Annotated in this window: 54 protein-coding genes, 2 tRNA genes and 1 riboswitch (1 of these 57 running past the window's edge); of the genes, 23 read left to right on the plus strand and 33 right to left on the minus strand. The window is 63.8% G+C overall.

The genetic code is table 11. The features are described 5' to 3' along the window. The coding region (locus NKI59_RS14700; RefSeq protein ID WP_352705008.1) for an S-adenosylmethionine:tRNA ribosyltransferase-isomerase at positions 1-955 on the minus strand (955 nt) is incomplete at its 3' end. Further along, positions 952-1,674 (minus strand): SDR family NAD(P)-dependent oxidoreductase, encoded by a 723-nt coding sequence (locus NKI59_RS14705; protein ID WP_352705010.1) that lies wholly within the window; start codon positions 1,672-1,674, stop codon positions 952-954. The genes NKI59_RS14700 and NKI59_RS14705, both read right to left, overlap by 4 nt. Before the next feature lie 85 nt (positions 1,675-1,759). On the opposite strand from NKI59_RS14705, the gene soxR reads away from it, so the two are divergent. Continuing rightward, positions 1,760-2,194 (plus strand): redox-sensitive transcriptional activator SoxR, encoded by a 435-nt coding sequence (soxR, locus tag NKI59_RS14710; protein ID WP_352617470.1) that lies wholly within the window; start codon positions 1,760-1,762, stop codon positions 2,192-2,194. A gap of 1,200 nt (positions 2,195-3,394) precedes the next feature. Here the strand turns inward: soxR and NKI59_RS14715 are convergent. Further along, the gene (locus NKI59_RS14715) at positions 3,395-4,777 is read right to left on the minus strand and encodes a DUF6538 domain-containing protein (protein WP_352705012.1); all 1,383 of its coding nucleotides are present in this window, start codon (positions 4,775-4,777) and stop codon (positions 3,395-3,397) included. A 137-nt stretch (positions 4,778-4,914) separates the two neighbouring features. Continuing rightward, positions 4,915-4,999, minus strand: a tRNA-Leu gene (locus NKI59_RS14720). 175 nt (positions 5,000-5,174) lie between these two features. Here NKI59_RS14720 and lipB point away from each other — a divergent pair. Continuing rightward, positions 5,175-5,918 (plus strand): lipoyl(octanoyl) transferase LipB, encoded by a 744-nt coding sequence (lipB, locus tag NKI59_RS14725; protein WP_352705014.1) that lies wholly within the window; start codon positions 5,175-5,177, stop codon positions 5,916-5,918. Positions 5,919-6,305: 387 nt separating this feature from the next. Here the strand turns inward: lipB and NKI59_RS14730 are convergent, their stop codons facing one another. From NKI59_RS14730 to NKI59_RS14845, 24 genes are all read right to left on the minus strand, one after another. Continuing rightward, complete coding sequence (locus NKI59_RS14730; RefSeq protein WP_352705016.1) at positions 6,306-6,989, minus strand: ABC transporter ATP-binding protein; 684 nt, start codon at positions 6,987-6,989, stop codon at positions 6,306-6,308. Then, a complete protein-coding gene (locus NKI59_RS14735) occupies positions 6,986-8,272 on the minus strand; it encodes a lipoprotein-releasing ABC transporter permease subunit (RefSeq protein ID WP_352705018.1) in 1,287 nt (428 codons plus the stop codon). The genes NKI59_RS14730 and NKI59_RS14735 overlap by 4 nt, the downstream gene beginning before the upstream one ends. Beyond that, positions 8,269-9,597, minus strand: a complete 1,329-nt coding sequence (proS, locus tag NKI59_RS14740) for a proline--tRNA ligase (RefSeq protein WP_352705020.1) — start codon at positions 9,595-9,597, stop codon at positions 8,269-8,271. Before proS ends, NKI59_RS14735 begins: the two co-directional genes overlap by 4 nt. 560 nt (positions 9,598-10,157) lie before the next feature. Beyond that, on the minus strand, positions 10,158-10,442 hold the full coding sequence (locus NKI59_RS14745) for a DUF1467 family protein (RefSeq protein ID WP_023676613.1): 285 nt from the start codon (positions 10,440-10,442) through the stop codon (positions 10,158-10,160). After that, the gene (gene mce / locus NKI59_RS14750) at positions 10,439-10,843 is read right to left on the minus strand and encodes a methylmalonyl-CoA epimerase (RefSeq protein ID WP_352705022.1); all 405 of its coding nucleotides are present in this window, start codon (positions 10,841-10,843) and stop codon (positions 10,439-10,441) included. Before mce ends, NKI59_RS14745 begins: the two co-directional genes overlap by 4 nt. A gap of 140 nt (positions 10,844-10,983) precedes the next feature. After that, the gene (locus tag NKI59_RS14755; RefSeq protein WP_352705024.1) at positions 10,984-12,654 is read right to left on the minus strand and encodes a ribonuclease J; all 1,671 of its coding nucleotides are present in this window, start codon (positions 12,652-12,654) and stop codon (positions 10,984-10,986) included. A gap of 102 nt (positions 12,655-12,756) precedes the next feature. After that, on the minus strand, positions 12,757-13,578 hold the full coding sequence (locus NKI59_RS14760) for a biotin--[acetyl-CoA-carboxylase] ligase (protein ID WP_352705026.1): 822 nt from the start codon (positions 13,576-13,578) through the stop codon (positions 12,757-12,759). Positions 13,579-13,582: 4 nt separating this feature from the next. Continuing rightward, positions 13,583-15,019: an NADH-quinone oxidoreductase subunit NuoN gene (nuoN, locus tag NKI59_RS14765; protein ID WP_352705028.1), complete on the minus strand. Its 1,437-nt coding sequence runs from the start codon at positions 15,017-15,019 to the stop codon at positions 13,583-13,585. Positions 15,020-15,037: 18 nt separating this feature from the next. Then, complete coding sequence (locus NKI59_RS14770) at positions 15,038-16,543, minus strand: NADH-quinone oxidoreductase subunit M (RefSeq protein ID WP_352705030.1); 1,506 nt, start codon at positions 16,541-16,543, stop codon at positions 15,038-15,040. Then, the gene (gene nuoL, locus NKI59_RS14775) at positions 16,543-18,516 is read right to left on the minus strand and encodes an NADH-quinone oxidoreductase subunit L (protein WP_352705032.1); all 1,974 of its coding nucleotides are present in this window, start codon (positions 18,514-18,516) and stop codon (positions 16,543-16,545) included. The genes NKI59_RS14770 and nuoL overlap by 1 nt, the downstream gene beginning before the upstream one ends. A gap of 10 nt (positions 18,517-18,526) precedes the next feature. Beyond that, complete coding sequence (gene nuoK, locus NKI59_RS14780; protein WP_023676620.1) at positions 18,527-18,835, minus strand: NADH-quinone oxidoreductase subunit NuoK; 309 nt, start codon at positions 18,833-18,835, stop codon at positions 18,527-18,529. A gap of 1 nt (position 18,836) precedes the next feature. After that, a complete protein-coding gene (locus NKI59_RS14785) occupies positions 18,837-19,457 on the minus strand; it encodes an NADH-quinone oxidoreductase subunit J (protein WP_023676621.1) in 621 nt (206 codons plus the stop codon). 118 nt (positions 19,458-19,575) lie between these two features. Next, complete coding sequence (gene nuoI / locus NKI59_RS14790) at positions 19,576-20,067, minus strand: NADH-quinone oxidoreductase subunit NuoI (protein WP_023676622.1); 492 nt, start codon at positions 20,065-20,067, stop codon at positions 19,576-19,578. Beyond that, a complete protein-coding gene (gene nuoH, locus NKI59_RS14795) occupies positions 20,067-21,110 on the minus strand; it encodes an NADH-quinone oxidoreductase subunit NuoH (protein WP_023676623.1) in 1,044 nt (347 codons plus the stop codon). Before nuoH ends, nuoI begins: the two co-directional genes overlap by 1 nt. Positions 21,111-21,112: 2 nt before the next feature. Then, positions 21,113-23,194, minus strand: a complete 2,082-nt coding sequence (gene nuoG, locus NKI59_RS14800; protein ID WP_352570380.1) for an NADH-quinone oxidoreductase subunit NuoG — start codon at positions 23,192-23,194, stop codon at positions 21,113-21,115. Between the two features lie 74 nt (positions 23,195-23,268). Beyond that, on the minus strand, positions 23,269-23,964 hold the full coding sequence (locus NKI59_RS14805; RefSeq protein ID WP_352705034.1) for a helix-hairpin-helix domain-containing protein: 696 nt from the start codon (positions 23,962-23,964) through the stop codon (positions 23,269-23,271). A 77-nt stretch (positions 23,965-24,041) separates the two neighbouring features. Beyond that, positions 24,042-25,346 (minus strand): NADH-quinone oxidoreductase subunit NuoF, encoded by a 1,305-nt coding sequence (gene nuoF, locus NKI59_RS14810; RefSeq protein ID WP_023676626.1) that lies wholly within the window; start codon positions 25,344-25,346, stop codon positions 24,042-24,044. A 10-nt stretch (positions 25,347-25,356) separates the two neighbouring features. Next, positions 25,357-26,418, minus strand: a complete 1,062-nt coding sequence (gene nuoE, locus NKI59_RS14815) for an NADH-quinone oxidoreductase subunit NuoE (RefSeq protein WP_352589702.1) — start codon at positions 26,416-26,418, stop codon at positions 25,357-25,359. Positions 26,419-26,439: 21 nt separating this feature from the next. After that, positions 26,440-26,808: a hypothetical protein gene (locus tag NKI59_RS14820; protein WP_352589699.1), complete on the minus strand. Its 369-nt coding sequence runs from the start codon at positions 26,806-26,808 to the stop codon at positions 26,440-26,442. Positions 26,809-26,810: 2 nt separating this feature from the next. Beyond that, the gene (locus NKI59_RS14825; protein ID WP_352705036.1) at positions 26,811-28,001 is read right to left on the minus strand and encodes an NADH-quinone oxidoreductase subunit D; all 1,191 of its coding nucleotides are present in this window, start codon (positions 27,999-28,001) and stop codon (positions 26,811-26,813) included. Positions 28,002-28,052: 51 nt separating this feature from the next. Beyond that, the gene (locus NKI59_RS14830) at positions 28,053-28,448 is read right to left on the minus strand and encodes a four helix bundle protein (RefSeq protein ID WP_352705038.1); all 396 of its coding nucleotides are present in this window, start codon (positions 28,446-28,448) and stop codon (positions 28,053-28,055) included. 21 nt (positions 28,449-28,469) lie between these two features. Beyond that, the gene (locus NKI59_RS14835) at positions 28,470-29,072 is read right to left on the minus strand and encodes an NADH-quinone oxidoreductase subunit C (protein ID WP_352705040.1); all 603 of its coding nucleotides are present in this window, start codon (positions 29,070-29,072) and stop codon (positions 28,470-28,472) included. A 5-nt stretch (positions 29,073-29,077) separates the two neighbouring features. Further along, the gene (locus tag NKI59_RS14840; protein WP_023670824.1) at positions 29,078-29,659 is read right to left on the minus strand and encodes a NuoB/complex I 20 kDa subunit family protein; all 582 of its coding nucleotides are present in this window, start codon (positions 29,657-29,659) and stop codon (positions 29,078-29,080) included. Further along, positions 29,650-30,015, minus strand: coding sequence for an NADH-quinone oxidoreductase subunit A (locus NKI59_RS14845; protein ID WP_023676631.1), 366 nt, complete (start codon positions 30,013-30,015; stop codon positions 29,650-29,652). Before NKI59_RS14845 ends, NKI59_RS14840 begins: the two co-directional genes overlap by 10 nt. A 335-nt stretch (positions 30,016-30,350) precedes the next feature. Here NKI59_RS14845 and NKI59_RS14850 point away from each other — a divergent pair, with 335 nt between their 5' ends. The 8 genes from NKI59_RS14850 (at position 30,351) to NKI59_RS14885 (ending at position 40,588) form a co-directional block, all read left to right on the plus strand. Beyond that, the gene (locus NKI59_RS14850) at positions 30,351-31,550 is read left to right on the plus strand and encodes a winged helix-turn-helix domain-containing protein (protein ID WP_352705042.1); all 1,200 of its coding nucleotides are present in this window, start codon (positions 30,351-30,353) and stop codon (positions 31,548-31,550) included. Between the two features lie 29 nt (positions 31,551-31,579). After that, positions 31,580-31,783, plus strand: a riboswitch (cobalamin riboswitch). A gap of 38 nt (positions 31,784-31,821) precedes the next feature. Further along, a complete protein-coding gene (locus NKI59_RS14855; protein ID WP_352705044.1) occupies positions 31,822-32,256 on the plus strand; it encodes a DUF1636 family protein in 435 nt (144 codons plus the stop codon). Then, positions 32,253-33,293, plus strand: coding sequence for a cobalamin biosynthesis protein CobW (gene cobW / locus NKI59_RS14860; protein ID WP_352705046.1), 1,041 nt, complete (start codon positions 32,253-32,255; stop codon positions 33,291-33,293). The genes NKI59_RS14855 and cobW overlap by 4 nt, the downstream gene beginning before the upstream one ends. An 18-nt stretch (positions 33,294-33,311) precedes the next feature. After that, on the plus strand, positions 33,312-36,968 hold the full coding sequence (gene cobN, locus NKI59_RS14865; RefSeq protein ID WP_352705048.1) for a cobaltochelatase subunit CobN: 3,657 nt from the start codon (positions 33,312-33,314) through the stop codon (positions 36,966-36,968). Beyond that, complete coding sequence (gene cobG, locus NKI59_RS14870; RefSeq protein ID WP_352705050.1) at positions 36,965-38,428, plus strand: precorrin-3B synthase; 1,464 nt, start codon at positions 36,965-36,967, stop codon at positions 38,426-38,428. Before cobN ends, cobG begins: the two co-directional genes overlap by 4 nt. Continuing rightward, positions 38,425-39,072: a precorrin-8X methylmutase gene (locus NKI59_RS14875; RefSeq protein WP_502901064.1), complete on the plus strand. Its 648-nt coding sequence runs from the start codon at positions 38,425-38,427 to the stop codon at positions 39,070-39,072. The genes cobG and NKI59_RS14875 overlap by 4 nt, the downstream gene beginning before the upstream one ends. Continuing rightward, on the plus strand, positions 39,069-39,827 hold the full coding sequence (locus NKI59_RS14880) for a precorrin-2 C(20)-methyltransferase (RefSeq protein WP_352705054.1): 759 nt from the start codon (positions 39,069-39,071) through the stop codon (positions 39,825-39,827). The genes NKI59_RS14875 and NKI59_RS14880 overlap by 4 nt, the downstream gene beginning before the upstream one ends. Next, complete coding sequence (locus tag NKI59_RS14885) at positions 39,824-40,588, plus strand: precorrin-3B C(17)-methyltransferase (protein ID WP_352705056.1); 765 nt, start codon at positions 39,824-39,826, stop codon at positions 40,586-40,588. Before NKI59_RS14880 ends, NKI59_RS14885 begins: the two co-directional genes overlap by 4 nt. Here the strand turns inward: NKI59_RS14885 and NKI59_RS14890 are convergent. Beyond that, on the minus strand, positions 40,552-41,334 hold the full coding sequence (locus NKI59_RS14890) for a cobalt-precorrin-6A reductase (RefSeq protein WP_352705057.1): 783 nt from the start codon (positions 41,332-41,334) through the stop codon (positions 40,552-40,554). The two genes, NKI59_RS14885 and NKI59_RS14890, sit on opposite strands and share 37 nt — an antisense overlap. A 1-nt stretch (position 41,335) precedes the next feature. Here NKI59_RS14890 and cbiE point away from each other — a divergent pair, with 1 nt between their 5' ends. The 8 genes from cbiE to NKI59_RS14930 are packed head-to-tail and all read left to right on the plus strand — an operon-like array spanning position 41,336 to position 48,388. Then, complete coding sequence (gene cbiE, locus NKI59_RS14895) at positions 41,336-42,577, plus strand: precorrin-6y C5,15-methyltransferase (decarboxylating) subunit CbiE (RefSeq protein WP_352705059.1); 1,242 nt, start codon at positions 41,336-41,338, stop codon at positions 42,575-42,577. Beyond that, the gene (locus NKI59_RS14900) at positions 42,574-42,954 is read left to right on the plus strand and encodes a cobalamin biosynthesis protein (RefSeq protein WP_023676642.1); all 381 of its coding nucleotides are present in this window, start codon (positions 42,574-42,576) and stop codon (positions 42,952-42,954) included. The genes cbiE and NKI59_RS14900 overlap by 4 nt, the downstream gene beginning before the upstream one ends. Then, complete coding sequence (gene cobM / locus NKI59_RS14905) at positions 42,951-43,715, plus strand: precorrin-4 C(11)-methyltransferase (RefSeq protein ID WP_352705061.1); 765 nt, start codon at positions 42,951-42,953, stop codon at positions 43,713-43,715. Before NKI59_RS14900 ends, cobM begins: the two co-directional genes overlap by 4 nt. Beyond that, positions 43,712-44,518, plus strand: a complete 807-nt coding sequence (gene cobA, locus NKI59_RS14910; RefSeq protein ID WP_352705063.1) for a uroporphyrinogen-III C-methyltransferase — start codon at positions 43,712-43,714, stop codon at positions 44,516-44,518. Before cobM ends, cobA begins: the two co-directional genes overlap by 4 nt. After that, on the plus strand, positions 44,515-45,828 hold the full coding sequence (locus NKI59_RS14915) for a cobyrinic acid a,c-diamide synthase CobB (RefSeq protein WP_352705065.1): 1,314 nt from the start codon (positions 44,515-44,517) through the stop codon (positions 45,826-45,828). The genes cobA and NKI59_RS14915 overlap by 4 nt, the downstream gene beginning before the upstream one ends. Continuing rightward, entirely contained in the window at positions 45,825-46,586 is a 762-nt protein-coding gene (cobS, locus tag NKI59_RS14920) for an adenosylcobinamide-GDP ribazoletransferase (protein WP_352705067.1), read from the plus strand. The genes NKI59_RS14915 and cobS overlap by 4 nt, the downstream gene beginning before the upstream one ends. A 24-nt stretch (positions 46,587-46,610) precedes the next feature. Continuing rightward, on the plus strand, positions 46,611-47,621 hold the full coding sequence (cobT, locus tag NKI59_RS14925; RefSeq protein ID WP_352705069.1) for a nicotinate-nucleotide--dimethylbenzimidazole phosphoribosyltransferase: 1,011 nt from the start codon (positions 46,611-46,613) through the stop codon (positions 47,619-47,621). A gap of 26 nt (positions 47,622-47,647) precedes the next feature. Then, entirely contained in the window at positions 47,648-48,388 is a 741-nt protein-coding gene (locus tag NKI59_RS14930) for a hypothetical protein (protein ID WP_352705071.1), read from the plus strand. 77 nt (positions 48,389-48,465) lie between these two features. Here the strand turns inward: NKI59_RS14930 and NKI59_RS14935 are convergent. Continuing rightward, positions 48,466-48,541: transfer RNA gene (locus NKI59_RS14935), tRNA-Lys, on the minus strand. 343 nt (positions 48,542-48,884) lie between these two features. Continuing rightward, entirely contained in the window at positions 48,885-49,790 is a 906-nt protein-coding gene (locus tag NKI59_RS14940; protein WP_352705073.1) for a PhzF family phenazine biosynthesis protein, read from the minus strand. A gap of 111 nt (positions 49,791-49,901) precedes the next feature. Here NKI59_RS14940 and NKI59_RS14945 point away from each other — a divergent pair, with 111 nt between their 5' ends. From NKI59_RS14945 to NKI59_RS14960, 4 genes are all read left to right on the plus strand, one after another. Continuing rightward, positions 49,902-51,194, plus strand: coding sequence for an efflux RND transporter periplasmic adaptor subunit (locus NKI59_RS14945; RefSeq protein WP_352636672.1), 1,293 nt, complete (start codon positions 49,902-49,904; stop codon positions 51,192-51,194). 2 nt (positions 51,195-51,196) lie between these two features. Further along, entirely contained in the window at positions 51,197-51,910 is a 714-nt protein-coding gene (locus NKI59_RS14950) for an ABC transporter ATP-binding protein (RefSeq protein ID WP_352705075.1), read from the plus strand. Further along, complete coding sequence (locus NKI59_RS14955; protein WP_352705077.1) at positions 51,907-53,124, plus strand: ABC transporter permease; 1,218 nt, start codon at positions 51,907-51,909, stop codon at positions 53,122-53,124. Before NKI59_RS14950 ends, NKI59_RS14955 begins: the two co-directional genes overlap by 4 nt. A gap of 114 nt (positions 53,125-53,238) precedes the next feature. Further along, positions 53,239-53,481, plus strand: a complete 243-nt coding sequence (locus tag NKI59_RS14960; RefSeq protein ID WP_023720771.1) for a hypothetical protein — start codon at positions 53,239-53,241, stop codon at positions 53,479-53,481. Here the strand turns inward: NKI59_RS14960 and NKI59_RS14965 are convergent. Then, entirely contained in the window at positions 53,478-54,206 is a 729-nt protein-coding gene (locus NKI59_RS14965; RefSeq protein WP_352705079.1) for a hypothetical protein, read from the minus strand. The genes NKI59_RS14960 and NKI59_RS14965 overlap by 4 nt on opposite strands. 7 nt (positions 54,207-54,213) lie before the next feature. After that, complete coding sequence (locus NKI59_RS14970; RefSeq protein WP_352589632.1) at positions 54,214-55,326, minus strand: endonuclease/exonuclease/phosphatase family protein; 1,113 nt, start codon at positions 55,324-55,326, stop codon at positions 54,214-54,216. A 187-nt stretch (positions 55,327-55,513) separates the two neighbouring features. Between NKI59_RS14970 and NKI59_RS14975 the strand changes: the two genes are divergently transcribed. Continuing rightward, a protein-coding gene (locus NKI59_RS14975) for a BA14K family protein (RefSeq protein ID WP_352705081.1) crosses the window boundary here: on the plus strand, positions 55,514-55,892 show its 5' portion. It continues 206 nt past the right edge of the window; the window shows 379 of its 585 coding nt (coding positions 1-379); the start codon lies at positions 55,514-55,516; its stop codon lies beyond the right edge, outside the window.

Below are 55,892 nucleotides of genomic sequence, written 5' to 3' on the forward strand. Positions count from 1 at the left end.
CGGAGGCCTTGGCGAGCAGAGCATCGTCGGCAAAGGCGCGCAGGAGCTCGAAATGGCTTTCGCCGGGCTGGTGGACGCCTGTGAGAATCGCATCGACCACGCGAAGCCGCGTGCCCCGCGCGATGCGCCCTGTCGCAATGCCATTTCCGGCACGCACATTGCCGCCGGGATTGGCGGCTGCCTCAAGTGCGCGCACTACGCTCGTGCCGATCGCAATGATGCGGCTGCCGCGGAGCTTCGCCCGCGCGACCTGCGCCGCGGTGCGCCCAGGGATGCGGTAGGGCTCGTCGAAGGGAAGACGCGAATCGAGTGCGGGATCGCCGGTGGAAGAAACGCCGGCGGCATGCGTGAGCGTTGCGAAGCCAACGTCGCGCCGACGCCAGACCTGGAGCGTACGCCAGTCGAGCGCGAAGCCTGCCGATGGCGCCTCGAACGCGGCCGGCTCGGCGGCAATATTCGTCCAGACATCCCACAGTGCCAACGGCTCACGAACATGCGCGTATTGGATCGGTCGGCCGTGCTGCGCCAGTGCTGCAAGCACCGCTGCGCGGTTGCCTGGCAAACGCAGCTCAAGAAGGCGAGGATGGTCGAGAAGGCGCTCTACGACGGCGTTAAGCGGGCCGAGCCGGAGTCGATCGCCTGGTGACAGCGGAGGCGGAGGCGGCCGGTCTTCAGTGCGCGTGCCGTGATCGCCTGCACCGAAGGCAATCGCCAAGAAACGGGTTGGATCGGGAAACGACTGCCAGCCTGCCAGGCGGATCTCGATCGCCTCGTCGCTCGGGACATGCGTGCCGTGCAAGCTGGCAGGCAAGGTCGCGGCGTCATTGGCGACGACCAGATCGCCGGGACCGAATAGCGTCTTGATTCCAGCGCGCGGCAGGTCGCGCGTCGTGCCGTCCGCCTCGAGGACCAACAGCCTGGCAGCGCGCCGGTCGGGACGGTCGGCGGCAATCATGTATTTACCCCGGCGTGAAGCGTAGCACGGACCTGCAACGCGTCGAGCATCTTTTCGATGATCTCGGCAGCGGACAGCTCGGGGCGTTTCAATGTAGACGGATCGGCGTCAGGAAGCGCCAGCGCGTGCAATGGGGTGTCCATATCACCGGGGTCTAGCGCGAAGAGCCGTATGCCGTCAGCCTTCGCCTCCTCGTCCCAAATCGCCGTCAGATGAGCAAGAGCAGCCTTGCTCGTGCCGTAGGCGCCCCAGCCGGGATAGGCGTTCACCGCCGCATCGCTGGAGATGTTGATCACCAGCGCGCCACGGCCCCCGCGTGCGGACGCGGCAAGTGCACCGAACAGGGCCTTCGTCAGCCGGAACGCGCCGACCAGGTTGACCGCGAGCGCCACTTCCAGTTCCTCGCACTCAGTATCGGCGAGGAGCGCCAGAGGGACAGGGCCGAGGCTCGAGGCATTGTTGATCAGGACGTCGAGCCCGCCGAGGCTCGCAGTTACCTGTAGCGCGATCGAGTAGGTGTCCTCCTTCTTGCCGACGTCGCCGACAATGCCGTGCGCGCCCGTCGCGTCAGCGATGCGTTCGACATTCGCGGCGGTGCGAGCGACGAAGGCCACGCACGCACCCTGCGCGGTCAGCTGCCGCACAAGCGCCATTCCGAGCCCGGAGGTGCCGCCCGTAACCGCCACGCGAAGTCCCTGAAGATCAATATTCGACTGCATTGCCGGTGCTCCTTCAAGCTTTATGGCGCCTTCTACAAGTTCAAGTTAACTTGAAGTCAAGCGGGAATCGTGCTTTCGTTCATGCATGGATTCCATGCTGACCATCGCCGACGTGTCGCGGCGTAGCGGCGTCGCCTCATCGGCCCTGCGCTTCTACGAGGAGCGCGGGCTGATCGCGTCCGAGCGGGCCGGCTCGGGACACAGACGCTATCCGCGATCCGTGCTGCGCCGGATCGCCTTCATCGTCTTCGCGCAGCGAATTGGGCTGACGCTCGAGGAGATCGGCGCCGAGCTCGCCAAGTTGCCAGCCGATCGCGTGCCGTCGCGTCGGGATTGGTCGCGGTTGTCGGGCCAGTGGACCAAGCGCATCGACCAGCGCATCGCCGAGTTGCAGCGCCTGAGGTCGGGGCTTACCGAGTGCATCGGTTGCGGCTGCCTGTCGATCGACCGGTGTAGCCTTGCAAACCCTACCGATATGGCAGGACGCAAGGGGCCGGGGCCGAGGTATTGGCTGGGGTGAGTTGGCAGCCAATTGCGAGACGCTGCGGACCGGTAACGTTCAGCGGCGGTATCGTTTGTCGCTGACTTTCTCCATCCACTCGACGGCGTTGCCTTCAATTGCTTGCGCCGTCCTGCCAGACGGTTCGTTCCTTCTAAAGATGCGGCTGCATTTCAGCGGGCCAAGCGAAATAAGGAAATACGTCGAACTGCTCCGGGTGCGGCAGTCATCAACCTCTTCAGCCCCCCGAAACGCTGAGCATTGGAGCCGTTGCGCGTTGCCACAGGCTGATCGGATTGATCCGGCGGTTGGCGATACCTTTCTTGCGGCAACGAAGGACGAAAACGGTGTCTAGGCCATCGGTAATGGTAGCCTGTTCAAAATTTCGCCAATCGTTGGCTGATCGCCCGCACGGTACTGCATTCGGACAGCATGACCCAAGACTTTACATTAAGTATTCGAATTTGTTCGCTTTCGGCGCAGTTGGTCCCGCCCATCATTGAACCGACACGAATCTCATAACCGATTTCCTGCCAAGCGATCGCCCGTGTGAAGCTTGTCAAACTCACCCCAAAGGTGCCGCAATATCGAGGAATGCTAATGATAAGGTAATCATAAGCGACCTCCCGAGATACTCGCGCTCCCACGCACTGATCCGGATCAGCTGATTGCCTCTCCTCAGGTAATTATAGCCCACCAAATCCGGCATTGCCTGCGTCCTCCGATCGGTTTGGTCGGATCGGATGAGGCATTCCGGCCCGCCGACAGCCTGCGGATCGATTCGGTCTCGTGTCCGGTTCAAGGGCATCGACCCGTCTGAGTCCGCTCAGCAATTCATGTGGCCGGATGTGGCTAGCTGCATCTGACAGTGCAGAGTTGCCGCAAGCGTGTTTTCCGATTTCTACGTCGAAGTATCGCCGCTGCACGATGCGGGAGGCAAACCGCTTTTCTCACCTGCGCCTGCTGCCATTATCTCGTCTGTGTCATCGCCGAACAGGAAACAGACGGGACAGACAATGACCTGTGTTCTGCCACAGGTAAGCACTGTTCCTGAGCCCGTGACCTTAGACAGAATTGACCGCGCTCTGGATACGCTCGCCCTAGCTATCCACAAGGCTGGCAACAAAGGACGAGCGTATCTCCCGATTTACGAGCGTCTTGAACGGGAGAAGAAGAAATTGATTGCAGAGACGGGCGCAATGCTGCGCGTCCAGGAACGGCTCAAACGATCTCGGGATCGAAAGGCAAAGCAATTTTTTTGAGTTCGTCTCGTCGCCATTGCAACGATCCGCCCGTACCATACTCTACACGCTCTATCGTATGGCCCATCAAGATTTTGCGAAGCTCGCTGTCGATACCTGCCTCCTTCATACGATCCTCGAAACTGTGCCGGAGGGAATAAATCTTGTGCTTCGGTGTCGGGAAAAGTTTGTGTGTTTTAAAGAATTTATTGAGGTTTGCAGAAAGCGCCTCTTCACGATTGCGGTAGCGCGGAAAGCCCTGCGGATTTTTCTTAAAAACTTCCAGCGCGACGCCTACCAGCGGTACATCTCGCACTGACCATTCGGTCTTGATCTCGCGCGGATCATCGGCGTCCTCTCGTAGGGTAATGCGAATATACGGAACCGGCGTGTCAAGGAAGATCACGGTCTCATCAAGATTGCATATCTCGCTTGGGCGTGTGCCTGTCTCGATCAGCGCCAGAACGCAGCGACGCGCTTGAGCATCCAGGGATGCTAAAGCGCCCGGCCTCATGATCTGATCGGTTATCCATTTGGGTTCGAATGACGGCCGTTTACGACGGCGCTTGCCACGCTCCGAAAAGCGGAGGTCATCGAATGGGGTGCCTTTTTGTTCCTCGCCCAAATGAGCGAAATAACGCCTGTAGAGATCCCGCATGTTGCCGAGGTCTCGATTGCCGGCAGACGCCGAATGTGTCGCGGCTCCGATGTCTGGCGGCGGCGCGATGCGCTTGAGCCAGAACCGGTAGAAGGTCAGTCCGTCTTCACGCGTGACGTCGCCGATCGGCTTGTCACCAATCAGGGCAACGAAATTGTTTACGGCTCTCTGCTTTACCTTCTTCCACATTCGGCGCTGCGACTGGCTCTTACCCGCGACTTCATGGGCCATGATCTCATCGGCGTAGAGATCAAAAGCTTTGGAGACTTTGACCGGCGGCACCTGCACCCCGCCGAGGAGAGCGTCGGCGACCGCGGGGGCCGCTTGAACGCGCTCCAGCGCCTCGACACGCTTTAAAATTGAATCGACATTCTGAAAGCCTGCCACCTGTCCATTTGAAAGGTAGGAAACGCCCATGGCTTCAGCCCGGCGAACGGCGTCGCGATACTGATCGAGTGCTGACCTTGTCTCGCCGCCGCAAAGAAGCACCGCCCACAGGGTCTTGTCCGCGTCTTCGAGCTTGTCGCGCATGGCACGTGCGAGGCGGCGTTCGTCCGTTCCCAGGGACTTGCGAATGAACCTGCCGCGATCGTCGATGCCGACCATCTTGGCGGGCATTCGCCGATGATAATAGAAAATTCCGTCGCGCTGGACGAGGTAGCGATCCGGGTCTCTGGCGGGCTCTGCGACGGCCTCTTTTCGCATGGGCCAAACTCGCAATGTATCTCAGTTTGTATCCCAGATTGTATCGCATTTCGGCAAGAACGCCAAGCGCCCTCATCAACGGGTGCTCTGCCGGACTGGAGTTTCAATGGCTTAGAGGGCCAAGTTCACGAATTTGATGGTGCGGTCGAGAAGACTCGAACTTCCACGGGTTGCCCCACAGCGACCTCAACGCTGCGCGTCTACCAATTCCGCCACGACCGCACGTGGTAGGAGCCGGAACCAACCGGCCCGCGGCGTGTAGCAAATCGTTTCCGGTGAAACAAGTGCGCGGCCAGCAATAATCGGCCGGACATCGGCATAACTGTTCAAGGGCCGAACGTGCCGGAACTGGACGTTTGTACCGATTGCCGCCATATGAGTGGCGAGACGAGATATCATGACAGAACGCAGCCAGATCGCCACGTCGTTCCTGCCCTTGCCCGGCTCGGCGCCGGTCGAATGGCGCATCGAGCCCGGGCTCACCGCCTATCCCGATGCGCTCGCCGTGATGGAGGCGCGCGCCGAGGCAATCCGCAGCGGCGCCGCCGGCGAGATGGTCTGGCTGGTCGAGCACCCGCCGCTCTACACCGCCGGCACCAGCGCCCGCATCGAGGACCTGATCGAGCCGGACCGTTTCCCGGTCTTTGCCGCCGGGCGTGGCGGCGAATACACCTATCATGGGCCGGGCCAGCGCGTCGCCTACGTCATGCTCGACCTGAAGCGGCGGCGCGAGGATGTCCGCGCCTTCGTCGCCGCACTCGAACAATGGATCATCGGCTCGTTGGCCGCCTTCAACGTACGCGGCGAACGCCGCGAGGACCGCGTCGGCGTCTGGGTGGTTCGGCCGGACCGCCCCGCTTTGCCCGACGGCTCGGCGGCCGAGGACAAGATCGCCGCCATCGGCATCAGGCTCAGGCGCTGGGTGAGCTTTCACGGCATCGCCATCAATGTCGAGCCGGACCTTGGCCATTTCAGCGGCATCGTGCCGTGCGGCGTCCAGGACCACGGCGTCACCAGCCTTGTCGACCTCGGCCTTCCCGTGACCATGGCCGACCTCGACCTGGCGCTGAAATCCGCTTTCGAAGACGTGTTCGGGCCCGCCGCGGTGTCGCCTGTCGAAGTGTCCCGCAAGGCCGGCTGAAACACTCGCCCAATGCCTGCGCCAATATGCGAAGGCGGCCCTCGCTCATCAGCATCGAGCCCGCCCTTGAGCTCAATCCTCACATCGCGCCGATCCAGATTGCCATGGAAATGAGGAACGTGCTCATGCACACCAGCGAGACGACATCCTGAACAAGATCGGTCATAACTCTCTCCTGTTGTTAGTATGTTCGTATTTTGTTCTAATTTTGTTCGAATGTCAACGATCGCAGTCCGGGCGTCACCGGAATTGCGCTCGGTCATTTCGACAGGGTTAAGAAAGGGTTGAGAGGGAGATGCCGAGCGTTTCGGGGCCGACAGGCGCACGAAAGCGGCGGGACGGCGCACGGCAGCTCGCAGGCCGTCATCGCCCCAATTGCAGCGCACCCTAAAGCGGCACAACCTTGCCGTCGGCCAGCGTCACGCGGCGGTCCATGCGCGAGGCGAGCTCGTGATTGTGGGTGGCGATGAGCGCCGCCAGGCCCGATTGCCGGACCAGTGCTGCCAGCGCCTCGAACACATAGGAAGCGGTCACCGGGTCGAGATTGCCGGTCGGCTCGTCGGCCAAGAGCACCAGCGGCGTATTGGCGACGGCACGCGCAATGGCCACCCGCTGCTGCTCGCCGCCGGAGAGCTCGGAGGGGCGATGCTGTGCCCGCTTGCCGATCTGCATATAGTCGAGCAATTGCGCCGCCCGCTCGGCCGCCTCCTTGCGCGGCAGCCCTTTTATCAGCTGCGGCATCATGATGTTTTCCAGCGCAGAAAACTCAGGCAACAAATGATGGAACTGGTAGACGAAGCCGACGTCGTTGCGGCGGATCGCCGTGCGTTCGTCGTCGGAAAGCCGGCCGCAGGCGCGCCCCGCCAGGATCACGTCGCCGGCGTCCGGTCGCTCCAGCAGCCCGGCGGTGTGGAGCAGCGTCGACTTGCCGGTGCCCGACGGCGCCACAAGCGCCACCATCTCGCCACGCTTCAGCGAAAAATCGGCGCCGTTCAGGATGGTCAGCTTGCGCGGCCCCTGCACATAGTGCCGCTCGACGCTCTTCAGCTCGATAATGGCCTCGGCCATCATTCGTACCTCAGCGCTTCGACCGGATCGAGCCTGGCCGCGCGCCATGCCGGAAACAGTGTCGCCAGGAACGACAGCGCCAAAGCCATGAGAACGACCGAGATCGTCTCGCTGGCATCCATGCGGGCCGGCAGCTGGCTTAGGAAATAAAGCTCGGGATTGAACAGCCGCTCGTTGGCCAGCCAGGAGAAGAACTGGCGGATGCGCTCGACGTTGAGGCAGATCACGATGCCGAGCAGCACGCCGGCGATGGTGCCGACAACGCCGATCGCAGCCCCGGTCATCAGGAAGATACGCAGGATGGCGCCACGCGTGGCGCCCATGGTGCGCAGGATGGCGATGTCGTGGCCCTTGTCCTTCACCAGCATGATCAGGCCGGAAATGATGTTGAGCGCCGCCACCAGCACGATCAGCGTCAGGATCATGAACATGACGTTGCGCTCGACCTGCAGCGCGTCGAAGAACGTCTTGTTACGCTCCCGCCAATCGACGAGGGTGATCGGCCGTTGCGCCGCCTCTTCGACCTTCGGCTTCAGCGCGTCGATATTGTCGGGATTGTCGGCGTAGATCTCGATCGTCTGCGCCCTGCCGTCCATGTTGAAATAAAGCTGCGCTTCCGAAAACGGCATGTAGACGATGGAGCTGTCATATTCCGACATGCCGACCTCGAAGATCGCGGTTATCGGATAGCCTTTCATGCGCGGCGTCGTGCCGAGCGGCGTGACGTCGCCCTCGGGCGAGATCAGCGTGATCGTATCGCCGAGCACAAGGCCGAGATTCTCGGCCATGCGGCTGCCGATGGCGACGCCCTCGCCGGTGTCGAAGCCGACGATCGAGCCCGCCTTGATGTTGTTGGCGACGATCGTGATCTTGCCGAGATCCTCGCCGCGTATACCGCGCACCAGCGCGCCGGTGCCGCCGCCGACATTGCCTTGCGCCAGTACCTGCCCGTCGATCAGCGGAATGGCGTATTTAACGCCGGGCACGCCGTTGATGCGGCCGGCGACCTGGTCATAGTCCTCCAGCGGCATGTCGAGCGGCTGCACGATCAGGTGCCCGTTGACGCCAAGGATGCGCGTCAGCAGTTCGGCGCGAAAGCCGTTCATGACCGCCATGACGACGATCAGCGTGGCAACGCCCAGCATGATGCCGAGGAAAGAGATCGAGGCGATCACCGAAATCACCGTCTCCTTGCGGCGCGAGCGCAGGTAGCGCCACGCCACCAAGCGCTCGAAGCCGGAAAAAGGCCCGGCGCCCGATGGTCTTGCTGCCGCCGCTTCGTTCATGCCGCGGCACCGAAGCGCTGCTTCACGTCCGCGATCGGCAGCGTCTCGCGTTCGCCGGTCCTGCGGTTCTTGATTTCGACCTCGCCGGCGGCGACACCACGCGGCCCGACGATCACCTGCCACGGCAGCCCGATCAGGTCGGCGGTGGCGAACTTGCCGCCCGGCCGCTGGTCGGTGTCGTCGTAGAGCACCTCCTTGCCGGCGGCGGCAAAGGCGGCATTCAGCTCGCCGCAGACGCGGTCGCATTCGGCATCGCCAGCCTTCATGTTGATCAAGCCGACATCGAACGGTGCCACCGCCTCCGGCCAGATGATGCCGTTATCGTCATGGCTGGCCTCGATGATCGCCGCGACCAGCCTGGACGGGCCGATGCCGTAGGAACCGCCAGAAACGAAATGATCCTTGCCGTCCGGCCCGGTCACCTTGGCGCCCATCGGCTTGGAATATTTGTCGCCGAAATGGAAGATATGCCCAACCTCGATGCCGCGCGCCGAGACCCGGTCGCCGGTCGGCACCTTCTCCCATGCCGCCTCGTCATGCATCTCGTCGGTGGCGGCATAGGGCGTCGTCCACGTCTTGACGATCTCGGCGATCTCGGCGTCGTTCGAAAAGTCGGTATCCGCCCCCGGCACCTCAAGCGAGAGATAGTCGCGATGGCAAAACACCTGGCTCTCGCCGGTGTCGGCCAGGATGATGAACTCATGGCTGAGGTCGCCGCCGATCGGCCCAGTGTCGGCGCGCATCGGAATGGCCTGCAGCCCCATGCGCGTAAACGTCCTGAGATAGGACACGAACATGCGGTTATAGGCGGCCTTGGCGCCTTCATAATCGAGGTCGAAGGAATAGGCGTCCTTCATCAGGAACTCGCGCGAACGCATGACGCCGAAGCGCGGGCGCACCTCGTCGCGAAACTTCCACTGGATGTGATAGAGGTTGAGCGGCAGGTCCTTGTAGGACTTGACATAGGAGCGGAAGATCTCGGTGACCATCTCCTCGTTGGTCGGCCCGTAGAGCATATCGCGGTCTTGCCGGTCCTTGATGCGCAGCATCTCCTTGCCGTAGTCTTCATAGCGGCCGCTTTCGCGCCACAGCTCGGCCGATTGGATGGTCGGCATCAGGATTTCGAGTGCGCCGGCGCGATTCTGCTCCTCGCGAATGATCCGGCAGACCTTGTCCAGCACCCGCTTGCCGAGCGGCAGCCAGGAAAAGCTGCCCTGCCCCTGCTGGCGGATCATGCCGGCGCGCAGCATCAGCCGATGCGAGACGATCTCGGCCTCGCGCGGATTTTCTTTGAGAATGGGCAGGAAATAGCGCGACAAACGCATGGACTGGTCCGTGAGAGAGGATGGCGGCGCCGGAATCGGCGCAGCGCTGGCTTGCTTGCCCCGGCTTCATAGCCATTTCATGGCGGAATGGAAACCCGGCCCAGGCGCTGCATAGACGCCGCAATTGCCGCACACGGCTTGCTGGGCGTTTCGCAAGCAACGCCTGCCGTACTATTGTGCACTGCAGCACGAGATTGCCTGTTTCCGGGCAAAATTCTTCGTGACATATTCACCCGCCTTAGGCTAGTGTGCCCCCATAACCGAGAGGGCGGAGAAAAATCTGCCCTCCTACGCGGTCAAAGTCTTGGGAGGATGCGATCTAGGCGCGGTAACTCGCTGCCGCCGGACACCGGAAACAGATCGGACGCGTTTAAATTGCAAGGCCTCGCGCCTTGCATTTTTTTTGTGCAATCATTTGGTTAGCACGACAGATTACCAAACTACATGACGTTGCGTCAGCCCAAACCCGCCCCGGCCTTTACTTTGGGCTGACCTTGCTGGCTCGGCTTGATTTCAGAGCCTCGGCTAGGCTGGGATAGTCGGACACGGTAGGTAGCCGGCTAATGCGCTGGGCTCTGGTTGAAATCCGGCACGATGTGCGGGATGTCGTCGATACCGAGGCCAAGCCCTCTCGTGATGCCGTAGAAGATACCCATGAGGACCAGCGTGACGATCGTCGTGCGCAGCGCCGCGCGCAGCATGTGCGGTCCGCGCGGTGCGCTCGGAACCGTGCCAAGCGTCACGTCCCGATCCTCGTCCTGCGTCCGCATGCTGAACGGCAGGACGGCGAACAACACCACCCACCATGTGGCGAAGAACAGGGCGACAAACGAAACCCAACTCATGCTTGCTCCAGTTCGACCAGTGTGCCGAAGAAATCCTTGGGGTGCAGAAACAATACCGGCTTGCCATGTGCGCCGATCTTCGCATTGCCGTCGCCCAGCACGCGCGCGCCGCTGGCCTTGAGACGGTCGCGCGCCGCAACAATGTCGTCCACCTCATAGCAGACATGGTGCATGCCGCCGGACGGATTCTTCGCGAGGAATGCGGCGATCGGCGAGACTTCGCCGAGCGGCTCGAGCAACTCGATCCTGGTGTTGCCGACGTCGACGAACACCACCGTAACGCCATGCTCCGGCAGCGCCTGCGGCGCGGTCACGCGCGCGCCAAGCGTATCGCGATAGACCGCCGCAGCCGCGGCCAGATCCGGCACCGCAAGCGCGACATGGTTGAGGCGTCCGAGCATAGCGTACTCCCGGGTTAGGGGAGTAGGGGAGTAAGGCAGTAGGGGAGTAGGGAAAAAAGGATCTAGAAGTGCATCTGTTTGCGCTCCTACCTCCTACTTCCCTACTCCCTTACTGCCCTGCTCCCCTACTCCCTTGTTCGTCACCTCGTGACGAACACCGTCACCAGCGGCTTCTTGCCCCAGGCTTCGTTGGCCGCGCCGCGCACCGCGCGCCGCACCGCCTCCTGGACCAGGTCGAGGTCTTTTCGGCGCTGGCGGGGGATGGAGTCCACGGCGCCGATTGCCGCATCGATCATCAGGTCTTCCAGGCTCTCGCCGCTGCCGTCGGCCTCGGCGACGCCGATGGCGACGAGATCGGGATCGCCGGCAAGCTCGTATTTGTCGTCGAGCACGACATTGACGGCGACATGGCCGGCAAAGGACAGCTTGCGGCGGTCGCGAATGCCCATCGCCTGGTCGGTGCCGATCAGCCTTCCATCCTTGTAGATGCGGCCGAACGGCACCTGGTCGATGATCGCGGCGGCACCCGGATACAGCCTGAGCATGTCGCCGTCGCGCACCTGCGCGACCTGGCCGACGCCGGCCGTCGACATCAGCGAGCCCTGCGCCACCAGATGCGCCGCTTCGCCATGCACGGGAACGCCGATCTGCGGCCGCACCCATTCATACATCTTGCGCAATTCGCTGCGGCGTGGATGGCCGGAGACATGCACCAGCGCATCGCCGTCCTCGATGATCTTGATGCCGAGATCGATCAGGCGGTTCTTGATTTCGAGGATCGCCTTCTCGTTGCCGGGAATGGTGCGCGAGGAAAACACCACCGTGTCGCCGGCCGTCAGCGCCACCGACTTCATCTCGTCGCGCGACAGCTTGGCAAGTGCGGCAAGCGGCTCGCCCTGGCTGCCGGTGCAGATGATGACGAGGTTTTCGCGCGGGATGAAGCCGTAATCCTCCTCGGCGATGAATTCCGGCAACCCGTCCATATAGCCGAGTTCATCAGCCACATCGATGACGCGCTTCATCGAGCGGCCAATCACCAGGCACTGGCGGCCGGCATCCCGCGCCGCCTTGGCGATGGAGACGATACGCCCGACATTGGAGGAGAAGCTGGTGACGGCGACCCGGCCCTTGGCGTTCTGGATGACGCTCTTGAGGCCCTCGCCCACCGCCACTTCGGACGGCGATTCCCCTTCCCGCATCGCATTGGTGGAATCGCAGACCAGCGCCAGCACGCCCTTGTCGCCATAGGCTCGGAAGCGCGCCTCGTCGGTCATCGGCCCGACCGTCGGCGCCGGATCGATCTTCCAGTCGCCGGTATGGATGACGACGCCGGCCGGCGTCGTGATCGCCAGCGACATCGGTTCGGGAATGGAGTGCGCAACAGGGATGGCCTCGATCTCGAACGGGCCGACGGTGAATTTCTCGCCGGCCCGGTAGATCGTCACCGGGATCTTCGGCGCCCCTTGCTCGCCCTGCCGCTTGGCTTCCAGCAGGCCGGCGCTGAACGGCGTCATCCACACCGGCGCCTTGAGCTTCGGCCAGATGTCGTGGAGCGCGCCGTAATGGTCCTCATGCGCATGGGTGATGACGATGCCGCGCAGATTGGCGACATTCTCCTCGATGAAACGCGTGTCGGGCAGAACCAGGTCGACGCCGGGCAGGGTTGCATCGGGAAAAGTGACGCCGACGTCGACCACGATCCATTCGCGCGCATTGGCCGGCCCATAGCCGTAGAGGGCGAAGTTCATACCGATCTCGCCGACACCGCCGAGCGGCACGAAGACAAGTTCGGCGTTTTCCGCTGTCGCCATGGTCTTTCCTTCCTTGCCGGTCAAAATTGTGGGCCGGTCAAAATTGTCGGCCGGTCAAATTCAAGCTGGTCAAATACCTGGCCAGTCAAACGTATTGGCCGGTCAAACGCCGGCCGAGGCAACCGCGCCGAAATGCACGTCGCCGGCAGCGATCGTCAGAACCGAACCTTGATCGTCGCGGATCACGAAACGGCAGTCCTCGTCAATGGTCTCGAAGGTGCCGCGCACCACATTACCGTCAATTCTGACAGCAACCTGCCCGCCAAGCCCCGCCGCACGCGCCAGCCACCGCCGCCTGACGGCCGCAAGCCCACGCCCTTCGTTCCACAGCCGCGCATTCTCGCTCCAGGCATCCGACAGCGCCAGAAACAGCGTCTCGGCATCGCAAGCAGACCCCAGCGCGCTGAGCGACGTCGCTGGATAAGGCAAATCCTCAGGGTATGCCACCACGTTGACGCCGATACCGACAGCCACCGCCGAACGGCCACCATCCAGCATCGCCGATTCCAGCAGGATGCCGGCGAGCTTGGCGCCCGAGGCAAGCACATCGTTCGGCCATTTCAGTTCGAAACGGTTCTTGCCTTGGCTGGCCCCATCGAGGCCGATCGCGATCCTGCCCTTCGGCACGACGGCGTCGAGCGCGTCGGCCAGCGCCAGTCCGGCAACGAAGCCGAGCGTCGCGGCAAGCCGAAGCTCGGTGTTGGTGATCACCAGCAGCGTCGCTGCCAGATTACCCTCGGGCGTCGCCCAGGCGCGGCCACGGCGGCCACGCCCGGCTTCCTGCTTTTTGGAGACGACCCAGAGTTTGCCCGGATCGCCGGCCCGTGCGTGCTCCAGCGCCAGCGCGTTGGTGGAGCCGACCGTGTCGTGCGCCTCGAGCCGGAACCCGTCCGAAGCCGCGGTTGGGGCCAGCCTGAACGTCATTCCGTCAGAAGAAGGTCTTGGCCGCGGCAGCGGCGTAGGTTCCGATCGGGCCGCCGATCAGCACGTAGAACAGCACGAAGGCGCCACAGACACCGAGCACGACGCGCAGTTCGGACGCCATCGGCACGAAGCCGCCGACCGGTTCGTCGAACCACATGATCTTGATGATACGCAGATAATAGTAGGCGCCCACCACAGAGGCGAGCACGCCGATGATCGCCAGCGCGTAGAGGTTGGCATTGATGGCGGCGAGGAACACGTACCATTTCCCCCAGAAGCCGGCGAGCGGCGGGATGCCGGCCAGCGAGAACATCAGGATGGTGAGGATCGTCGCCATGATCGGATTGGTCGCCGACAGGCCGGCGAGATCGCTGATCTGCTCGACATTGCCCTCCTTGCGCCGCATGGCGAGGATGAAGGCGAAGGTGCCGAGCGTCATCACCAGATAGATCAGCATGTAGATGGCGACGCCGCGCACGCCGTCCTGGCTGTTGGCGGCAAGGCCGACCAGCGCATAACCCATATGACCGATGGAGGAATAGGCCATCAGCCGTTTGATGTTGGTCTGGCCGATGGCCGCGAAGGCACCAAGCGCCATCGAGGCGATCGAGATGAAGACGATGATCTGTTGCCAGTCGGCGGCGATCGGCTTGAAGGCGCCCATGGTGACGCGCACCATCAGCGCCATCGCCGCCATCTTCGGTGCCGCCGCCAGAAAAGCCGTCACCGGCGTCGGCGCGCCTTCATAGACGTCGGGCGTCCACATATGGAACGGCACCGCCGAGATCTTGAAGGCAAGGCCGGCCAGCACGAAAACCAGGCCGAAGACGAGCCCAAGCTGGCGCTCACCGCCGCTCAGCGCCGCGGCGATCTCCTGGAAGCCGGTGTTGCCGGTGTAGCCGTAGACCAGCGAGATACCGTAAAGCAGCATGCCCGACGACAGCGCGCCAAGGACGAAATACTTCAGCCCGGCCTCGGTCGAGCGCAGATTGTCCCGGTTGATCGCCGCCAGCACGTAGATCGCCAGCGATTGCAGCTCGAGGCCGAGATAGAGCCCGATCATGCCGTTGGCCGAGATCATCAGCATCATGCCGAGCGTGCAGAGCAGGATCAGCACCGGATATTCGAACTTGTCGAAACGCTCCGCCTGGGCAAAGCGGACCGACATGACCAGCGTCACCGCCGAGCCGACCAGCGCCAGCACCTTCATGAAGCGGGCGAACGGATCCTCGATGAAGGCTTCGCCATAGGCGTTGCCCTGTCCCGGCGAAAAGACCAGCCAGGCGCCGGCGATCACCAGCACGGCGACGGCAAGCCCGCTCACCGTGACGGTGGTGTTGGCGCGCGAATAGGCGCCGAGCATCAACAGCGCCAAGGCGCCGATGGCGAGGATCAGCTCTGGCGTCGAGAGCGAAAGGCTTGAGAGAAGGTCCGGCGTCATGGTTCGCAAAACCCCCAGTCAGTTCGCCGCCGCGGTCTGCGCGGCGCCGATGGATGCGGTGACATTGGTAACGAGCGCCTTGACCGATTCGGCGGTCGCGTCGAAGATCGGCGCCGGATAGACGCCGAAGAAGATGACCAGCGCGACCAGCGGATAGATGATCACCTTCTCGCGCGTCGACAGGTCGAGCAGGCCTTTCAGGCTTTCCTTGGTCAGCGCGCCGAAGATCACCTTGCGGTAGAGCCAGAGCGCATAGGCCGCCGAAAGGATGACGCCGGTGGCGGCGAAGAGCGCTACCCAGGTGTTGACCCGGAACACGCCGAGCATGGTCAGGAACTCGCCGACGAAGCCGCTGGTGCCGGGCAGGCCGACATTGGCCATGGTGAAGATCATGAACACGGTTGCATATTTCGGCATGTTGTTGACCAACCCGCCATAGGCGTCGATGTCACGCGTATGCATCCGGTCGTAGATAACGCCGACGCAGAGGAACAGCGCGCCGGAGACCAGGCCGTGCGACAGCATCTGGAAGATCGAGCCCTGGACGCCTTCCTGGTTCATCGCGAAGATGCCCATGGTAACGAAGCCCATGTGAGCGACCGACGAATAGGCGATCAGCTTCTTCATGTCCTCCTGCATCAGCGCCACCAGCGAGGTGTAGATGATGGCGACGACGGATAGCGTGAAGATCAGCGGCGCGAACATTTCGGATGCGATCGGAAACATCGGCAGCGAAAAACGCAGGAAGCCGTACCCGCCCATCTTGAGCAGGATGGCGGCCAGGATCACCGAGCCGGCCGTCGGCGCCTCGACATGCGCGTCCGGCAGCCAGGTGTGCACCGGCCACATCGGCATCTTCACCGCGAAGGACGCGAAGAAGGCAAGCCATAGCCAAGTCTGCATATTGGCCGGGAAGTTGTGGGTCAGAAGCGTCGGGATGTCGGTGGTGCCGGACTGGAAGAACATCGCCATGATGGCGAGCAGCATCAGCACCGAGCCGGCCAGCGTATAGAGGAAGAACTTGAACGAGGCATAGACGCGCCGCTTGCCGCCCCACACGCCGATGATGATGAACATCGGGATCAGGCCGGCTTCGAAGAAGACATAGAACAAGACGATGTCGAGCGCGCAGAACACGCCGATCATCAGCGTCTCGAGCAGCAGGAAGGCAATCATATAGGCCTTGACGCGCTTCTCGATCGATTCCCACGAGGCGAGGATGCAGAGCGGCATCAGGAAGGTGGTCAGGATGACGAACAGCATGGAGATGCCGTCTACGCCCATATGATAGGAGATGCCGGAATCCAGCCAGGCAAACTTCTCGACGAACTGGAAGCCGGGCTGCGAATTGTCGAAGCCGGTCCAGATGAACAGCGAAATCACAAACGTGAACGCGGTCGTGAACAGTGCTATGGCGCGGATGTTGCGGCGCGCGTTCTCGCTGTCGTCACGCACGAAAAGGATGAGCAGCACACCAACCAGCGGCAGGAAGGTGACCAGCGATAGGATCGGCCAGGCGGTCATCAGAGCATCATCCAGGTGACGAGTGCGGCAACGCCGATCAGCATGGCGAAGGCATAGTGGTAAAGATAGCCGGTCTGCAGCTTGACGACCCGGTTGGTGACGTCGACGACGCGCGCCGAAATGCCGTCCGGCCCGAGCCCGTCGATGACGGTGCCGTCGCCGGTCTTCCACAGGAAGCTGCCGAGGCGCTTTGCCGGCCGCACGAACAGGAAGTCGTAGAGCTCGTCGAAATACCATTTGTTGAGCAGGAAGGCGTAGAGCAGGCGATGGTTGGCGGCGACGCTCCGAGGCATTTCCGGCGCGCGAATATAGAACTGCCAGGCAATCGCAAAGCCGATCAGCATGGTGATGAACGGTGACAGCTCGACCCACAACGGCACTTCGTGGATTTCGTGCAGGATGTGGTTGTCCGGCAGCGTGAACAGCGACGCCTTCCAGAATTCGGCATAGCCCTCGCCGAAGAAGGCGCCGTGGAAGATCACGCCGGCAAACAGCGCGCCCGCCGCCAGGATGAACAGCGGCACCAGCATGACCGGCGGCGATTCATGGACATGGTGCATGACCTCGTGGCTGGCCCGCGGCTCGCCGTGGAAGGTCATGAAGATCAGCCGCCAGGAGTAGAAGGAGGTGAAGCAGGCAGCAATGACCAGCAATATGAAGGCAAACGCGGCGACCGCATTGTGGCCGGCGAAGGCCGCTTCGATGATGGCGTCCTTGGAAAAGAAGCCGGCCGTGCCGATGATCGTTACCGGGATGCCGACACCGGTCAGCGCCAGCGTGCCGATCACCATCATCCAGTACGTTTTCGGAATGAGCGTCCTCAGGCCGCCCATCTTGCGCATGTCCTGCTCGTCGGAGACGGCGTGGATGACCGAGCCCGAGCCGAGGAACAGCAGCGCCTTGAAGAAGGCGTGCGTGAACAGATGGAAGATCGCCGCGCCATAGGCGCCGACGCCGAGCGCCACGAACATGTAGCCGAGCTGCGAACAGGTCGAATAGGCGATGACGCGCTTGATGTCGTTCTGGACGAGACCGACTGTCGCCGCGAAGAAGGCGGTGAAGGCGCCGATGAAAGTGACCACGGTCAATGCCGAATGCGACAGCTCGAACAGCGGCGACAACCGCGCCAGCATGAACACGCCTGCCGTCACCATGGTCGCGGCATGGATCAGTGCCGAGACCGGCGTCGGGCCTTCCATGGCATCCGGCAGCCAGGTGTGAAGCGGCACCTGCGCCGACTTGCCCATGGCGCCCATGAACAGGAGCAGGCAGACAACCGTCATCGCAGCCTGCTTGTCGAGCGCATAGCCGAGGAAGGTCAGCACGGCCGGGCCTTGCGGCGCGCCTTCCGCCGGAATGAACGTCGCCGCATTGGCGAAGATGGTGCCGAGATTGACCGAGCCGAACAGCACGAACACGCCGAATATGCCGAGCGCAAAGCCGAAATCGCCGACGCGGTTGACGACGAAGGCCTTGATCGCAGCCGCATTGGCCGACGGCTTCTTGTACCAGAAGCCGATCAGCAGATAGGAGGCAAGGCCGACGCCTTCCCAGCCGAAGAACATCTGCACGAGGTTGTCGGCCGTCACCAGCATCAGCATGGCGAAGGTAAACAGCGACAGATAGGCGAAGAAGCGCGGCCGGTCCGGATCGTGATGCATGTAGCCGATCGAGTAGATATGGACCAGCGACGACACCGTGTTGACAACTACCAGCATCACCACCGTCAGCGTGTCGATCCTGAGCGCCCAGGACGCCTCCAGCCCGCCCGACTGGATCCAGCGCATCACCGGCACGGTGAACACCTCTCCGCCGCCGAAGCCAACCGAGAAGAAGGCGACCCACGACAGCACGGCCGCGATCACCAGGAAGCCCGAGGTGATGTATTCGGAAGCCTTGGCCCCGAGCGAGGTGCCGAACAGGCCGACGATCAGAAAGCCGAGCAGCGGAAGGAAGACGATGGCCTGATACATGGTGGTTCCGTCAACCCTTCATCATGTTCACGTCTTCGACCGCGATCGAGCCGCGGTTGCGGAAGAAGACGACGAGAATGGCAAGGCCGATCGCCGCTTCGGCCGCCGCGACCGTCAGCACGAACAGTGCGAACACCTGGCCGACCAAATCGCCGAGCGCCGCCGAAAAGGCGACGAAATTGATGTTGACCGCAAGCAGGATCAGCTCGATCGACATCAGGATGACGATGACGTTCCTGCGGTTCAGGAAGATGCCGAACACGCCGAGCGTGAACAGGATCGCCGATACGGTCAGGTAGTGCGCGATGCCGACGACCATCTCAGACTCCTTCGCCCGTCTTGACCTTGCGGATTTCCACTCCGGTTGCCGCCGTGCGGCCGACCTGGGCGGCGATCGACTGCCGCTTGACGCCCGGCTTGTGGCGCAGCGTCAGCACGATGGCGCCGATCATGGCGACCAGCAGCACCAGCCCCGCTACCTGGAAGTAATAGAGGTAATCCGTATAGAGGATGTCGCCGAGCGCTGCCGTGTTCGACCGCGCGGCCAGGTCCGGAATGGGTTTCGCGACCGTCGCCGCCAGTTTCGGCGCGAATGTATAGCCGCCGAGCACCACGATCAGCTCCGCCGCCAGGATCAGCCCGACCAGCGCGCCGATCGGTGCATATTGCAGGGCGCCTTCCTTCATTTCGGCGAAGTCGACGTCGAGCATCATGACGACGAACAGGAACAGCACCAGCACCGCGCCGACATAGACGACGAGCAGGATCATCGCCAGGAACTCGGCGCCGGTCAGCATGAACAGGCCGGCGGCGTTGAAGAAGGTCAGGATCAGGAACAGCACCGAATGCACGGGATTGCGCGCCGAAATGACCATGAACGCCGATGCCACCGCGACAAAGGCGAAGAGGTAGAAAAAGGCCGCCTCTAGTCCACTCAGCATGGGTTCCCCCGGGTTTCCTGTCAGAACAGGACGTTCGTCCTGTTTTTTGCCACCGCCTCCGGTCGGCAAGTTGCGTGTTCCTTAAACCAGGCCCCTCGCCCCGTCCATGCGTCAAATATCAGCGGTAAGGCGCATCCAGCGAGATGTTGCGCGCCAGCTCACGCTCCCAGCGGTCGCCATTGGCCAGGAGCCTGTCCTTGTCGTAATAAAGCTCCTCGCGCGTTTCCGTCGCGAATTCGAAATTCGGCCCCTCGACAATGGCGTCGACCGGGCAGGCTTCCTGGCAGAAGCCGCAATAAATGCATTTCACCATATCGATGTCGTAGCGCACGGTGCGCCGTGTGCCGTCGTTGCGGCGTGGGCCGGCTTCGATGGTGATGGCCTGTGCCGGGCAGATCGCCTCGCACAGTTTGCAGGCGATGCAGCGTTCCTCGCCGTTCGGATAGCGGCGCAGCGCATGTTCGCCGCGGAAGCGCGGGCTGACCGGCCCCTTTTCATGCGGATAGTTGATCGTCTCCTTCGGCGCGAAGAACTGGCGCATCGACAGGAAGAAAGCGCTGACGAAATCCTGCAAAAGCAGTGACTTGGCGGCCTGGGATAATGCTGACATCAGGCAAACCCGGTGAGTTTGAGAAAGGCGGCGGTGGCGACCACCATGAACAGCGAGATCGGCAGGAAGACCTTCCAGCCGAGCCGCATCAGCTGGTCGTAGCGATAGCGCGGCACGAACGCCTTCACCATGGAGAACATGAAGAACACCAGGCAGACCTTGAGCACGAACCAGATGAGCCCCGGCACCCAGGTGAAGGGTGCGAAGTCGAAGGGCGGCAGCCATCCGCCGAGGAACAATATGGTGGCCAGTGCGCACATCAGGACGACGGCGACATATTCGCCGAGGAAGAACAACAGGAACGGCGTCGAGGAATATTCGACCATATGGCCGGCGACGAGTTCCGATTCGGCTTCCACAAGGTCGAAGGGCGGCCGGTTGGTCTCGGCCAACGCCGAGATGAAGAAGACGATGAACATCGGGAACAGCGACAGCCAATGCCAGTCGAGGAAGGTGTTGGGCAGGCCGAGCCGCGTGCCCAGCCCGTCCTGTTGCGACAAGACGATGTCGGACAGGTTGAGCGAGCCGACGCAAAGCAGCACGGTGACGATGACGAAGCCGATCGAGACCTCGTAGGACACCATCTGCGCCGCCGAGCGCAGTGCGCCGAGGAACGGGTATTTCGAATTGGAGGCCCAGCCGCCCATGATGACGCCATAGACCTCGAGCGAGGAGATGGCGAAGACATAGAGGATGCCGACATTGACGTTGGCGATCGCCCAGCCTTCATTGACCGGTATGACCGCCCAGGCGGAGATCGCCAGCACCGCCGACACCAAAGGCGCCAGCAGGAAAACGCCCTTGTTGGCGCCGGACGGGATGACCGGCTCCTTGAAGACGAATTTCAGCAGATCGGCGAAGGCCTGCAGTGTGCCCCATGGGCCAACGACATTCGGGCCTCGGCGCAATTGCACCGCCGCCCAGATCTTGCGGTCGGCGTAAAGCACATAGGCGACGAAGATCAACAGAACGACGATCAGCACGACCGACTTCAAAAGGATCAGCAGCGCCGGCAGCACGTAGAAGGAGAAGAAGGTGTCCATGTCTACTCCGCCGCCTGCCTGAAGCCGTTCTTCGCCAAAGCCGAGCATTCGGCCATCACCGCGGAAGCCCGCGCGATCGGGTTGGTCAGGTAGAAATCCTTGACCGGCGAGGTGAAGGTGCCCTTGTTCAACCGCCCGCCGAGCTTGGCAACCCTGGCGATGTCGGCCGGGTCGCCGGCCGCGACATGATCGATGCGGGCAAGATGCGGGTATTCCGCATAGAGCTTTGCGCGTAGCTGCGGCAGCGAATCGAAAGGTAGCTTCTTGCCCAGCACATCCGACAGTGCCCGAAGGATCGCCCAGTCCTCGCGCGCTTCGCCGGGCGCAAAGCCGGCCCGGTTGGTCTGCTGCACGCGGCCCTCGGTGTTGACGAAGGTGCCCGACTTCTCGGTATAGGCGGCACCCGGCAGGATGACGTTGGCGCGATGCGCGCCCTTGTCGCCATGCGTGCCGATATAGACGACGAAAGCGCCGCCGGTCTTGGCCATGTCGATTTCGTCGGCACCGAGCAGGAACAGCACATCGGTCTCGCCGAGCATGCCGGCGACATTCCTGCCGCCCTCGCCCGGCACAAAGCCGACATCGAGGCCGCCGACCCGCGCCGCCGCGGTGTGCAGTACGGCAAAACCGTTCCAGTCGGCCCTTGCGGCATTGACGGCGACGGCGAGCTTCGCCGCCTGGCCAAGCACGGCCGCGCCGTCCGGACGCGCCAGCGCACCCTGGCCGACGATGATCAGCGGATGCGTCGCCTTCTTCAGTAGCTGGAAGAACTTGCCGTTGCCGTCGGCCAGATCCTTCAGCGATTCCGGCCCGGCGCCGAGCTGCTCATAATCATAGCGCGTATCGCCGACGTCGCCGATGACGCCGACCGGCAGATTGCCGGCCCGCCAGCGCTTGCGGATGCGGGCGTTGAGCAAGGATGCCTCGAAGCGCGGATTGGCGCCGATGATCAGCACCGCATCGGCCTGTTCGATGCCTTCGATGGTCGGGTTGAACACATAGCTCGCCCGGCCGAGCGACGGATCGAGTGCGGCGCCGTCCTGGCGGCAGTCGGTGTTCTTCGAGCCGAGCGAAGCCATCAGAAGCTTCAGCGCGTAGATCTCCTCGACGGCGGCAAGATCGCCGGCAATGGCACCGATCTTTTCGGGTGCCGCATTCGACACCGCTTCCTTGATCGCGGCAAAAGCCTCGGCCCAGCTTGCCGGGGCCAGTCTGCCATCCTTGCGCACATAGGGGCGGTCGAGGCGCTGCGTGCGCAAGCCGTCCCAGACGAAGCGGGTCTTGTCGGAAATCCATTCCTCGTTCACCGCCTCGTTGGTACGCGGCAGGATGCGCATCACTTCGCGGCCCCGGCTATCGACACGGATCGCGGAGCCGACGGCGTCCATCACGTCGATGGATTCGGTCTTGGTCAGTTCCCACGGCCGTGCCTGGAAGGCGTAGGGTTTGGAGGTCAGCGCACCGACCGGGCAAAGGTCGATGACATTGCCCTGCAGTTCCGAAGTCATTGCGCTTTCGAGATAGGTGGTGATCTCGGCATCCTCGCCGCGGCCGATCAGGCCGAGCTCGGATATGCCCGCAATCTCGGTGGTGAAGCGGACGCAGCGCGTGCAATGGATGCAGCGGTTCATGATCGTCTTGACCAGCGGCCCGATATACTTGTCTTCGACCGCCCGCTTGTTCTCATGGTAGCGCGAGGAATCGACTCCGAACGCCATCGCCTGGTCCTGCAGGTCGCACTCGCCGCCCTGGTCGCAGATCGGGCAGTCCAGCGGATGGTTGATCAGCAGGAATTCCATCACGCCTTCGCGCGCCTTCTTGACCATCGGCGTGTTGGTGAAGATTTCCGGCGGCTCGCCGTTCGGGCCGGGGCGCAGGTCGCGCACGCCCATGGCGCAGGACGCCTGCGGCTTGGGCGGGCCGCCTTTCACCTCAATCAGGCACATACGGCAATTGCCGGCGATCGACAGCCGCTCGTGGAAGCAGAAGCGCGGCACTTCTGCGCCGGCGTCCTCGGCCGCCTGCAGCAGCGTGTAATGGTCGGGTACAGTGATCTCTTTCCCGTCGACCTTGAGCTTTGCCATTTCGCCTCAAACCCCTGCGGACGTTCCGCAATCTTTCCTTCCGGGCGCAGCCGAGACCGCGCACGATATTGAATTCACTTTTTGGCCCCGGCCAACGCGGCCGCCTGACCGATCCAGCCGTCACGGCCGATGCGGCCCTTCAACGACAGGTAATCTTCGACCCAGGCGATCTCTTGCGGCGTCCACGCGGCGATCTGGGCGTATGTCCAGATGCCAAGGCCGTTCAGCACCTTTTCCAGTTTCGGCCCGATGCCCGATATCGCCTTGAGGTCGGCGGGCTTGGCTGGCCGATCCATCGGCCTGGGCTGCTTGAAATCCTCCGGCATCAGGCCGGCCGACGCATCCGCTGCAACGGTGCTCGCATTCGCCAAGCTCCGCGCCGCGGTGCTCGTCGCAATGTCGGTCACATCGTTGGCGAAGGACTGCGCCTCGGCAATCAGGGTTTTGGTCGCCGCGCGCGCCTTTATCGATGAGCTTTTGCCGGTCGCGGAAACGCGTTCCGTTCGCGCCTCGAAATCCTCGGCGACCGGCTGCCAAAGCCGCTGCGAGGTTTCGGCCGCGCCCGAAAGCACGCCCATCCAGATGCCAAAGGCGTGGTTGGCAAGACCGATGCCGAGTGCCGTCATCGCCGCCGCGCCCGCGACAGGATGCGCCAGGAGATTGACGGCATTGGCCATCTCCTTCGGCATCATCCTGGTCAGATCCTGGTTCATCTTCAACAACGGGTCCATATCGGGCGTAAAATCGTCGGGTGTCGAAAACAGCGACATAGGTGGTCTCCTGGTCGTTTCCGTCTGCCCCGCGCTCGTTTCCTCGTGTCGGACATTCGTCCGCATTTTGAATACTTCTATTCCGCCGCCGCCAGCACCGGTTCGGCACGGTGCGCGTTGCGCGAAAACTCGTCGATGCGCCGCTCCACCTCGCCGCGGAAATGCCGCATCAGGCCCTGGATCGGCCACGCCGCCGCGTCGCCCAGTGCGCAGATCGTGTGGCCCTCGACCTGCTTCGTCACGTCGAGCAGCATGTCGATCTCGCGCTTCTGCGCTTCGCCGCGCACCAGCCGCTCCATCACCCGCCACATCCAGCCGGTGCCTTCACGGCAGGGCGTGCACTGACCGCAGCTTTCGTGCTTGTAGAAGTAGGAAAGCCGCGCGATCGCTTTCACGATATCGGTCGATTTGTCCATGACGATGACAGCCGCCGTGCCGAGGCCCGATTTCAGATCGCGCAGCGCGTCGAAATCCATCGGCGCGTCGATGATTTGCTCGGCCGGCACCAGCGGCACCGAGGCGCCGCCCGGAATGACCGCCAGCAGATTGTCCCAGCCGCCGCGGATGCCGCCGCAATGTGTCTCGATCAGCTCGCGGAACGGGATCGACATCGCCTCTTCGACGGTGCACGGATTGTTGACGTGGCCGGAGATGCAGAACAGTTTCGTGCCGACATTGTTGGGCCGGCCGAAGGACGAGAACCAGGCGGCACCGCGGCGCAGGATGGTCGGCGCGACAGCGATGGACTCGACATTGTTGACTGTCGTCGGGCAGCCATAGAGGCCGACATTTGCCGGAAATGGCGGCTTCAGCCGCGGCTGGCCCTTTTTGCCCTCGAGGCTTTCGAGCAGCGCCGTTTCCTCGCCGCAGATATAGGCGCCGGCGCCATGGTGCATGTAGATGTCGAAATCGTAGCCGGATGTGTTGTTCTTGCCGATCAGCTTGGCCGCATAGGCCTCGTCGATGGCGCGCTGCAGCGCCTCGCGCTCGCGGATGAACTCGCCGCGCACATAGATGTAGGCTGCGACCGCGCCCATGGCGAAGCCGGCAAGCAGGCAGCCTTCGACCAGCGTGTGCGGGTCGTGGCGCAGTATGTCGCGGTCCTTGCAGGTACCGGGCTCGGACTCGTCGGCATTGACGACGAGATAGCTCGGCCGGCCGTCGCTTTGTTTGGGCATGAACGACCATTTCAGCCCGGTCGGGAAACCGGCACCGCCGCGGCCGCGCAGGCCCGATGCCTTCATCTCGTTGACGATCCACTCGCGCCCCTTGGCAACGATGCCGGGCGTGTTGTCCCAGGCGCCGCGCGCCATGGCACCGGCCAGCGACTTGTCGAAGCGGCCGTAGATGTTGTTGAAGATGCGGTCTCTGTCCTGAAGCATTGCTCGTTCCTCAGACCGGCTTCTTGCCGGTCGGCCGGCTCTTGTTTCCGAGCGACGGTTTGGTCGCCTTGGCGGCAGCCTTCGCCGGTTTAACCTTGGCCTCCGGCGCTTTGAAAGCAGACGCCGGCTCGGCCTTGTTCTTGGGGCCTCTGCGCTGTTTCGAGACGTCCTCGACCTGCGGTTCGGCCTTGTTGGCATTGGCGGCCGAATGCAGAGGCGCTGCGACGCTCGCCGCCCTTTCCGCCGCGGGCGCGACTTTCGTCGCCGACGGCGATTTCAGCGCCGGGTTGGTCTCGACCGCGTCGGTCTTCGGCTTGCTGGCATTCGAGGGCGCAACCGGCGCCGGCGCGGCAGGAGCAGCTGGCGGAACTGATGCTGCGGCGGCAGCCGCCGGCTCTGCATCCTTGGCGGCCTTGGTCGCCGCCCTGGTTTCCCGGTCGCGGGTCGCCTTGAGGATCGCCTTTTCGCTCTTGAGGGTCGTCAGGCCGCTGGCCGGCTCCGAGGTGATGCGGCCGTTTTGCGGTCCTGGCGTCACCGAAGCACCTTTGCCGGCGTCATAAAGGTCGATGATCTCGGCAAGCCGCTCCGGCGTCAAATCCTCATAGGTGTCCTTGAATATCATCACCATCGGTGCGTTGACGCAGGCGCCGAGGCACTCGACCTCCTCCCACGACAGCGTGCCCTTGTCATTGGTGTGAAACTGGTCGTGATGGATCTTCGAGCGGCAGACATCCATCAGCGCTTCCGAGCCGCGCAGCATGCAGGGCGTGGTGCCGCAGACCTGGATATGCGCGCGGGTGCCGACCGGATTGAGCTGGTACTGGGTATAGAAGGTGGCGACTTCCAGCCCACGGATATAGGGCATGTCGAGCATGTCGGAGATCGTTTCGATCGCCGCCTTGGTCACCCAGCCTTCCTGCTCCTGCGCCAGCATCAGCAAGGGGATGATCGCGGATTGCTCGCGTCCCTTCGGATATTTCTTGATCCACTGCTTCGCCGCTGCCGCATTCGCCCGGTTGAAGGCGAAGGAGGCTGGCTGGAGGCTGGCTTCTGCGAGACGGCGGACTGACATGGAGTTTCGCTTTTATGTTTCTTATTGAACCGAACTGGAGACGCGATAGCAGTTCTCAGATTGCCCTAACACGCATACAAACTCTTCCTTACCGCGCTTCAGACGGATGTATTCATCATAACGATCGTCAACCCAAGAGACACAGTAAGGCCTCGGCCGGCTGGGCACTTGGGCAACAAACGACTCGATCGGACACGGAAGAGAATGAAAACCCATCCCCTCATCCATCGGCGCATGCCTCTCGTATGTACGCCCCATCAGCAAGTCGCCCTCCGAGACCAGCTCAAACCCGATCTTGAGCAGGTCTCGCGAAAGCAATCGACCATCCGGGGCCCAAGCAGGAACTTGGGCCGCCATGGTCAGAACCGCTGCGGTAACAAGCGCGTTCATTGCTACCGATCCACCTCACCAAACACGATGTCGAGGGAACCAAGCACAGCGGTAACGTCGGCCAACATGTGGCCGCGACACAAAAAGTCCATGGCCTGGAGATGCGCGAAGCCGGGCGCGCGCAGCTTGCAGCGATAGGGCTTGTTGGTGCCGTCGGAGACGAGATAGACGCCGAACTCGCCTTTCGGCGCCTCGACGGCCGCATAGACCTCGCCGGCCGGCACGCGGTAGCCTTCGGTGTAGAGCTTGAAGTGATGGATCAGCGCTTCCATCGAGCGCTTCATCGCCGAACGCTTCGGCGGCACCACCTTGCCGTCGAGGTTCGACACCGGCCCGCTGCCCTCCTTGCCGAGCAGAAGATCGACGCATTGGCGCATGATCTTGGCCGACTGGCGCATCTCTTCCATGCGCACCAGGTAGCGGTCGAAACAGTCACCGTTCTTGCCGATCGGAATGTCGAAATCCATCTCGGCGTAACATTCATAGGGCTGCGATTTGCGCAGGTCCCAGGGTGCACCCGAGCCGCGCACCATGACGCCCGAAAAACCCCAGGCCCAGGCGTCGGCCAGAGACACCGTCGCGATGTCGACATTGCGCTGCTTGAAGATGCGGTTGCCGGTCAAGAGCGAGTCGAGGTCGTCGACCGATTTCAGGAACGGGTCGATCCACTTGCCGATGTCCTCGATCAGCTTCTGCGGCAGGTCCTGGTGGACGCCGCCGGGGCGGAAATAGGCGGCATGCATGCGCGAGCCGCTGGCACGCTCATAGAACACCATCAGCTTTTCGCGTTCGACGAAGCCCCACAGCGGCGGCGTCAGCGCGCCGACATCCATCGCCTGCGTCGTCACGTTGAGGATATGCGACATGATGCGGCCGATTTCCGAATAGAGTACCCGGATCAACTGCCCGCGCTTCGGCACCTCGATACCGAGCAGCCGCTCCGCGGCAAGCGCGAAGGCATGCTCCTGGTTCATCGGCGCGCAATAGTCGAGCCGGTCGAGATAGGGTACGGCCTGCAGATAAGTCTTGGCCTCGATCAGCTTTTCCGTGCCGCGGTGCAAAAGCCCGATATGTGGATCGACGCGATCGACGACTTCGCCGTCAAGCTCCAGCACCAGACGCAAAACGCCATGCGCCGCAGGGTGTTGAGGTCCGAAGTTAATGTTGAAGTTGCGAACGGAGGTTTCAGCCATGAGCGTGTTGCTCGCGCGCCACGTGAATGGTGAATGGTGAATGGTGAATAGTCATTGGCCTGAATCGACCTCCAGCGATCGAATGAACGAACGCATCATCTTCCCTAACTTCTCGAACCTGACCGACAACAGCCCTGCACTCTTCTCGTCCAACAATCCCACGCTCATCGAAAGAAGCGTATGGGTTTCTAGTTCCTTCAACGAACCTTGCGCAATACGAAGGAACTGAACAAAGGGCTTGCGCTGACCGCGGCCGAAACCCTCGGCGATATTTGCCGGTATCGACGATGCCGCGCGCCGCATCTGGGATGTCATGCCGAACATTTCCTCTCGCGGGAATGCTTTCGTCGCGAGATAGATGTCCGCAGCCAATACCATCGAATCCTTCCATACGTTCAGATCTCGATAGTCGTTGATTTTCCCGGACGTTCCATCCCGCTTTTCCATTCACTATTCACAATTCACCATTCACTGCTTTGCCTTCTCATCCCCCGGAAGCACGTAATCCGTACCTTCCCACGGAGACAGAAAATCGAAATTGCGGAATTCCTGCTTGAGCTCGACCGGCTCGTAGATGACGCGCTTGGCTTCGTCGTCGTAACGCACCTCGACGAAGCCGGTCAGCGGAAAGTCCTTGCGCAGCGGATGGCCTTCAAAGCCGTAATCAGTAAGAATCCGCCGCAGATCGGGATGGCCCGAAAACAGCACGCCATAGAGATCGTAGGTCTCGCGCTCGAACCAGTCGGCGCCGGGATATATGCCGGTGATCGACGGCACCAGCGTCTCTTCGTCGGCCTGGACCTTGATGCGGACACGGATATTCTGCCTCGGCGACAGCAAATGATAGACGACGTCGAAGCGCTTTGCCCGCGACGGATAATCAGCGCCGCAAACGTCGATGATCGAAATGAACTGGCATTTCGGGTCGTCGCGCAGGAAGGTCACCACCTCGATCAGGTCGCGCGGCTCGACCGAGATGGTGAGTTCGCCATAGGCGAACACCGCCTCGCCGATCCGGCCGATCAGTTTCTCGCCGAGATAGGTCGAGAGGTCATTCAACGCCTGGGTCATGCCGCTCACCGTTCGATCGTGCCGGTGCGGCGGATCTTCTTCTGCAGCAGAAGGATGCCGTAGAGCAGCGCTTCGGCGCTCGGCGGGCAGCCGGGCACATAGATGTCGACTGGCACGATGCGGTCGCAGCCGCGCACCACCGAATAGGAATAATGATAATAGCCGCCGCCATTGGCGCAGGAGCCCATCGAGATGACGTAGCGCGGCTCCGGCATCTGATCGTAGACCTTGCGCAGCGCCGGCGCCATCTTGTTGGTCAGCGTGCCGGCGACGATCATGATGTCCGACTGGCGCGGAGACGCGCGCGGCGCGACACCGAACCTCTCCGAGTCATAGCGCGGCATCGACGTATGGATCATCTCGACGGCGCAGCAGGCGAGACCGAAGGTCATGAACATCAACGAGCCGCTGCGCGCCCAGGTGATCAGCGCCTCGGTCGAGGTGACGAGAAAGCCCTTGTCGGCGAGCTCGTTGTTGATCTCCAGGAAGAATGGATCGTCGGACCCGACCGGCCTGCCGGTGTTGGGATCGATGAGGCCCTTGGGCTTCGGCGCGACGAGCGTGCCGGAACTGTCGTTCAATCCCATTCCAGCGCTCCTTTTTTCCATTCATAGGCAAAGCCGATGGTCAGCACCGCCAAAAACACCATCATCGACCAGAAACCGAGCATGCCGATCTGGCTGAACGACACCGCCCACGGAAACAGGAAGGCCACCTCCAGATCGAAGATGATGAACAGGATCGACACCAGGTAGAAGCGGATGTCGAATTTCATGCGGGCGTCATCGAACGAGTTGAAGCCGCACTCATAGGCCGAAAGCTTTTCCGGATCGGGGTTGCGATAGGCCACCAGGAAGGGTGCGGCGAGCAGCGCCAGCCCGACGATCAGCGCCACGCCGATGAACAGGACGATGGGCAGGTACGAACCTAAAAGTGCGTTCATGCTGCAGTTTCCGTTGGCGGCCAATCCACTCTGATTACAGCACCGGACCCACTTGCGGAAGCGTGACAGTTTAACCACTGAACCGTTTCAAGGAGGCTCTATGCTGCAACGCGGCGAGGGTTAGCGCAGCGCTTTCGGCGAAGCAAGTCAAACCTTGTTCAAATCGCGGTGCTGGACGGCATATCCGGGAAAACTGGTCCGATCCGCTCCTGTTTGATTTCCTTCACTTTTTACTCCACTTTTCTCTCCTGACATGAATGCCGCCAAAACCCTGTTAGCATGGCACGGAATCGCAGGTCATTTTCTCTGTCTAAAATCGTCCGGATGCCGCCTTCATGAAGGAAAAAATCTCGCTTGCCATGGCCCGCCGCATTGCGCTCGCGGCACAGGGATTCAATGACCCGCGCCCCACCGGCACGCCTGACCGCCGGCATCTGGCCCGCGTGCTTGCCCGTACCGGCCTGCTGCAGATCGATTCCGTCAGCGCCGTGGTGCGCGCCCACTATATGCCGCTCTATTCGCGGCTTGGCCCCTACAAGCTGGCGCTGCTCGACGACGCCGCCGTAACGCGCAAGCGCATGGTCTTCGAATATTGGGCGCACGAAGCCTCCTTCTTGCCGGTCGAGACCTATCCGCTGATGCGCTGGCGCATGCAGCGGGCCGAACGCGGCGACGAAATGTACAGCGGACTGGCCAAATGGGGCCGCGAGCACGCCGCCTATATCGAAGACATCTATCGCGAGGTCGCCGAACGAGGCCCGATCGCGGCGTCGGCTTTCGAAGGCCAGAAGGGTTCGGGCGGCTGGTGGGGCTGGAGCCATGCCAAGCACGCCTTCGAATGGCTGTTCTGGGCCGGCCGCATCACCACGGCGCATCGCCGCGGCTTCGAACGGTTCTACGATCTGCCGGAGCGCGTATTGCCGCCGGCGGTACTCGCGCTACCGGTTCCCCGTCCCGAGGATGCTCACCGCGAATTGCTGCGCATCTCGGCCCGCGCCCACGGCATCGCCACGGCAGGAGACCTGCGCGACTATTTCCGGCTCTCGCCCGCCGACATCAAGGGCCGCATCGAGGAGTTGGTCGAGGCCGGCGACCTGTTGCCGGTGAGCGTCGAAGGCTGGAACAAAACAGCCTATCTCCACAAGGACGCCCGTTTGCCGCGCAAGATCGAGGCGCGCGCCTTGCTCGCGCCGTTCGATCCTGTCGTCTTCGAACGATCGCGCACCGAGCGGTTGTTCGACTTCCACTACCGCATCGAGATCTACACGCCGGCCGAAAAGCGCCAGTATGGCTATTATGTGCTGCCATTCCTGCTCGGCGACAGCATCGTCGGGCGCGTCGACCTCAGGGCCGACCGCCCGGCCGGTGTGTTGCGCGTCCACGCCGCCTATGCGGAGCCCGGCGCCCCGCCACAAACCGCAGCCGCCCTTTTCGAGGAATTGAAGCAGATGCAGGGCTGGCTCGGCCTGGAACGCATCGAGGTGACCGCTGCCGGCGACCTCGGCCGGCCGCTCGCGGATATCGCCGCGTCATAGACGTGCGTTGACACGACTGCCTCCACAAGCCTAAATCCGTTCCAGACGGTCCCCTGCCCGCAACGGCAGGGGCCAAGAGGGAATGCGGTGCGAAATCTCGATTTCAAATCCGCGGCTGTCCCCGCAACTGTAAGCGACGAGCCTCGGCCGAAAACCACTGGGATATTCCCGGGAAGGCGGCACCCAGGCGATGACCCGCGAGCCAGGAGACCTGCCGTCTAGGACATAAGAATCCGATCGCCTGGCGGGTTTTCCGGGCAAGGAGCCTGATTTGGAACACGACAGCAGTTTTCCGGCTGAGACAGCGGATTTATTGTCCGGCCATGGTGATTCCCCGGCCGGCGTTACCGTCATCGTCTGCTCGTCCTGCCGTGACGAGACCGGTTCGGACGCTCATCCGCGCGCCGGCGAACTGCTCGCAGAGGACACGCGCCGCGCTGCTTCCAGCGAAAACATCAAAATCCGCACCGTCGAATGCCTCGGCAATTGCAAGCGCCGGCTCAGCGCGGCCATGCTGCGCGACGGCTGCTGGAGTTACGTCTTCGGTGATCTGACCACGACCAGCGGCGCCGATCTCGTCACCGGGGCAAAGCTGTTCGCCACCGCGACGGATGGGCTCATTCCATGGCGCGGCCGTCCCGATTGCCTGAAGCGCGGCCTGGTTGCCCGCATCCCTCCCCTTGACCTTTTGAAGGACCTGACATGACCGCTGCCTCCCTTTCGCGCGTTCCCTGCACCGTGGTCACCGGCTTTCTCGGCGCCGGCAAGACGACGTTGATCCGCCATTTGCTCGAAAACGCCAAAGGCAAGCGCCTGGCCATCATCGTCAACGAGTTCGGCGACATCGGCATCGACGGCGAGATCCTGAAGGGCTGCGCCATCGACACCTGCCCCGAGGAAAACATCGTCGAGCTGGCCAATGGTTGCATCTGCTGCACCGTCGCCGATGATTTCGTCCCGGCGCTGGACCAGATCCTGTCGCTGACGCCGAGGGTCGACCACATCCTGATCGAGACATCCGGCCTCGCTTTGCCCAAGCCGCTGGTCCAGGCCTTCCAGTGGCCGTCGGTGAAAAGCCGCGTGACGGTGGACGGCGTCATTGCCGTGGTCGACGGACCGGCGCTGGCTGATGGCCGCGTAGCCAACGACATGGACGCCCTGCAGGCCCAGCGCGCGCAGGACGAGACGCTCGACCATGACGATCCGGTCGAGGAAGTGTTCGAGGACCAGCTCGCCTGCGCCGACCTGATCATCCTGTCGAAGAGCGACCTGATGGACGCAGCCGGCTCGGCCCGTGCCAATGCCGTCATCGGCAAGCACATTGCGCGGGCGGTGAAGATCGTACCGACTTCGCAAGGCAAGGTCGACCCGTCGGTGCTGCTCGGCCTCGGCCTCGCCGTCGAGGACGACATCGAGAACCGCAAGACCCACCACGACGACGAGCTCGACCACGAACATGACGATTTTGACTCGTTCGTCATCGACATCGCGTCCGTGTCCAACCCGGACGAGCTCGCACAACGGGTCGCCACGGCGGCGGAGGAAGAAAACGTGTTGCGCGTCAAGGGTTTCGTCGAAGTCGGCGGCAAGCCGATGCGGCTCCTGCTGCAGGCCGTCGGTCCGCGCGTCAATCACTATTACGACCGCGCCTGGACCGCTGAAGACGACCGCCGCTCGCGCCTCGTCGTCATCGGCCTGAAAGGGCTGAACCGCCCGGCCATCGAGCGTATCCTCGCCGGCTGACCCCAGGTACGAGCCGCGATGCACATCCTCACCACCACATCCGCCTCGCTCGACGATCTCGCCGAGCCTGTCGATCTCAGGCAAACGCCTGCGGATGTCGTGGCGCTGTCCTTCACCGACAGCGACCTAGCCGGGCTGGCGGCGGCGTGGAAGGCAGATGCGCACCGCCTGCCGTCGATGCGGCTCGCCGCCTTGCGCGACCTGCGCCATCCGATGTCCGTCGACCTGTGGATCGACAGCGTCGCCCGCCACGCCAAGGTCATTCTGGTCCGCATCCTCGGCGGCTATGACTGGTGGCGCTATGGCTGCGACCAGCTCGCCGTTATCGCGCGAAATCGCGGTATCAAGCTGGCGCTCCTACCGGGCGAGAGCCACGACGAGGATTTGCGACTGATCGAAGGCTCGACGCTGCCGCGCGAGGAGTTGGACGCCCTGCTTGGCTATTTCCGCGAGGGCGGGCCGGCAAATATGACGGCGCTGGTGCAGAGGCTGGCAAGTCTCGCTGGATCGGGTGCGGCGGTAGCCGAACCTGTTAGCGTGCCAAAGGCGGGATTTTACGAGCCGGGACTGGGGGTCGTAGAACGCGGCGTCCCCCTCCCCCTCGAGGGGAGGGTCCGGCCGCAGGCGGGGGGTGGGGTCCTCTCCGAAGCGCGCCTACACAAAACGTCGCGCACTGCCGTGACGACCCCACCCGGCCCTGCGGGCCACCCTCCCCTCAAGGGGGAGGGAGACGCCGCGCCCATCATCCCCATCCTCTTCTACCGTTCGATGCTGCTGGCCGCAGATGTCGCGCCGATCGACGCGCTTTTTGCAGCGATCAGGCAACGTGGTATGGCGCCGGTGCCAATCTTCGTCTCCAGCCTCAAGGACCCGGTGTCGCTCGCCTTTGTCGAAACCGCGCTCGCAACCCTGAAGCCTGCCGCCACCATCACCGCCACAGCTTTCGCCTCGGGTGCCGAGCCCGGTGTCGAAACCCTGTTCGACCGCGCCGGCGTGCCGGTGTTCCAGGTCATCGTCGCGACCACCCGCCGCGACATCTGGCAAACCAATCAGCGCGGCCTGGCGCCCGCCGACCTTGCCATGCATGTCGTCCTGCCCGAGCTCGACGGTCGCATCCTGGCCGGCGCCATTTCATTCAAGGGCGAAAGCGAAACCGACCCGGCGCTGGCCTTCCGCGCCTTCGCCAACCGGCCTGAGCCCGACCGCGTGGCGCAAGTGGCGAACCGTGTCGAGGCCTTCGTGCGCCTGCAGCGGACGCCGCGTGCGGAGCGCAAGCTCGCCATCCTGATCCCCGACTATCCGAGCGCCCCCGGTCGCACCGGCTACGCGGTTGGTCTCGACGTGCCGTCCAGCGTGCTGGCAATGCTGCACGACCTGAGCGAACAGGGCTACGCCGTTGAAAGCATTCCACAAACGCCGCGCGAGTTGCTGGAGACGCTGGAAAAGGGCGGCCATGGGCTGGCCCTACACGACTATCAGACCTTTTCGAAGGAATTGCCTGCAGCGGCAATCGCTGCGGTAGAGGCGGCTTGGGGGAATGCGGCAGATGAGACAAGTTTGTGCGAGGCACCCCCCTCTGTCCTGCCGGACATCTCCCCCTCAAGGAGGGAGATTGGCAGTTCCGACGCCATCGCTCCTCCTGCAACGCTAGTAGTTGGCGAAAGCCTCGAAGAGAGTTCAATCTCCCCCCTTGAGGGGGAGATGTCCGGCAGGACAGAGGGGGGTGTCCAAGCGCCTGCCGCGGCAAAATTCCCCTTCCGCACAGCCACCTTCGGCAACGTCACCGTGGCACTCGCCCCTGACCGCGGGCGCTCAGCCGACCGCCGCGCCGACTATCACGACCCGACGCTGCCGCCGCGCCATGCGCTGGTCGCCTTTGGCCTCTGGCTGCGCAAGTCGCTCGGCATCCATGCAATTGTCCATGTCGGCGCCCACGGCACGCTGGAGTGGCTGCCCGGCAAGACCGTGGCGCTCAGCGAAAACTGCTTTCCCGAGATAGTCACCGGTCCCCTGCCCGTCATCTATCCCTTCATCGTCTCCAACCCGGGAGAGGCAGCGCAGGCCAAGCGGCGCATTGCCGCCGTCACGCTCGGTCATCTGCCGCCGCCGCTGACCGGCGCCGGACTGGACGAAAACCAGCACAGGCTTGAACGACTGGTTGACGAATATGCCCAGGCCGACGGGCTCGACCGCCGCCGCCGCGACCGCCTGGCGAAGCTGATCGTCGAGACGGCGGAAAAGACCGGCCTCGCCTCAGAGGCAGGCGTCGCCAGGACCGACGCAGCCGACGAGGCTTTGCGCCGCATCGACGCCTGGCTCTGCGATCTCAAGGATTTCGCCATCAAGGACGGCCTGCACATTTACGGCCGCTCGCCGGAAGGCGAGGCTGATCCGGTACGGCGGCAAAGTGCGGCAGCTGAAAAAACCGCGCTGCTTGCCGCCCTCGACGGCCGCCACGTCGCTGCCGGTCCGGCCGGTGCGCCGGCGCGTGGCCGGAGCGATGTGCTGCCCACCGGCCGCAATTTGTTTACCGCCGACCCGCGCACCATGCCGACGCCGACCGCCTATGATCTGGGCAAGGTGGCAGCGGAAGAAGTGGTCCGCAGCTACATGCAATCGCATGGCGACTGGCCGCGCTCGCTGGTCATCGACCTGTGGGGCTCGGCCTCGCTGCGCACCGGCGGTGAGGAGATCGCGCAAGGCCTGGCGCTGATGGGCTGCCGGCCGCAATGGGATTCCGCCACCGGCCGCATCACCGGCATAGATGTGCTGCCGCCGGCAACACTCGGCCGTCCGCGCATCGATGTCACCTGGCGCATATCGGGCCTGTTCCGCGACATGTTCCCGACCCAGATCGCGCTGATCGACGCCGCGGCCAACGCGGTGGCGACCCGCGACGAGGACGATTCGGAAAACCCGCTCGCCGCTAGGACCCGCATCGACGGCAAGATCAGCCCGCGCATTTTCGGCACCTCGCCGGGCACTTACGGCGCGGGCGTCGAGGACTTGTTGTCGAGCGGCGACTGGGCCGCGCGCGAAGAGATCGGCCGCACCTATCTCGCCGCCACCTCGCACGCCTATGGCGGCTCCGAGGGCAAAGGCATTTCGGCGCCCGGCGCGTTCGAGGATCGCCTCGCCGAGGCCGACCTTCTGGTTCATACCGGCGACGACCCCGGCCGCGACATCCTCGAAGGCTCGGCCGACGTCGCCTTCATCGGCGGCTTTTCGGCAGCACTTGCCGCGCTCGGCAAAAACGCCGACGTGATCGTGCTCGACACCACGGACCCGCAAAGACCGAAGCCGCGCTCGGTTGGTGAGGCCGTATCCCGGGTAGTTCGCGCCCGCGCGGTCAACCCGCGCTTCATCGCCGGCCAGATGCGTCATGGCCCGCGCGGCGCCTCGGAATTCGCCGAGACGGTCGACCGGCTGGTCGGCTTTGCTGAGACTACCCATGCCATATCGGGCACGCTGATCGAGGCGGTGCACGACGCCTATCTTGGCGACCCCGTGGTGCGCGCCTTCATCCTGCGCGAGAACCCGGCGGCGGCAAAGGTGATTGCCGAGCGTTTGCTGTCGGCACGGCGGCGCGGGCTCTGGCATCCGCTGCGCAATTCGATCGATGACGATCTCGCCGCACTGATTGCCGAAGCGCAAGCTCTGGGAGTGGCGGCATGAACGCTTTCTCGCGCCGTGGCGCCTGCCCTGCTCTGTCCGCGCCGATGCAGACCGGCGACGGGCTGCTGGTGCGGCTCAATCCGGTCGCTGGAGGACTGTTGCCGAAATCGTTGATCGGACTCTGCGAATCCGCCTTGCGCCATGGCAACGGTATCATGGAAGTGACCGCCCGCGGCAGCCTGCAGATCCGCGGCCTGACGCCGGCAAGCGCGCGGCTGCTGGCGATGGAGGTCGATGCGCTCGGCATCGCGGTGCGCACCGGCGTGCCGGTAGAGACCGGCCCGCTGGCCGGGCTCGACCAGGAGGAGATAGCCGACCCGCGCCCAATGGCGCAGCGGATTCGGGCGGCAATTGAGGACGCCGGTGTTACGCAACGGCTTGGCCCGAAGGTGTCGGTGATTGTTGACGGCGGCGGGCAGCTGACAATGGATGCGGTTACGGCCGATGTCAGGCTGGTCGGGGCGCGGGCCGCCGACGGAATTACGTGGCGGGTATCGCTCGCCGGAGATGCGCAGGGTGCCACGCCGCTGGCGATGTCCGAGGAAGATGCGGCTTGTGACATCGCCGTCGCCATTCTCAGGATGGTTGCCGAAAAGGGCCGCGATGCCCATGCGCGGGATTTGACGGCGAGGCAGCTGAGATCTCTCGCAAGTTGGCGATCTGTCGCGCCCCCCTCTGTCCTGCCGGACATCTCCCCCACAAGGGGGGAGATTGCGCCCTCATCTCGGCTTTCGCCTATCACCCGAGATCCTGAGCCGCCGCTGAAGCTGCCGATCTCCCCCCAAGTGGGGGAGATGTCCGGCAGGACAGAGGGGGGCGCGACGGAACGCCAGCCCATCGGAGTTCTTAACCTAGCCACCACCGCAATCGCCCTTGGTATTGGCCTGCCGTTCGGCAGCATACCAGCGCAAAAACTTATCGATCTCACCCAATACGCCCTCACCCTCGGCACCACCGAAATCCGTCTGGCGCCGGGTCGCACGCTGCTTTTGCTTGGCCTCTCCCCAGCCGCATGTCTTTCACTCCAGAAAACCGCCGCAGCCCTCGGCTTTGTCACCGACGCAGCCGATCCGCGCACCAGGATCGCCACCTGCCCCGGCGCACCCGCCTGCGCCTCCGGCCGGATCGCCACCCGCGACATCGCCGAGACCATCGCCGTGGAAAACCGCGATATCCTCGATTCCTCGCTGACGCTGCACATCTCCGGCTGCGCCAAGGGCTGCGCCCATCCCGGTCCGGCGGCGCTGACCCTAGTCGGTGGCGAAAACGGAGCCGGACTTGTCGTGGACGGGACGGCAAAGGCATTGCCCGCCGGATACAGGCCGGGCTACGACGCCGCGCACAGCATCGGCCGCATTGCAGCGGCGATCCGCAGCGCACGACATCCCGGCGAGACTGCTGCCGCCTGCCTGGCAAGGCTCGGCGCGGCCGGCATCACCGAAATCTACCGACAGGAATGAGCATGCCCGCCCAGAACGCCTACGACTACATCCATGATGGCACGGCGATCTACGAGCGCTCCTTCGCCATTATCCGCGCCGAGGCCGACCTTTCGCGCTTTTCCGAAGCCGAGGCCGAAATCGCTATCCGCATGATCCACGCCTGCGGCCAGGTCGAGGCTGCGCGACACTTCGTTTTCTCGAGCGATTTCGTCGCCGCCGCGCGCACGGCGCTGGGGGCCGGCGCGCCGATCTTCTGCGACGCGCAGATGGTCTCGCACGGCGTCACGCGCGCCCGGCTGCCGGCCGGCAACGAGGTGATCTGCACGCTGCGCGATCCGGGGACCGCCGACATCGCGAAAAAGATCGGCAACACCCGCTCAGCCGCCGCGATCGACCTGTGGGGCGAGCGCATGGCCGGTTCGGTCGTCGCCATCGGCAATGCGCCGACAGCCCTTTTCTATCTGCTGGAAAAGCTGCGCGACGGCGCCTCGAGGCCGGCGGCGATCATCGGCATGCCGGTCGGGTTTGTCGGTGCCGCCGAATCGAAGGATGCGCTGGCCGAAAATTCCTATGGCGTGCCTTACGCCATCGTGCGCGGCCGGCTGGGCGGCAGCGCCATGACCGCCGCCGCCCTCAATGCATTGGCGAGGCCGGGCCTATGAATGCGATTGCAAAAGGCAGGCTTGTCGGCGTCGGCACCGGACCCGGCGACCCGGAACTCTTGACGCTGAAGGCAGTGCGCGCGCTGGCCGCGGCCGATGTCGTCGCGCATTTCGCTAAGCGCGGCAACAACAGCAACGCGCGCGCCATTGTCGGCGCGCATTTTCGCCCCGATTTGATTGAACTGCCGCTGCTCTATCCGGTGACGACCGAGATCGACAAGGACCACAGCGATTACCGCTCGCAGATAACGGATTTCTACGAGCAGTCGGCCGAAAAGGTCGCCGAGCACCTCAGCGCCGGCAGGATGGTCGCGGTGCTTTCGGAAGGCGATCCGCTTTTCTACGGCTCCTACATGCATCTTCATGTCCGGCTGGCGCACCGCTTTCCGAGCGAAGTCATTCCCGGCGTCACCGCCATGTCCGGCTGCTGGTCGGCGACCGGCCTGCCTATCGTCCAGGGCGACGACGTGCTGACGGTGCTGCCGGGCACCATGAGCGAATTCGAGCTGACGCGTCGCCTCGCCGATACCGACGCTGCGGTGATCATGAAGGTCGGCCGCAACCTGCCCAAGATCAGGCGCGCGCTGGAGGCAACCGACAAGCTGGCGCGGGCCATCTATGTCGAGCGCGGCACCTTGCCGGGCGGCGTCTCGATGCGGCTGGCCGATAAAAAGGACGACCAGGCGCCTTATTTCGCCATCGTGCTGGTGGCCGGCTGGTCGGGCCGGCCAAGCGCATTGAAAGCCGAAGCATGAGCGGCCGCCTCACCGTCATCGGCCTCGGGCCCGGCAACGCCGACCAGGTGACGCCAGAGGCAAGCCGCGCCGTTGCCGAGGCAAAATTCTTCTACGGCTATAAACCCTATCTCGACCGGCTCGATCTGCGCCCCGACCAGATTCGCGTCGCTTCCGACAATCGCGAGGAACTCGCGCGCTCCAGGGACGCGCTGTTCAAGGCTGCGGAAGGCCACGATGTCGCCGTCGTGTCGGGCGGCGATCCCGGCGTCTTCGCCATGGCCGCGGCCGTCTGCGAGGCGATCGAGGCGGGCCCACCCGAATGGCGCGCGGTCGACATCGCCATCGTGCCCGGTATCACCGCCATGCTCGCCGTCGCCGCCCGCATCGGCGCGCCGCTCGGCCATGATTTCTGCGCCATCTCGCTGTCCGACAATCTGAAGCCGTGGGACCTGATCGAGCTACGCCTGCTGGCGGCAGCCGGCGCCGGCTTCGTAATCGCGCTCTACAATCCGATCAGCAAGGCGCGCCCATGGCAGCTAGGCCGCGCTTTCGAATGCCTTGCTGCGATCCTGCCCGGCACCACGCCGGTGATCTTCGGCCGTGCCGCCGGCCGTCCCGACGAGCGCATCGAGGTTTTTCTGCTGGCCGACGCCGATGCCGCGAAGGCCGACATGTCGACCTGCATCATCATCGGCTCGCCGGAAACCAGGATCATCAAACGGGGTGACAAGGCCGCGCTGGTCTACACGCCGCGTTCGGCAGCAGGCCCAAGACCATGACCGACCAGAAAATGATCGACCATCGCGGCAAGACATTCGACGGTCTCAGCCGACGTGACGTCCGGCAGCGCCGGCCTGCGGATCATCACCACCTCGACGCCGAGCGCCCGCGCCGCCGCGATCTTGCCGTAGGTCGCCTCGCCGCCGCTGTTTTTGGAAACAACGACTTCGATGTGGTGTTGCAGAAGCAGTGCATGTTCGTCGACTTCCCGAAACGGCCCGCGCGCCAAGAGATAGGTCGCGTCGGGCACAGCGAGCCTGGGCTCGACCGGGTCGACACTGCGGATGAGATAATGATGCTGGGGAGCGGCCTTGAAGGCAGCGACCTCCTGTCGCCCGAGCGCCAGGAACACGCGGCGCGGCACCGATCCCAGAGCCGTCACCGCGCTGGCAACGGTGTCGACCAACATCCAGCGATCACCTTCGACCGCCTCCCATCCGGGACGCTTGAGCGCAACGATAGGCACGCCGGTCATGCGCGCTGCTTCCGCCGCGTTGGCGGAGATTCGCGCCGCATAGGGATGCGTGGCGTCGATCAGCAGGTCGATCTTGTTCTGGCGGAGATACGCCGCCAGCCCGCCGGCACCGCCGAAGCCGCCGACCCGCACCGGCACCCCCTGCGCGGCCGGGCTTTCGGTGCGGCCGGCCAGCGACAGTATGACCGAAATATCCGCGCGCGCGGCCAGCTTTCCGGCCAGTTGCCGCGCTTCGGTGGTTCCGCCGAGGATCAGAATGCGGTGGGTCATCATGCCTGCTGAAGCTCCGCGCGGCGCCAAGCTCACCTCAAAGTGGCTCACGATCATCGGCATCGGCGAGGACGGTGTAGCGGGTCTCGGCGACGAGGCCAAGCGGTTGATCGCGGAGGCCGAATTCGTCTTCGGCGGCAAGCGCCACCTTGCCCTCGTCGCGTCGCTCGCCAAAGGTGAAGCGCGCGCCTGGCCGACACCTTTCGATGCCGAGCTGCGCGACGTGCTGGCGCTCTCCGGCAGACGCGTCTGCGTGCTGGCCTCCGGCGACCCGTTTTTCCATGGTGTCGGCGCCACCCTCGGCCGCAAGCTGGCGGCGGAGGACATGCGCGTCATTCCCGCACCCTCGGCCTTCTCGCTGGCCGCCTCACGCCTGGGCTGGGCGCTGCAGGACGTCGAGGCCATTTCGCTGCATGGCCGTCCGCTCGACCTGATCCGGCCGTTGCTGCATCCCTGCACCCGCATTCTCGCGCTGACCTCGGACGGCGATGCGCCGGGAGCGATTGCCCGTCTCATGACCGAACTTGGCTTCGGCGCTTCGCGGTTGACGGTGCTGGAGGCGCTGGGTGGGCCGAACGAAAGGCTGCGCTCGGCGAGCGCCGGCACTTTCGACCTCGAAAAGATCAACCCGCTCAACGTGCTCGCGATCGAAGTTGAATCGACTTCGCAAGCACGCATCCTGCCGCTGACAGCGGGACTTGCCGATCATTTGTTCGAGCATGACGGCCAGATCACCAAGCGCGAAGTGCGCGCCGTCACCCTGTCCGCTCTCGCGCCAAGGCGCGGCGAACTGCTGTGGGACATCGGCGCCGGATCGGGCTCCATCGGCATCGAATGGATGCTGGCCCATCCATCCATGCGTGCCATCGCCGTTGAGGCCGATCCGGCCCGCGCCGCGCGCATCCGACGCAACGCCGCGGCTTGCGGCGTTCCCGGTCTCACCGTCGTCGAAGGTTCGGCACCGCATGCGCTTGCCGGGCTGGAGACGCCCGCGGCGATCTTTATCGGCGGCGGCGGCAGCGATGCCGGCGTGCTGGAGGGAGCCATCGATGCCTTGCCTGCCGGCGGCCGCCTCGTCGCCAATGCGGTGACCCTGGAGATGGAGGCGCTGCTGCTTTCCCGTCACGCCGCGCACGGCGGCCAGCTCACCCGCATCGCTGTATCCCGTGCTTCGCCGGTCGGTTCGATGCAGGCCTGGCGGCCGGCTATGCCGGTCACTCAATGGAGTTGGGTGAAGCCATGATGGTCGCGGGCATCGGCAGCCGCAAAGGCGTCAGCGCGCGCGACGTGCTTGCCGCGGTAGAAACCGCCCTGGAAGCGCACGGGCTTGCCCTGCCCGCGCTTTCAGCCCTCGCGACCGCGTCTCTCAAGCAGGATGAAGCGGCAATCTTCGCCGCCGGACGCGAACTCCGCCTTCCGGTGATCGTCGTCGAGCAGGATGAACTCAAAGCCGCATCTACGACCAGCCGTTCCGACCTATCGCAGGAGCATGCCGGCACGCCGTCGGTTTCCGAAGCCTCGGCGCTTGCCGCCGCCGGCAAAGGCGCAAAACTGCTCGGGCCGCGCACCGTGCTCGGTGCTGTCACTTGCGCCATCGCCATCAGCGGAGATGCGGCATGACCGTTCATTTCATCGGTGCCGGCCCGGGTGCTGCCGACCTCATCACCTTGCGCGGCAGCCGCCTGCTCGGCAGTTGTCCCGTCTGCCTCTATGCCGGATCGATCGTCGCGCCGGAGCTGTTGCAGCACTGCGCGCCCGGAACGCGGTTGATCGACACCGCGCCGATGTCGCTCGACGAGATCGAGGCCGAATATCTGGCCGCCCACGCGGCCGGCAATGATGTCGCCCGCCTGCATTCCGGCGATCTTTCGGTGTGGAGCGCCGTTGCCGAGCAGATCCGCCGGCTGGAAAAGCACGGCATTCCTTACACGCTGACGCCGGGCGTGCCGTCCTTCGCCGCTGCGGCGGCAGCGCTGCGCCGCGAGCTGACCATTCCGGAAGTCGCGCAAAGCCTGGTGCTGACCCGCATCTCCGGCCGCGCCTCGAAAATGCCGCCGGGCGAAACGCTGGCCGGCTTCGGCCGCACCGGCGCCACGCTGGCCATCCACCTTGCCATCCACGCTATCGACCGGATCGTCGCCGAACTGACGCCGTTCTATGGCGCCGATTGCCCGGCGGCGATCGTCTTCCGTGCTTCCTGGCCGGACGAGCGCGTGCTGACCGGCACGCTGGCCACCATCGAGGCGCAACTGGCCGCCGATCCGATGGAACGCACGGCAATCATCTTCGTCGGCCGCTCGCTGGCGGCGGAGGGCTTTGGCGAAAGTTCACTGTACGACGCCCATTACCAGCGGCGCTTTCGCGGACGGGACGGATTGTGAGCGGCAGCAATACAAACACTACGGTCGAGCAGGCGCTCACCCGGCTCAACTTCAAGCCGCGCCAGCTTGAGCCCGGGCATGTCTGGCTGGCCGGCGCCGGCCCTGGCGATCCCGGCTGCCTGACGCTGGAAGTGCTAGCCGCCCTCGGACAGTGCGACGCGCTGGTTTATGACGCGCTGGTCTCGCCAGAAGTCGTCGCTGTCGCCGAGGGCGCGGAACTGTTCTATGCCGGCAAACGCGGCGGCAAGCCGTCGATGAAGCAGGACGACATTACCGCCTTGCTGGTCCGGCTGGCGCGCGAGGGCCGGCGCGTCGTCAGGCTGAAGGGCGGCGACCCCTATATTTTCGGGCGTGGCGGCGAAGAGGCGCTGGCGCTGGCCGGGGAAACTATCCCGTTTCGCATCCTGCCTGGCCTGACGTCCGGCCTCAGCGCGCTGGCCGCGACCGGCATTCCCGGCACCATGCGCGGCATCAACAAGGCGCTGATCCTGGCGACCGGCCATGCCGCCGGCACCGATGATGATCTCGACTGGGCGGCAATCGCCCGCACCGGCCAGCCGGTGGTCATCTATATGGGTATGGCCAACCTGCCGCTGATCGCCGCTTCGCTGCTCGAGGGCGGCCTGCCGTCTTCGACGCCCGCCGCGGTCATCGTTGCCGCGACGACACCGCAGGAGCGTATCGTCGTCGCCACGCTCGCCACGATTGCGGAAGAGGCAGCGGCCGCCGGTCTGACCTCGCCGGCGCTGATCGTCGTCGGCGGCATCGTCGGGATGCGCGCGGCACTGGCGGGTGAGCCATGACCCGCGCCATCATCATCGGCGCGCCGCGCTCGGGCTCGGGCAAGACCAGCGTCACTATCGGCATTCTACGCGCCCTGGCCCGGCGCGGCCTGAAGGTGCGCGGCGCCAAATCCGGCCCGGACTATATCGATCCTGGCTTCCACACCGCAGCCACTGGCCTGTCCGGTGTCAATCTCGACAGCTGGGCAATGCCGTCCGCCCTGCTCAACGCACTGGCCGGCGAAGCGACCGAAGATGCCGATTTTATCTTCCTCGAAAGCGCCATGGGCCTGTTCGACGGGATCCCTGCTGCTCCAGGCCGTTCCGGCTCGGCTGCCGACCTTGCCCGGCTCTATGGTCTGCCGGTGCTGCTTGTGCTCGATGTCTCCGGCCAATCGACCACGGCTGCGGCCGTCGCCAAGGGTTTTGCCACTTACGATCCGGATGTGCGCATGGCCGGGGTCGTGCTCAACCGGCTGGGCAGCGAGCGCCACCGCCGGCTATGCGGCGATGCCATCGAGGCACTCGGCCTGCCTGTCGTCGGCGCCATCCTGCGCGATCCCTCGCTCAACCTGCCCGAGCGCCATCTCGGCCTCGTCCAGGCCGGCGAATATGAGAATCTGATGGCGCATCTCGACCGGCTGGCCGACATGGTCGAGCGCTCGCTCGACCTCGACGCCATCATGGCGCTGGCGGCGCCATTCACGCCCGCGCCGGGCAATTTCGGCGACGCGCTGCCGCCGCCCGGCCAGCGCATTGCACTCGCCGAGGACGCCGCCTTCACCTTCCTCTATCCGCATGTAGCCGCGCATTGGCGCAAGGCCGGCGCCGAGATCGTCCCGTTCTCGCCGCTCGCCGATGAGGCGCCTGGCGACGATAGCGATATCTGTTGGCTGCCCGGCGGCTATCCCGAGCTTCACGCCGGCCGCCTCGCCGACGCCGCGAATTTCAGGGCGGGCATGGCGAGGTTCGCCGCCACGCGGCCGGTGCATGGCGAGTGCGGCGGCTTCATGGTGCTCGGCGAGGCACTCGAGGACGCGTCGGGCGAGACGCATCGGATGCTCGGCCTCCTCGGCCATTCGACCAGCTTCGCCAAGCGCAAGATGAATCTCGGCTACCGCGAGGCGCGGCTGCGTTCCGAGTGCCCGCTCGGCAGCCAAGGCACGCTGATCCGCGGCCATGAATTCCACTACGCGCAGATGGTTGCGACCGGCAATGACGAGCCGCTGGCCGACCTCGCCGACGGTCAAGGAAATCCGCTCGGCGCCTCGGGATACCGGCGCGGCAATGTCAGCGGCACGTTCTTCCATGCCATTGCGAGGGGCGGATGAAGGCCTCGCAACAGCAAATTCTCGATGATATCGCGCTTTGCCTCGTCTTCTTTACCCGGCTGCCGCTGTCGAGAGCCGACTTCCGTGGCCGCAGCCTTGCCGCTGCGATCTGGGCTGCACCCGTTGCCGGTCTCGCCGTCGCTCTGGTCGGTGCGCTGGTCTACGCCGGCGGCACGAGGCTCGGCCTCGCCGCTGGCCCTGCTGCAGCGTTGGCCCTTGCCGCGATCTTGCTTGCCACCGGCTGCCTGCATGAGGACGGGCTTTCGGATGTCGCCGACGGATTTGGCGGCGGCAAGACACGCGACAAAAAGCTGGAGATCATGCGCGACAGCCGCATCGGTGCCTACGGCGCTTGTGCACTTGCTGTCTCGCTGCTGATCCGCTGGAGCGTGCTCTCTGGATTCGCCGGCCCGGCTCATGTCTTCTGGGCCCTCATTGCCGCGCATGCCGCGTCGCGCGGCCTGCCCCCCGCCTTCATGCACCTGCTGCCACCGGCCCGCAGCGACGGCCTCTCGGTTGATGCAGGCGCAGTCACGGCCGAAACCGCCGGTATCGGTACCGTACTCGGTGCGATCGCGCTGCTGGCGCTTGGGTTCGGCGCTGCCGTTTTTGCGATCATCCTGCTCGGTCTGTTATTCGCCGCCTTCCGCGCGCTTTGCCTCAACCAGATCGGCGGCCAGACCGGCGACACCGTCGGCGCCCTGCAGCAGCTGGGCGAGATCGCAATCCTGCTTGTCGCTTCCGTTTCCCTTTCCTGACTCTGTTTCGGAGATTTTGCCCCCATGCCTTTCAAATCGCTCGATGAACTGCGCGCCGCCTGCCTCGACCTGCCCAATGGCAGCGATGCCGCCGCCAATGCCGTCGCCCGCCGCCAGGACACGCTGACCAAGCCGCAAGGCAGCCTCGGCCGGCTGGAGACGATAGCCGCCTGGCTGGCGCGCTGGCAGGGCCGCGACATACCAAAGCTCGACCGCGTCAAGGTCTTCGTCTTCGCTGGCAACCACGGCGTCACCGCGCAAGGCGTGTCGGCTTTCCCTTCGGAAGTCACCGTGCAGATGGTGGCGAATTTCGCCGGCGGCGGCGCCGCCATCAACCAGCTTGCCCGCGTCGCCGGCGCCGAACTCGACGTCATCCCGCTCGACCTCGACCGCCCGACCGGCGACTTCACGCAAGAGCCCGCAATGGACGACGAGGCCTTCCTCGCCGCCGTCTCGGCCGGCTACGACGCGATCAGCAGGGAACTCGACCTTGTCTGTTTCGGCGAAATGGGCATCGGCAACACCACGCCGGCGGCGGCCATCTCGACCGCGCTGTTCGGCGGCGGCGCGGAGCGATGGACAGGGCGTGGCACCGGCGTCGACGACGCCGGCCTCGTGCGCAAGATCGTCGCCATCGAGGCCGGCCTGAAGCGCCACGCCCCGGCGCTGGCCGACCCCCTGAAGGTAGCGGCAGCCCTCGGCGGCCGCGAGCTCGCGGCGATCCTTGGTGCGACGCTGGCTGCGCGCCACCTGGGCGTCCCGGTGCTGCTCGACGGCTTCGTCTGCACCGCCGCCGCGGCACCCTTGGCCGGGCTGCACCCCGCCGGCCTTGCCCACACTATGGCCGCTCACGTATCGGCCGAATCCGGCCACCGCCGCCTGCTCGAAGCGCTCGGTCTGCCACCCTTGCTCGACCTCGGCATGCGGCTCGGCGAAGGCTCCGGCGCCTGCCTCGCCGTCAACATCGTCCGCTCGGCACTCGAATGCCACGCCCGCATGGCAAGCTTTGCGGAGGCTGGTGTTTCGGAGAAGTAAGGCGGAGCCAAGCGCGGATCGCGTTGATGAACAAACCCTCACTGATTTTCGGAGACCCCAAACAGGGGCTTCGCGATATTCTTGCTCGGATCATCAGGGATTTCGACAGCAAGAGCGGCGCTTTTGCCGGGCTGAAATACAATTCGCCGTGGATACTCGCCACCGAGGATTGGGCAGAGCGATCGGGCCATACGGTCGAAGAGCTATGCGAGATGATTTCTCAATGGCGAATCTCAATCTTTTCTGGCGAGCAGACAGACCCGAGAATCGTTCAGATTTTTGAAGATCTTCGCAGCGCCGCGGAAGATTGGCGAACCGAGACAGACTACATCGATCCACCCCTTCCCTACGATCCTAAAGAGGCAAAATTCCCCAATCGCAAAGAACTGAAAGCGCATACACTCAGGGCTTGGGATTCTTTGGGATTATCGACGCAGTGGCATCACTACGATGCCCGAGACCTTAGTTTTAGCGGAATTATCGAAGATAGATTTGGTCACGAAATTAGATTCTCGATGACCTTCAAGCTGGCATATGGTGGTCCCATAAGGTGGTTCTTCCAATTTCCTTACTATTCGGAAGGCGATCCGAGACATCTAGACCTCTTTATGCTTTCAGGCTGTTTTGTCTGTCACGACCTCCGTTTGCCCAAAGCACTCGACCTTAAATGGACCGTCGGTAAAAGCAGGACAAACTTCGATGCCGTCGACGGCGTCTTGGCCATAGTGCGGGCGATCCTCAGCTGTCTGCGGCCGACTATCCAATAGCGGTTGCATAATGCGGCCACCCGATAGCGGCGAAACATCCCGCTTTCTAGGTCTTTCCACCAATTTTCTGAAAAATTTGGTGGGTGCGCACAGGATTGAACTGTGGACCCGCTGATTAAGAGTCAGCTGCTCTACCAACTGAGCTACGCACCCACTCGGCCGGCAAAACCGGCGTTGGCGGGCATATAGCCGCCGACATCCGCCATGTCCAGCCCCGTCGAATTCATTTCCCGACAAATCGCACGGGGTCTCGTCATCCCTGGGCGGAGCGAACGCGAAGCGGAGCGCAGACCCTGGGATCCACGCCGTGACAGTCGTCGAAGAACGCAGCGACGCGGATTAGCATCCGTCCGCAAATGAGCAGAAGACGGCGGCTCGTTGAAGTCCAGCTTGCACCGTCGGCGCATTGCCGTCCGGTCACGGCATGGATCCTATGGTCTTCGCGACGTCGCTTCGCTCCTGCTCCGCCCTAGGATGACGAAACGTAAGGGTAGGATCAGACAAAAAAACTGCCTTCAGCCACCTTGACCGCATGGCCGCCGATGCGGGCGGCGGTCAGTTTGCCGCCTTCGACATTCAGTTCGAGGCGAATGCGCGAAGGCCGGCCCATCTCCAGCCCCTGCTCGATCCACAGTTGTGAAACACCGTCCGTCGGGCCGTCGAAATGCATGATCGCGCCGGCGAACGCGGCCGCCGCCGACCCGGTCGCCGGGTCTTCGTAGGACGGATTGCCAGGCACCATCATGCGGACATGGAAGGCGCTGTCGTGATGCACCGTCTCGCGGCAATAGACATAGGGGCTGGCGAAGGCCCAATCGCTCTTGCGTGGTGCGAGCTCCGACCACGCCTGGTTGTCCAGCCTGATCCGGGCGGCCGCCTCCAGATTGGCGACGGGGATGGTCACGTAGGGCACTCCAGCCGACCAGAACGAAACGCGGTGGTTCTCGAAGCCGATCTCGTGCGGCCCAAGGCCAAGGGCCGCGCCGATCGCCTCGGGATCGGCCGACAATGCCAGCTGCGCCGGCAGTTTCGCCAGGTCGAACTCGGCAAAGGTCGAACCGTCGTGCTTGCTGACAGCGCAGCGCACCGGACCGATATTCTCCTCGAGCACGAAGATGCCGGCGGCCTCTCCCGCCATTTCGGCGAGCGCTATCGCCGAGCCGACGGTTGGGTGGCCGGCGAACGGCATTTCATAGTCGGGCGTGAAGATACGGATGCGGGCCCGGTGCTTCGGGTTGTCCGGCGGCAGCACGAAGACGGTTTCGGAGAGGTTGAACTCGCGCGCCACCGCCTGCATCGCCGCAACGTTCAGCCCATCACAGTCGAGCACCACGGCCAGCGGATTGCCGGCCAGCCGGTTGGTGGTGAATACGTCGTAAAGCAAGTAATTCCGCGGCTGCATCTCAGTAAGTCCTCTGCCTCATTCCCAACATGAGCGAAATTTAATTTGAATTTTGACCCATAAGGCCTGATTTGTGCACTGATGGGATATCACTGAACATAGGGGTCCGGCGTGGACCAGATTGTCAACCTGCCAAAGACGGAATCCGCTTCCGCCATCGAGACGGCGCTCGGGCTCGACCACCAGGGCCTGAAGACAAAACGCCGTCGCGGTTGGCTTTACGCAGTGTTCGCACTGCTTGCCGTCGCCGCGAGTGTCGTCGGCTACCAGTGGTATGCGGGCTCGCCCGCCAAGATCGAGTATACCACGACACTGGCCGCCATGGCCGACCTTACCGTCGCGGTTTCGGCTACCGGCACGCTGCAGCCTCTCACCCAGGTCGATATTTCCAGCGAACTCTCCGGCGTCGTCCGCTCGGTTTCGGTCAACGAGAACCAGCTGGTGAAGAAGGGCGATGTGCTGGCCGCGCTCGACACCGCCAAGCTGGAGGTGCAGATCGAGCGCGCCCAGGCCTCGGCCAAGGCGGCGACGGCGAGCGTCGAGGACGCCACCGTGACCGTGGCCGAAAACGAAAAGGCGCTGGTGCGCGCGGCACAATTGACCAAGCGCGGCATGGCGACGGACCAGTCGCTTGAAGCGGCAATCGCCACCCGCGACCGCTCGAAGGCGGCGCTTGATATCGCCAAAGCCAACCTCGCCATGGCCAATGCCGATCTCAAGGCGCAGCAGACGGATCTTGCCAAGAGTACCATCTACGCTCCGATCGACGGCATCATACTGACGCGCTCGGTCGACCCCGGCCAGACGGTCGCCTCCTCGCTGCAGGCGCCGGTGCTGTTCGTCATCGCCGCGGATTTGAAGAACATGGAATTGAAGGCTGCGGTCGACGAGGCCGATATCGGCGCCGTCAAACCCGGCCAGCATGCGCGCTTCACCGTTGACGCGTTCCCCGAACGGCCATTCGACGCCGAAATCCGCGACATTTCCTATGCCTCGGTCACCACCGACGGTGTCGTTACCTATGATGCAAGACTCGACGTCGACAATAGCGAGCTCCTGTTGCGGCCCGGCATGACAGCCACCGTCTCGGTCGTCACCAAGCAGGCCAGGAACGTGCTCACCGTGCCATCGATCGCCTTCCGCTACCGGCCGGCGCAGACGGCGGAGCGCGGCTGGAGCCTCACCGACCTGTTCACCGGCCGCATGGGGCGCCCGGGCGGCAACCGCCAGCGGCAGGCGGCGACGAAGCCCATCAACGGCTCGCGCACGCTTTACGTGCTGGAGAATGGCCGGCCGCATCCGGTCAACGTCAGGGTCGGCTCGACAGATGGCGAACTGACCGAGATCGTTTCCGGCCTGGAGGAAGGCGCGCAAGTCATTACCGCCTCGCAGCAGCGGAGCTGATCGTGGCATCGGGCGCGACCCTCATCGGCTTCGACAAGGTCTGGAAAAGCTATGGCCAGGGCGAGGCACGGGTGCATGCGCTGGCCGGCGTCGACCTCGCCATCAGACGCGGCGAATTCGTCGCCATCATGGGTCCGTCGGGCTCAGGCAAATCGACGGCCATGAACATCATTGGCTGCCTCGACACGCCGACGGCCGGGACCTACAGCTTTCAGGGCATCGATGCCGGCCGCCTCGACCGCAACCGCCGCGCCGTGCTGCGCAACCTCTATGTCGGCTTCGTCTTCCAGGGCTATAATCTCTTGCCGCGCACCACGGCGGCGGAGAATGTCGAACTGCCGCTGATCTATCGCGGCGTTGGTGCCCGCGAGCGTCGCGGCCTTGCCATGCAGGCACTTGCCGAGGTCGGCCTTGTCGGCCGCGAGCATCATACGCCGGCCGAGCTGTCCGGCGGCCAGCAGCAGCGCGTGGCGATCGCGCGCGCCATCGTCACCAGGCCGACGCTGCTCGTCGCCGACGAACCGACCGGCAATCTCGACACCGCCCGCACGCACGAGATCATGGAACTCCTGACGCAGTTGAACAGCGAGCTCGGGCTGACTATCGCCATGGTCACGCACGAAGCCGATGTTGCCGGCTATGCGCAGCGCACGATCCGTTTCCTCGATGGCCATGTCGCCTTGGACACAGCCAATCTCGAGATGGCCTTGCCATGATCTGGGAAACCGTTCGCCTCTCGCTCCGCTCCATCCGCCGCAACGTGCTGCGCTCGTTCCTGACGCTGCTCGGCATCGTCATCGGCGTTGCCGCCGTCATCGCCATGCTGACCATCGGCTCGGGCACCACCGAAAAGGTCAAGTCCGATATTTCCAAGCTCGGCAGCAATCTGCTCGTCATCCGTTCCGGCCGTCCGGCCGGGCCTGGCGGACCTGGAGGCCTCGATCAGGTCGTCCGACCTCTTGCCTACAAGGATCTCACCGCGCTTGCCGCGCATCTGGACGGCTCGCGCGCCATCTCGCCGGCGTCGCAAAAGCAGGTGCGCGTCATTTTCGGCACCGAAAGCCTGACCTCGGGCATCACCGGAACCGACAGCGCCTATCTCGATGCCCGCGACTGGAAGCTGGTTTCGGGCCGCCCGTTCAGCGATTCGGAAACCCGCTCGGGCACCGGCGTCTGCCTCATCGGCGAGACGGTGCGCCAGCAGTTCTTCGGCGCCGGCGACCCCGAAGGCGAGATCATCCGCGTCAACCGCACCTCCTGCAAGATCATCGGCCTGCTCGAACCGAAGGGCTATACCGGCTTCGGCCAGGACCAGGACAATGTCGTGCTGATGCCGCTCGCCGCCTATCAGCGTCGCATTGCCGGCAATCGCGACATCGAATCGATCTATGTCGCCGCCGACGACCGTACGCCAACCACGGTGCTGCAGCAGCGCGTCGAGGACATCTTGCGCGACACACGCCGCATCACGCCCGACCGCGACGATGATTTCTCGATCCGCGACATGACCCAAATCGCCGATGCTATGGCCAGCGCGACCACCACCATGACTGGCATGCTCGGTGCCGTCGCCGGCGTCAGCCTGCTCGTCGGCGGCATCGGCATTATGAACATCATGCTGGTGTCGGTAACCGAGCGCACGCGCGAGATCGGCATCAGGCTCGCCATCGGCGCCCACGAAAAGCATATCCTCATCCAGTTTCTGGTCGAGGCAACCGTGCTGTCGCTGCTTGGCGGCATCATCGGCATCCTGATCGGCCTGGCGCTGGCCGGCCTCGCCTCGCTAACGCTGACGATCCCGTTTGCGCCAAGCCCGGCGGTCATCCTGCTTGCGGTCGGCTTTTCCGCGCTGATCGGCATGGTGTTCGGCTTCTTCCCGGCGCTGCGCGGCGCGCGGCTTAACCCCATCGACGCGCTGAGGCATGAATAGGCATTGCAGCAAGTGTCGCCTCCAGACGCTGCCAATTTTTTATGCAACCTGCCCTTGTCGCAGCACATTCTGCAATGATAACAATGCTGTTGGGGACTAAGGGGGGAACAATGGATGAGCAAGAAAGCGCGACTGGCTCTGGCGATTGTGATCGTCGAAGCCGCCTTGGCAGGGCTTTGGTGGAATTTGATCCTTTATGGGATGGAGAATCCCGATCGCGTCACCGCTGACTTCCAGCAGGTAATTGGGCAGACGATGGGAACGGCGATGGGCGCGCTCCTGGGTCTCGGCGTGCTGTTGTATTTTGTTGCGGCCCGCAACGACCGCAAGGCCATTGAAGGTAGGCTACGACGTTAGAGTTGGAAACCTTGCTCGCTCGCAAAGTGCCATTCGATCAGCGGTCTCATATGCGGCATCAGCCCGTCCGGCAGGTCGGCTGCATTGCGGATGATTACGGGGCCTTCGATTTCAGGCTCTGACTCGGCCGCGACGAAAGCGCTGATCCGCTGTGCCAGGTCGTCGGCGGAGGCCGTCTCGCGGTAGCGGCGAAAGATCACCGTGCCGCTTGCCGTCGACAGGGCGTAATGGCGCCTGCCGCGTGTCGCGCCTGATAGTTCGAGGCCGGTCTCTTCCCGCACCTCGCGGATCATGTTGAAGTCGACGTCGACAAGGCCATCGCGGAAATCGGTTGGCTCGAACGAACCGGCGGCGAAGTAGACGCGCCCCGCATTGACCGTATGCGGCGCCATGCGGATCGCCACAAGCGCATTGTCGCCGGCGACCAGCATGGCATGGGCATAGGCGTGCTCGGCCCCGGCCACCTGTCGATTGCCGCGCCAAAGCATGAAGGTCGAATACCGCACCGCATGGCAGCGGCCAACGAGGCGATTGTCGCGATAGCTGAGAGCGGAAAGCAGCACCACGATGCCGTCGAAAAGCGCCGGCTTGGCTGCGGTCTCACGCCGCCAGTTTGCGGCGATCGCCTCGGCATTATCGCGCTCGAACGGGTGCGGGCCGGGATCGAGCCTGACGTCGATGGCATCGACCGGCAGGATGACGTTGCGCGGCAGATCGAAACTCACGCCAGTCTCACACCATGTCGAGGGCAATTGCTACCGGGCAATGGTCGGATGCCTTCGGCCGGTCCCACCCGGCACGTGGGAAGCGCTCGACCTCCTGGCCCGCTGGAAATATGGTGCGCCAAGGCTGGCCGTTGCGGATGATATCGGGAACCGCGGTGGCGTTCTGCCTGGCCAGAGCCCTCGACAAAAGGATGTAGTCGAGCTGGCAGAGATGCCGCTCTTCCGGTCCGCGTGTGTGATAGAAAGTCCAGCGGTCCATTTCCGGCCGCCGCTCGACCGCGTTTTCACAAAAGCCGCCGGCAGTGAGCACATCGATGCAGGACCGGCTCTCGTCGATGACCTCGAAACGGTAGCCGTCGACGGCATCGCCGGTAATCTTCACGCGCTGCCGGTAGTCGTTCATATCGCCGCAGATTGCCCAGCGCTTGTCGGCGGCATGGTCCTTGCCGAAGCGCTCCTCGATGATCCGGCGCACTGCTTGAGCTTCGGCGATGCGCAGCGGCATGGTCGCCTCGCGGCCGTCGAGGCCGTTGCGGGGCGAGCCCATCGACTTGAAATGCACGAGATACAGCGTCAACGGCGCGCCAGCCACCGTCAGATCGATTTCCAGGCAGTCGCGCCGGAAGATGCGCTCATTGGCCTGGTGACCAAGCGCTGCCAATTCCGCCGTGTGCAGCCCGAATTGCTCGAACGTGACATAGGCGTAGCTGGTCATGCGCACGAATTCGATCGGCTGGCCCTGCGCGGTCTCGTTGCGCATCATCACGGCGACGTCGATGCCGCGCGAATCATTGCCGGCGGTGGTGTATTTCTGCCGGTAGCCTTGCCCCACCATCTTGAACAGATAGCCATATTCGAAGGCCCTCAGCGCCTCGATATTGTCGACCTCCTGCATGCAGATGATGTCGGCGCGGGTGGCCGCGATCGCCAGCGCCGTCAACTGCCGCGTGTCGTCGGATTGGGCGATGGCCCGCGCCTGCTCGAGCATCTTGTATTCGGCCTCGCTCTGGATGTCGAAAAGCGCCAGCGTGCGATCTTCGTTGAGCTGATTGCGGTATCCGGAATAATCAAACCTGTTCATCAGGTTTTCGACGTTGAAGGTGGCAAGGCGCAGCGACATGGCTTTGACCTTTGCCCGCAAGCGCGCGCGAAAACAAGGGCGCAGAAATCAGGCGGCTCTGATTGATCGCGCGCTAGTTATGGCTGACGGAACCTTTTTGTTCATCTTCCGTTCAGATGGAAAGTTCCATCAATAGGCCCTTCCCCGGGGTATTCTGGGCGTGGGGCCTGAATCTTCGGAGAGTGCGATGAAACCGCTCTTTTTATCTTCTGTCAGATCCGGGCTGATGGCCCTCGGTCTGATCGCCGGCCTCTCGGCCCCTTCGCTTGCCGGGCCGATGCCCAAACCCCTGCTGCCGGTGGCGGGCAATGCCCCCGACATCGTGCAAATTCGTGAAGATTGGGCAGGCGGCAATGACAGGCAGATCTGGCGTTGGCGCAATCACGGCGTTCGGCAATGGCACGGCGGCAATGATTGGAGATGGCGGTCCAACAATTTCCGCGGCCGTCATTTCTCGAGACACTGGGACAATGGCGGCTGGGACGACAGCTGGCGTTGGCGCCATCACCGCCGCCATTACCGCGGCGGTTACTACGATGATGGTGCCGGCGCCGCGATTCTTGGGC

Origin of the sequence: Mesorhizobium sp. M0598, assembly GCF_040320865.1 — a bacterium.
In the GTDB taxonomy this organism is placed as follows: domain Bacteria; phylum Pseudomonadota; class Alphaproteobacteria; order Rhizobiales; family Rhizobiaceae; genus Mesorhizobium.

What these genes read in the sequence shown, in the direction of transcription:
- soxR (WP_352617470.1), top strand. Translation starts at nt 1,760, where the DNA reads ATGGATTCCATGCTGACCATCGCCGACGTGTCGCGGCGTAGCGGCGTC.
- NKI59_RS14820 (WP_352589699.1), bottom strand. Translation starts at nt 26,808, where the DNA reads ATGAACGCGCTTGTTACCGCAGCGGTTCTGACCATGGCGGCCCAAGTT.
- NKI59_RS14940 (WP_352705073.1), bottom strand. Translation starts at nt 49,790, where the DNA reads ATGCAGCCGCGGAATTACTTGCTTTACGACGTATTCACCACCAACCGG.
- cobS (WP_352705067.1), top strand. Translation starts at nt 45,825, where the DNA reads ATGAAGGCCTCGCAACAGCAAATTCTCGATGATATCGCGCTTTGCCTC.
- NKI59_RS14955 (WP_352705077.1), top strand. Translation starts at nt 51,907, where the DNA reads ATGATCTGGGAAACCGTTCGCCTCTCGCTCCGCTCCATCCGCCGCAAC.
- cobT (WP_352705069.1), top strand. Translation starts at nt 46,611, where the DNA reads ATGCCTTTCAAATCGCTCGATGAACTGCGCGCCGCCTGCCTCGACCTG.
- lipB (WP_352705014.1), top strand. Translation starts at nt 5,175, where the DNA reads ATGACAGAACGCAGCCAGATCGCCACGTCGTTCCTGCCCTTGCCCGGC.
- NKI59_RS14880 (WP_352705054.1), top strand. Translation starts at nt 39,069, where the DNA reads ATGAATGCGATTGCAAAAGGCAGGCTTGTCGGCGTCGGCACCGGACCC.
- cobN (WP_352705048.1), top strand. Translation starts at nt 33,312, where the DNA reads ATGCACATCCTCACCACCACATCCGCCTCGCTCGACGATCTCGCCGAG.
- NKI59_RS14850 (WP_352705042.1), top strand. Translation starts at nt 30,351, where the DNA reads ATGAAGGAAAAAATCTCGCTTGCCATGGCCCGCCGCATTGCGCTCGCG.
- NKI59_RS14715 (WP_352705012.1), bottom strand. Translation starts at nt 4,777, where the DNA reads ATGCGAAAAGAGGCCGTCGCAGAGCCCGCCAGAGACCCGGATCGCTAC.
- proS (WP_352705020.1), bottom strand. Translation starts at nt 9,597, where the DNA reads ATGCGTTTGTCGCGCTATTTCCTGCCCATTCTCAAAGAAAATCCGCGC.
- NKI59_RS14705 (WP_352705010.1), bottom strand. Translation starts at nt 1,674, where the DNA reads ATGCAGTCGAATATTGATCTTCAGGGACTTCGCGTGGCGGTTACGGGC.
- NKI59_RS14840 (WP_023670824.1), bottom strand. Translation starts at nt 29,659, where the DNA reads ATGGGATTGAACGACAGTTCCGGCACGCTCGTCGCGCCGAAGCCCAAG.
- NKI59_RS14760 (WP_352705026.1), bottom strand. Translation starts at nt 13,578, where the DNA reads ATGACGTTCAGGCTGGCCCCAACCGCGGCTTCGGACGGGTTCCGGCTC.
- nuoN (WP_352705028.1), bottom strand. Translation starts at nt 15,019, where the DNA reads ATGACGCCGGACCTTCTCTCAAGCCTTTCGCTCTCGACGCCAGAGCTG.
- NKI59_RS14845 (WP_023676631.1), bottom strand. Translation starts at nt 30,015, where the DNA reads ATGAACGCACTTTTAGGTTCGTACCTGCCCATCGTCCTGTTCATCGGC.
- nuoG (WP_352570380.1), bottom strand. Translation starts at nt 23,194, where the DNA reads ATGGCAAAGCTCAAGGTCGACGGGAAAGAGATCACTGTACCCGACCAT.
- nuoK (WP_023676620.1), bottom strand. Translation starts at nt 18,835, where the DNA reads ATGGTCGTCGGCATCGCGCACTACCTGACCGTATCGGCGATCCTGTTC.
- NKI59_RS14890 (WP_352705057.1), bottom strand. Translation starts at nt 41,334, where the DNA reads ATGACCCACCGCATTCTGATCCTCGGCGGAACCACCGAAGCGCGGCAA.
- nuoI (WP_023676622.1), bottom strand. Translation starts at nt 20,067, where the DNA reads ATGTCAGCATTATCCCAGGCCGCCAAGTCACTGCTTTTGCAGGATTTC.
- NKI59_RS14745 (WP_023676613.1), bottom strand. Translation starts at nt 10,442, where the DNA reads ATGAGTTGGGTTTCGTTTGTCGCCCTGTTCTTCGCCACATGGTGGGTG.
- NKI59_RS14830 (WP_352705038.1), bottom strand. Translation starts at nt 28,448, where the DNA reads ATGGAAAAGCGGGATGGAACGTCCGGGAAAATCAACGACTATCGAGAT.
- NKI59_RS14930 (WP_352705071.1), top strand. Translation starts at nt 47,648, where the DNA reads ATGAACAAACCCTCACTGATTTTCGGAGACCCCAAACAGGGGCTTCGC.
- nuoF (WP_023676626.1), bottom strand. Translation starts at nt 25,346, where the DNA reads ATGCTTCAGGACAGAGACCGCATCTTCAACAACATCTACGGCCGCTTC.
- cobW (WP_352705046.1), top strand. Translation starts at nt 32,253, where the DNA reads ATGACCGCTGCCTCCCTTTCGCGCGTTCCCTGCACCGTGGTCACCGGC.
- NKI59_RS14770 (WP_352705030.1), bottom strand. Translation starts at nt 16,543, where the DNA reads ATGACCGCCTGGCCGATCCTATCGCTGGTCACCTTCCTGCCGCTGGTT.
- NKI59_RS14825 (WP_352705036.1), bottom strand. Translation starts at nt 28,001, where the DNA reads ATGGCTGAAACCTCCGTTCGCAACTTCAACATTAACTTCGGACCTCAA.
- NKI59_RS14875 (WP_502901064.1), top strand. Translation starts at nt 38,425, where the DNA reads ATGAGCATGCCCGCCCAGAACGCCTACGACTACATCCATGATGGCACG.
- mce (WP_352705022.1), bottom strand. Translation starts at nt 10,843, where the DNA reads ATGCTCGGACGCCTCAACCATGTCGCGCTTGCGGTGCCGGATCTGGCC.
- NKI59_RS14885 (WP_352705056.1), top strand. Translation starts at nt 39,824, where the DNA reads ATGAGCGGCCGCCTCACCGTCATCGGCCTCGGGCCCGGCAACGCCGAC.
- NKI59_RS14805 (WP_352705034.1), bottom strand. Translation starts at nt 23,964, where the DNA reads ATGTCGCTGTTTTCGACACCCGACGATTTTACGCCCGATATGGACCCG.
- nuoL (WP_352705032.1), bottom strand. Translation starts at nt 18,516, where the DNA reads ATGTATCAGGCCATCGTCTTCCTTCCGCTGCTCGGCTTTCTGATCGTC.
- NKI59_RS14755 (WP_352705024.1), bottom strand. Translation starts at nt 12,654, where the DNA reads ATGGCGACAGCGGAAAACGCCGAACTTGTCTTCGTGCCGCTCGGCGGT.
- NKI59_RS14730 (WP_352705016.1), bottom strand. Translation starts at nt 6,989, where the DNA reads ATGATGGCCGAGGCCATTATCGAGCTGAAGAGCGTCGAGCGGCACTAT.
- NKI59_RS14960 (WP_023720771.1), top strand. Translation starts at nt 53,239, where the DNA reads ATGAGCAAGAAAGCGCGACTGGCTCTGGCGATTGTGATCGTCGAAGCC.
- cbiE (WP_352705059.1), top strand. Translation starts at nt 41,336, where the DNA reads ATGCCTGCTGAAGCTCCGCGCGGCGCCAAGCTCACCTCAAAGTGGCTC.
- NKI59_RS14915 (WP_352705065.1), top strand. Translation starts at nt 44,515, where the DNA reads ATGACCCGCGCCATCATCATCGGCGCGCCGCGCTCGGGCTCGGGCAAG.
- NKI59_RS14970 (WP_352589632.1), bottom strand. Translation starts at nt 55,326, where the DNA reads ATGTCGCTGCGCCTTGCCACCTTCAACGTCGAAAACCTGATGAACAGG.
- NKI59_RS14735 (WP_352705018.1), bottom strand. Translation starts at nt 8,272, where the DNA reads ATGAACGAAGCGGCGGCAGCAAGACCATCGGGCGCCGGGCCTTTTTCC.
- cobM (WP_352705061.1), top strand. Translation starts at nt 42,951, where the DNA reads ATGACCGTTCATTTCATCGGTGCCGGCCCGGGTGCTGCCGACCTCATC.
- nuoE (WP_352589702.1), bottom strand. Translation starts at nt 26,418, where the DNA reads ATGTCAGTCCGCCGTCTCGCAGAAGCCAGCCTCCAGCCAGCCTCCTTC.
- nuoH (WP_023676623.1), bottom strand. Translation starts at nt 21,110, where the DNA reads ATGGACACCTTCTTCTCCTTCTACGTGCTGCCGGCGCTGCTGATCCTT.
- NKI59_RS14785 (WP_023676621.1), bottom strand. Translation starts at nt 19,457, where the DNA reads ATGCTGAGTGGACTAGAGGCGGCCTTTTTCTACCTCTTCGCCTTTGTC.
- NKI59_RS14900 (WP_023676642.1), top strand. Translation starts at nt 42,574, where the DNA reads ATGATGGTCGCGGGCATCGGCAGCCGCAAAGGCGTCAGCGCGCGCGAC.
- cobG (WP_352705050.1), top strand. Translation starts at nt 36,965, where the DNA reads ATGAACGCTTTCTCGCGCCGTGGCGCCTGCCCTGCTCTGTCCGCGCCG.
- NKI59_RS14835 (WP_352705040.1), bottom strand. Translation starts at nt 29,072, where the DNA reads ATGACCCAGGCGTTGAATGACCTCTCGACCTATCTCGGCGAGAAACTG.